At 44.8% G+C, this 57,671-nt stretch carries 56 protein-coding genes (2 of these 56 only partly in view); 32 read left to right on the top strand and 24 right to left on the bottom strand.

Annotated elements, in window-relative coordinates:
- Both PYW33_RS13575 and PYW33_RS13570 read left to right on the top strand, forming a co-directional pair.
- Positions 1–50, top strand: partial view of an OprD family outer membrane porin gene (locus tag PYW33_RS13575; protein WP_004647364.1) — the 3' end only. 1,213 nt of this gene lie to the left of the window's left edge; the window shows 50 of its 1,263 coding nt (coding positions 1,214–1,263); its start codon lies off the left edge, out of view; its stop codon occupies positions 48–50.
- Positions 51–336: 286 nt separating this feature from the next.
- Positions 337–1,197 (top strand): alpha/beta fold hydrolase, encoded by an 861-nt coding sequence (locus tag PYW33_RS13570; RefSeq protein ID WP_004278523.1) that lies wholly within the window; start codon positions 337–339, stop codon positions 1,195–1,197.
- A gap of 381 nt (positions 1,198–1,578) precedes the next feature.
- On the opposite strand, the gene hcaR is transcribed toward PYW33_RS13570, so the two are convergent.
- Positions 1,579–2,487, bottom strand: a complete 909-nt coding sequence (gene hcaR, locus PYW33_RS13565; RefSeq protein WP_004278522.1) for a DNA-binding transcriptional regulator HcaR — start codon at positions 2,485–2,487, stop codon at positions 1,579–1,581.
- Positions 2,488–2,768: 281 nt separating this feature from the next.
- Between hcaR and hcaE the strand changes: the two genes are divergently transcribed.
- The 9 genes from hcaE to PYW33_RS13520 all read left to right on the top strand — a co-directional run bounded on the left by hcaE (position 2,769) and on the right by PYW33_RS13520 (position 11,719).
- Positions 2,769–4,136 (top strand): 3-phenylpropionate/cinnamic acid dioxygenase subunit alpha, encoded by a 1,368-nt coding sequence (gene hcaE / locus PYW33_RS13560; protein WP_004278520.1) that lies wholly within the window; start codon positions 2,769–2,771, stop codon positions 4,134–4,136.
- Positions 4,133–4,651 carry a 3-phenylpropionate/cinnamic acid dioxygenase subunit beta gene (gene hcaF, locus PYW33_RS13555; protein WP_004647365.1) on the top strand — a complete coding sequence of 173 codons (519 nt, stop codon included), beginning with the start codon at positions 4,133–4,135 and terminating at the stop codon, positions 4,649–4,651. Before hcaE ends, hcaF begins: the two co-directional genes overlap by 4 nt.
- Positions 4,651–4,977 carry a 3-phenylpropionate/cinnamic acid dioxygenase ferredoxin subunit gene (hcaC, locus tag PYW33_RS13550; RefSeq protein WP_004278517.1) on the top strand — a complete coding sequence of 109 codons (327 nt, stop codon included), beginning with the start codon at positions 4,651–4,653 and terminating at the stop codon, positions 4,975–4,977. The genes hcaF and hcaC overlap by 1 nt, the downstream gene beginning before the upstream one ends.
- Positions 4,978–4,979: 2 nt before the next feature.
- Positions 4,980–5,795 (top strand): 3-phenylpropionate-dihydrodiol/cinnamic acid-dihydrodiol dehydrogenase, encoded by an 816-nt coding sequence (hcaB, locus tag PYW33_RS13545; RefSeq protein WP_004278515.1) that lies wholly within the window; start codon positions 4,980–4,982, stop codon positions 5,793–5,795.
- A 73-nt stretch (positions 5,796–5,868) separates the two neighbouring features.
- On the top strand, positions 5,869–6,834 hold the full coding sequence (locus tag PYW33_RS13540) for a 3-carboxyethylcatechol 2,3-dioxygenase (protein ID WP_004647366.1): 966 nt from the start codon (positions 5,869–5,871) through the stop codon (positions 6,832–6,834).
- A gap of 4 nt (positions 6,835–6,838) precedes the next feature.
- Positions 6,839–8,065 carry a 3-phenylpropionate/cinnamic acid dioxygenase ferredoxin--NAD(+) reductase subunit gene (hcaD, locus tag PYW33_RS13535; protein ID WP_004647367.1) on the top strand — a complete coding sequence of 409 codons (1,227 nt, stop codon included), beginning with the start codon at positions 6,839–6,841 and terminating at the stop codon, positions 8,063–8,065.
- A gap of 168 nt (positions 8,066–8,233) precedes the next feature.
- Positions 8,234–9,139 carry a DMT family transporter gene (locus PYW33_RS13530; RefSeq protein ID WP_004647369.1) on the top strand — a complete coding sequence of 302 codons (906 nt, stop codon included), beginning with the start codon at positions 8,234–8,236 and terminating at the stop codon, positions 9,137–9,139.
- Between the two features lie 181 nt (positions 9,140–9,320).
- Positions 9,321–10,256, top strand: coding sequence for a cation diffusion facilitator family transporter (locus PYW33_RS13525; RefSeq protein ID WP_004647370.1), 936 nt, complete (start codon positions 9,321–9,323; stop codon positions 10,254–10,256).
- A 407-nt stretch (positions 10,257–10,663) separates the two neighbouring features.
- Entirely contained in the window at positions 10,664–11,719 is a 1,056-nt protein-coding gene (locus tag PYW33_RS13520) for an MBL fold metallo-hydrolase (RefSeq protein WP_004647371.1), read from the top strand.
- On the opposite strand, the gene PYW33_RS13515 is transcribed toward PYW33_RS13520, so the two are convergent.
- Positions 11,716–12,186 (bottom strand): thiol-disulfide oxidoreductase DCC family protein, encoded by a 471-nt coding sequence (locus PYW33_RS13515; RefSeq protein ID WP_004647372.1) that lies wholly within the window; start codon positions 12,184–12,186, stop codon positions 11,716–11,718. The genes PYW33_RS13520 and PYW33_RS13515 overlap by 4 nt on opposite strands.
- 95 nt (positions 12,187–12,281) lie before the next feature.
- Positions 12,282–13,802 (bottom strand): catalase, encoded by a 1,521-nt coding sequence (locus tag PYW33_RS13510; RefSeq protein WP_004647373.1) that lies wholly within the window; start codon positions 13,800–13,802, stop codon positions 12,282–12,284.
- A 619-nt stretch (positions 13,803–14,421) separates the two neighbouring features.
- Here PYW33_RS13510 and PYW33_RS13505 point away from each other — a divergent pair.
- Positions 14,422–14,601, top strand: coding sequence for a DUF7230 family protein (locus PYW33_RS13505; RefSeq protein ID WP_004647375.1), 180 nt, complete (start codon positions 14,422–14,424; stop codon positions 14,599–14,601).
- Here PYW33_RS13505 and PYW33_RS13500 read toward each other — a convergent pair.
- The 3 genes from PYW33_RS13500 to PYW33_RS13490 form a co-directional block, all read right to left on the bottom strand.
- Entirely contained in the window at positions 14,598–15,098 is a 501-nt protein-coding gene (locus PYW33_RS13500; protein ID WP_004647376.1) for a hypothetical protein, read from the bottom strand. The two genes, PYW33_RS13505 and PYW33_RS13500, sit on opposite strands and share 4 nt — an antisense overlap.
- Before the next feature lie 42 nt (positions 15,099–15,140).
- A complete protein-coding gene (gene ptsP / locus PYW33_RS13495) occupies positions 15,141–17,438 on the bottom strand; it encodes a phosphoenolpyruvate--protein phosphotransferase (protein WP_004647377.1) in 2,298 nt (765 codons plus the stop codon).
- A gap of 89 nt (positions 17,439–17,527) precedes the next feature.
- A complete protein-coding gene (locus tag PYW33_RS13490) occupies positions 17,528–18,010 on the bottom strand; it encodes an RNA pyrophosphohydrolase (protein WP_004278502.1) in 483 nt (160 codons plus the stop codon).
- 182 nt (positions 18,011–18,192) lie between these two features.
- Between PYW33_RS13490 and PYW33_RS13485 the strand changes: the two genes are divergently transcribed.
- Both PYW33_RS13485 and PYW33_RS13480 read left to right on the top strand, forming a co-directional pair.
- Positions 18,193–18,843, top strand: a complete 651-nt coding sequence (locus PYW33_RS13485) for an HAD family hydrolase (RefSeq protein WP_004647378.1) — start codon at positions 18,193–18,195, stop codon at positions 18,841–18,843.
- 160 nt (positions 18,844–19,003) lie between these two features.
- Positions 19,004–19,252 carry a DUF2789 family protein gene (locus PYW33_RS13480; RefSeq protein WP_004278500.1) on the top strand — a complete coding sequence of 83 codons (249 nt, stop codon included), beginning with the start codon at positions 19,004–19,006 and terminating at the stop codon, positions 19,250–19,252.
- Positions 19,253–19,302: 50 nt separating this feature from the next.
- Here the strand turns inward: PYW33_RS13480 and ovoA are convergent, their stop codons facing one another.
- The 3 genes from ovoA to PYW33_RS13465 all read right to left on the bottom strand — a co-directional run bounded on the left by ovoA (position 19,303) and on the right by PYW33_RS13465 (position 22,931).
- Positions 19,303–21,477, bottom strand: a complete 2,175-nt coding sequence (gene ovoA / locus PYW33_RS13475) for a 5-histidylcysteine sulfoxide synthase (RefSeq protein ID WP_004647379.1) — start codon at positions 21,475–21,477, stop codon at positions 19,303–19,305.
- A gap of 150 nt (positions 21,478–21,627) precedes the next feature.
- Complete coding sequence (locus PYW33_RS13470) at positions 21,628–22,503, bottom strand: LysR family transcriptional regulator (RefSeq protein ID WP_004647380.1); 876 nt, start codon at positions 22,501–22,503, stop codon at positions 21,628–21,630.
- Between the two features lie 191 nt (positions 22,504–22,694).
- Entirely contained in the window at positions 22,695–22,931 is a 237-nt protein-coding gene (locus PYW33_RS13465; RefSeq protein ID WP_004278497.1) for a DUF2061 domain-containing protein, read from the bottom strand.
- A gap of 261 nt (positions 22,932–23,192) precedes the next feature.
- On the opposite strand from PYW33_RS13465, the gene leuC reads away from it, so the two are divergent.
- The 4 genes from leuC (at position 23,193) to leuB (ending at position 27,193) form a co-directional block, all read left to right on the top strand.
- On the top strand, positions 23,193–24,626 hold the full coding sequence (leuC, locus tag PYW33_RS13460) for a 3-isopropylmalate dehydratase large subunit (RefSeq protein ID WP_004647381.1): 1,434 nt from the start codon (positions 23,193–23,195) through the stop codon (positions 24,624–24,626).
- Positions 24,627–24,769: 143 nt separating this feature from the next.
- Positions 24,770–25,420, top strand: coding sequence for a 3-isopropylmalate dehydratase small subunit (leuD, locus tag PYW33_RS13455; protein ID WP_004647382.1), 651 nt, complete (start codon positions 24,770–24,772; stop codon positions 25,418–25,420).
- An 87-nt stretch (positions 25,421–25,507) separates the two neighbouring features.
- The gene (locus tag PYW33_RS13450; protein ID WP_004647383.1) at positions 25,508–26,071 is read left to right on the top strand and encodes a hypothetical protein; all 564 of its coding nucleotides are present in this window, start codon (positions 25,508–25,510) and stop codon (positions 26,069–26,071) included.
- A gap of 42 nt (positions 26,072–26,113) precedes the next feature.
- The gene (leuB, locus tag PYW33_RS13445) at positions 26,114–27,193 is read left to right on the top strand and encodes a 3-isopropylmalate dehydrogenase (RefSeq protein WP_004647384.1); all 1,080 of its coding nucleotides are present in this window, start codon (positions 26,114–26,116) and stop codon (positions 27,191–27,193) included.
- Between the two features lie 73 nt (positions 27,194–27,266).
- On the opposite strand, the gene PYW33_RS13440 is transcribed toward leuB, so the two are convergent.
- The 3 genes from PYW33_RS13440 to infA all read right to left on the bottom strand — a co-directional run bounded on the left by PYW33_RS13440 (position 27,267) and on the right by infA (position 28,546).
- Positions 27,267–27,665 carry a hypothetical protein gene (locus tag PYW33_RS13440; protein WP_004278492.1) on the bottom strand — a complete coding sequence of 133 codons (399 nt, stop codon included), beginning with the start codon at positions 27,663–27,665 and terminating at the stop codon, positions 27,267–27,269.
- A gap of 144 nt (positions 27,666–27,809) precedes the next feature.
- A complete protein-coding gene (locus tag PYW33_RS13435) occupies positions 27,810–28,190 on the bottom strand; it encodes a hypothetical protein (RefSeq protein ID WP_004647386.1) in 381 nt (126 codons plus the stop codon).
- A 134-nt stretch (positions 28,191–28,324) separates the two neighbouring features.
- On the bottom strand, positions 28,325–28,546 hold the full coding sequence (infA, locus tag PYW33_RS13430; protein WP_001284370.1) for a translation initiation factor IF-1: 222 nt from the start codon (positions 28,544–28,546) through the stop codon (positions 28,325–28,327).
- Between the two features lie 231 nt (positions 28,547–28,777).
- On the opposite strand from infA, the gene PYW33_RS13425 reads away from it, so the two are divergent.
- Complete coding sequence (locus tag PYW33_RS13425) at positions 28,778–29,785, top strand: AraC family transcriptional regulator (RefSeq protein ID WP_004278490.1); 1,008 nt, start codon at positions 28,778–28,780, stop codon at positions 29,783–29,785.
- Positions 29,786–29,864: 79 nt separating this feature from the next.
- On the opposite strand, the gene PYW33_RS13420 is transcribed toward PYW33_RS13425, so the two are convergent.
- From PYW33_RS13420 to asd, 6 genes are all read right to left on the bottom strand, one after another.
- A complete protein-coding gene (locus PYW33_RS13420; protein WP_004647387.1) occupies positions 29,865–30,998 on the bottom strand; it encodes an IS4 family transposase in 1,134 nt (377 codons plus the stop codon).
- Between the two features lie 155 nt (positions 30,999–31,153).
- A complete protein-coding gene (truA, locus tag PYW33_RS13415) occupies positions 31,154–31,951 on the bottom strand; it encodes a tRNA pseudouridine(38-40) synthase TruA (protein ID WP_004278489.1) in 798 nt (265 codons plus the stop codon).
- A gap of 15 nt (positions 31,952–31,966) precedes the next feature.
- A complete protein-coding gene (locus tag PYW33_RS13410) occupies positions 31,967–32,935 on the bottom strand; it encodes an asparaginase domain-containing protein (protein WP_004647388.1) in 969 nt (322 codons plus the stop codon).
- 47 nt (positions 32,936–32,982) lie between these two features.
- Positions 32,983–34,371 (bottom strand): hypothetical protein, encoded by a 1,389-nt coding sequence (locus tag PYW33_RS13405; RefSeq protein WP_004647389.1) that lies wholly within the window; start codon positions 34,369–34,371, stop codon positions 32,983–32,985.
- Positions 34,372–34,437: 66 nt separating this feature from the next.
- Complete coding sequence (locus PYW33_RS13400; RefSeq protein WP_004647390.1) at positions 34,438–36,024, bottom strand: FimV/HubP-related protein; 1,587 nt, start codon at positions 36,022–36,024, stop codon at positions 34,438–34,440.
- Between the two features lie 120 nt (positions 36,025–36,144).
- Positions 36,145–37,263, bottom strand: coding sequence for an aspartate-semialdehyde dehydrogenase (asd, locus tag PYW33_RS13395; RefSeq protein ID WP_004647391.1), 1,119 nt, complete (start codon positions 37,261–37,263; stop codon positions 36,145–36,147).
- Between the two features lie 188 nt (positions 37,264–37,451).
- Between asd and PYW33_RS13390 the strand changes: the two genes are divergently transcribed.
- Positions 37,452–38,582 carry an endonuclease/exonuclease/phosphatase family protein gene (locus PYW33_RS13390; RefSeq protein ID WP_004647392.1) on the top strand — a complete coding sequence of 377 codons (1,131 nt, stop codon included), beginning with the start codon at positions 37,452–37,454 and terminating at the stop codon, positions 38,580–38,582.
- A gap of 323 nt (positions 38,583–38,905) precedes the next feature.
- Here the strand turns inward: PYW33_RS13390 and PYW33_RS13385 are convergent, their stop codons facing one another.
- Both PYW33_RS13385 and PYW33_RS13380 read right to left on the bottom strand, forming a co-directional pair.
- Positions 38,906–39,841, bottom strand: coding sequence for an LpxL/LpxP family acyltransferase (locus PYW33_RS13385; protein WP_004647394.1), 936 nt, complete (start codon positions 39,839–39,841; stop codon positions 38,906–38,908).
- Between the two features lie 107 nt (positions 39,842–39,948).
- On the bottom strand, positions 39,949–41,853 hold the full coding sequence (locus PYW33_RS13380) for an ATP-binding cassette domain-containing protein (RefSeq protein ID WP_004647395.1): 1,905 nt from the start codon (positions 41,851–41,853) through the stop codon (positions 39,949–39,951).
- A gap of 33 nt (positions 41,854–41,886) precedes the next feature.
- Here PYW33_RS13380 and PYW33_RS13375 point away from each other — a divergent pair, with 33 nt between their 5' ends.
- The 11 genes from PYW33_RS13375 to PYW33_RS13325 all read left to right on the top strand — a co-directional run bounded on the left by PYW33_RS13375 (position 41,887) and on the right by PYW33_RS13325 (position 53,121).
- Positions 41,887–42,132, top strand: coding sequence for a SlyX family protein (locus PYW33_RS13375; RefSeq protein WP_004647396.1), 246 nt, complete (start codon positions 41,887–41,889; stop codon positions 42,130–42,132).
- 372 nt (positions 42,133–42,504) lie between these two features.
- On the top strand, positions 42,505–43,509 hold the full coding sequence (locus tag PYW33_RS13370) for a hypothetical protein (protein ID WP_004647397.1): 1,005 nt from the start codon (positions 42,505–42,507) through the stop codon (positions 43,507–43,509).
- A gap of 70 nt (positions 43,510–43,579) precedes the next feature.
- On the top strand, positions 43,580–44,029 hold the full coding sequence (locus PYW33_RS13365; protein WP_004647398.1) for a hypothetical protein: 450 nt from the start codon (positions 43,580–43,582) through the stop codon (positions 44,027–44,029).
- Positions 44,030–44,059: 30 nt separating this feature from the next.
- Positions 44,060–46,702 carry a type I DNA topoisomerase gene (gene topA / locus PYW33_RS13360; RefSeq protein WP_004647399.1) on the top strand — a complete coding sequence of 881 codons (2,643 nt, stop codon included), beginning with the start codon at positions 44,060–44,062 and terminating at the stop codon, positions 46,700–46,702.
- A gap of 93 nt (positions 46,703–46,795) precedes the next feature.
- On the top strand, positions 46,796–47,602 hold the full coding sequence (locus tag PYW33_RS13355) for an NYN domain-containing protein (protein WP_016806872.1): 807 nt from the start codon (positions 46,796–46,798) through the stop codon (positions 47,600–47,602).
- A gap of 5 nt (positions 47,603–47,607) precedes the next feature.
- Complete coding sequence (locus PYW33_RS13350; RefSeq protein WP_004647401.1) at positions 47,608–48,363, top strand: hypothetical protein; 756 nt, start codon at positions 47,608–47,610, stop codon at positions 48,361–48,363.
- A 65-nt stretch (positions 48,364–48,428) separates the two neighbouring features.
- Entirely contained in the window at positions 48,429–49,568 is a 1,140-nt protein-coding gene (locus tag PYW33_RS13345) for a glycerate kinase (protein WP_004647402.1), read from the top strand.
- A 152-nt stretch (positions 49,569–49,720) separates the two neighbouring features.
- A complete protein-coding gene (locus tag PYW33_RS13340) occupies positions 49,721–51,709 on the top strand; it encodes an ATP-dependent helicase (protein WP_004647403.1) in 1,989 nt (662 codons plus the stop codon).
- A gap of 83 nt (positions 51,710–51,792) precedes the next feature.
- Complete coding sequence (locus tag PYW33_RS13335) at positions 51,793–52,044, top strand: RNA recognition motif domain-containing protein (RefSeq protein WP_004647405.1); 252 nt, start codon at positions 51,793–51,795, stop codon at positions 52,042–52,044.
- 189 nt (positions 52,045–52,233) lie between these two features.
- Complete coding sequence (locus PYW33_RS13330; protein WP_004647406.1) at positions 52,234–52,737, top strand: DUF6586 family protein; 504 nt, start codon at positions 52,234–52,236, stop codon at positions 52,735–52,737.
- 105 nt (positions 52,738–52,842) lie between these two features.
- Positions 52,843–53,121 carry a hypothetical protein gene (locus PYW33_RS13325; protein ID WP_004278462.1) on the top strand — a complete coding sequence of 93 codons (279 nt, stop codon included), beginning with the start codon at positions 52,843–52,845 and terminating at the stop codon, positions 53,119–53,121.
- Positions 53,122–53,380: 259 nt separating this feature from the next.
- Here the strand turns inward: PYW33_RS13325 and PYW33_RS13320 are convergent, their stop codons facing one another.
- From PYW33_RS13320 to PYW33_RS13305, 4 genes are all read right to left on the bottom strand, one after another.
- Entirely contained in the window at positions 53,381–55,096 is a 1,716-nt protein-coding gene (locus PYW33_RS13320) for a cation:proton antiporter (protein ID WP_004647407.1), read from the bottom strand.
- 135 nt (positions 55,097–55,231) lie between these two features.
- Positions 55,232–55,387, bottom strand: coding sequence for a 50S ribosomal protein L33 (gene rpmG, locus PYW33_RS13315; RefSeq protein WP_001205031.1), 156 nt, complete (start codon positions 55,385–55,387; stop codon positions 55,232–55,234).
- A gap of 12 nt (positions 55,388–55,399) precedes the next feature.
- A complete protein-coding gene (rpmB, locus tag PYW33_RS13310; protein ID WP_000048256.1) occupies positions 55,400–55,636 on the bottom strand; it encodes a 50S ribosomal protein L28 in 237 nt (78 codons plus the stop codon).
- Between the two features lie 165 nt (positions 55,637–55,801).
- Positions 55,802–57,250 carry a coniferyl aldehyde dehydrogenase gene (locus PYW33_RS13305; protein ID WP_004647408.1) on the bottom strand — a complete coding sequence of 483 codons (1,449 nt, stop codon included), beginning with the start codon at positions 57,248–57,250 and terminating at the stop codon, positions 55,802–55,804.
- 115 nt (positions 57,251–57,365) lie between these two features.
- Between PYW33_RS13305 and PYW33_RS13300 the strand changes: the two genes are divergently transcribed.
- A protein-coding gene (locus PYW33_RS13300; RefSeq protein WP_034437998.1) for a TetR/AcrR family transcriptional regulator crosses the window boundary here: on the top strand, positions 57,366–57,671 show its 5' end (the start). 426 nt of this gene lie beyond the right edge of the window; only the first 306 of its 732 coding nucleotides appear in the window; it begins with the start codon at positions 57,366–57,368; the stop codon falls past the right edge of the window.

The raw sequence follows: 57,671 nt of genomic DNA, 5'->3' as shown, positions 1-57,671 counted from the left end.
CAGACCTGCAAGAATACCGTGTCGCCACCACTTATACCCATAAATTCTAATACCCGTATATTTTAAAAGCAGTCAGTCTTCTGGCTGCTTTTTGGTTTAAGCGTTCCATTGTTGCATTAAAGGCTTAGATTGAGTAGGGTTTTATTTTAAATTGATATATAAAACAAATACTTAAATTATATCTATTTTGTAGGGTGCAATCGTAATTTTGTATCAGTTTGCTGCGGCTGAGCGGTTAATATAAGGGTGTACACAAGTCATTTTAATGAGTCAACTTGACGTCGAATTCTTGAAAATAGAGGGACACGCAAGCGAAAGACTGTAAGAGGAAGCAATATGAGCACTGTTCAAATCCCTGACTATCAAACAGATCCATTCTTTGGCTTAGAAGATAAATGGATTGAAACCGCTGAAGGCGAGTTGACCCATTACCACGAAATTGGTGAAGGTACGCCTATTCTATTTTTACACGGTTCAGGTACGGGTGTATCGGCTGCGGCAAACTGGTGGTTAAACCTGCCACAAATTGGTGAGCAGGCGCGTTGTATCGCGATTGATACCATTGGTTATGGCCAGACTGTAGTTGCACCGGGTACTGAATATGGTATCCGTGCCTGGGTAGATCATGCGATCCGTACGCTAGACGCTTTGGGTATCGAAAAAACCTGGTTGGTCGGTAACTCTCTGGGTGGCTGGTTAGCATTCCAGATGGCATTGGATTATCCAGATCGTATTTTGGGTATCGTGTCTATGGGTACGGGCGGTGCGAAACAGACAGCTGCACTTAAAGCTCACGCAAACCCAGTTCTTACAGAAGAAGGAATCAAGAAAACCCTTTCTATGTTTGTCGTAAACAAAGACCTGATTACTGATGAACTGGTAAAAGTACGTTTTGCTTCTGCTGCAAATGACTATGCATCAAATCGTTTAATGGATGTGGTTGGCGCACGTGACCGTGACCGTTTCGAATTCCCATTAGACTTCGAAAAAATGAAAGACATTACTGTGCCTGTACTATTGATTCATGGTACGCAAGACGTGGTGATTCCGGTTTCTCGTACTTGGGACATCCTGAACATCGTGCCAAATGCTGATGCACATATCTTCAGCCAATGCGGTCACTGGTCTCAAGTTGAAAAAGCAGATGAGTTCAACACTGTGATCAAAAACTACCTGGCTGTTCATGGCGTAAAATAAGTTTGATACAGTTTTAAAAAAGGATGGCTTTGGTCATCCTTTTTTATATCGGAAATATTTAAGGTAGCGCACCTAAGTGAGTTTGATTCTCATTTATTTGAATAAATATAAAAATCTAATAATTTTTATAGGCTTGAGCTATTTAAACTGAGAAAAATCCGAATGAAACTTTATTAGACTTAAGTGGTAAATGCAGTACATTTAGAGCTAAAAATACACAATTTGGGTCAAGGGCAAGTGAAAAATTTAAGCGCCAGAAATAGATTCTTTATTATAAAATAGAATTAAAAATGGATTCTTAAGCATAAAATAATAAAACAAAAAAAGCACATGCCTATCATAAGTTGAATGGCATATGCCTAATGCAGGGAAGAAATAGGATTAATTTTGTTCGCTACGGTTAATATCCAGATAGAACACACGGGTCAAAAGCTCAAGAAATTTGCTCACGACATAGGATTTGTTGTTTTTATGGTAGCTGACATACAGGTCTAAATAGGGCAACTCCACGTCCAGCGGACGAATCACGGTATTATCCATGGTTAGTGGTGCAATATAGCCAGGCAAAATGGTACAGCCTAGGCCCATTCCGATCGAGTTGATATTAAATAAAATATTATCGGCCTTTTGCACGATATTGAGTTCAATGCCGTTGGCTTTGGCAAAGTCCAGAATAGCCTGGTTCAGGGTCAAGGACTGCTCTGCTGATGGAATAATAAAATCAATACCATTCAATGCTTTAACAGGAATTCTTTCGTATTTTGCTAAGGGATGATCTTTAGGCAGGAGAAAAATCAGCGGTTCACGAATCACGAACTGGCTTTCAATTTCATCACTATTGAAATTATGACGGGTAAATGTCAGATCTAGATCACCTTTTTTTAACAAACGCATTTGCTCATTGTTGTTCAGGCTGAGCAGTTCAATTTTTAAATCCGAGTTCTGTACACGTAGATTTGGCAAGATATACGGGAAGATTTTCATCTCGGCCACCGGTACAAAACCGATGCGGAGCATTTGCTGCTTGGCCTGTGACACCTGACGTGCCATGGCAACGGCTTTGTCCGCCTGTGCCAGGGTGAGACGAGCCTGTTCCAGGAATACGGCGCCTTCTTCGGTCAGCTCTACTTTACGTTTGGTTCGGTTGAGTAGCTTTACCCCGACATCTTCTTCCAGGTCTTTGATTTGCTGGCTAAGTGAGGGTTGAGCCGTATAAAGTTTAAGTGCTGCCTTACTAAAATTGAGCTCTTCAGCAACGGTGATAAAGTAGCGAAGGTGTCGTAATTCCATGTCATCAACCCAAAGAGTAATCCAAAAAATGTCTTACTATAATTTCCTCAAAGTATAATCTATAAACAACTATGTCGTGAAGATTATTTTCCCATTCATAAACTAAATGCTCTGGCGGAATTAATAGATGTTTTAATATAAAAATTCACGTGCTTAATAATTGCTTTAAGCTCTTAATTGAAACAAAAAAAATATTTCCCGAAAAACGCTGTCAAATCCATCATCGTTGAAAAGTTGAGTCTATTACTTTGTGCCAAAGATAGGTCACAGGAGAGCTTTTCATGAGTGGAAAAATTGATGTGCGCGAAATCGATGCTTTAGTCGATGCACAAAATGGACGTATTACGCCATCTATTTATACAGATCCTGACATTTACGAATTAGAACTCGAACGTGTTTTCGGTCGTACTTGGTTATTCCTTTGCCATGAAAGCCAAATTCCTAAGGCTGGTGATTTCTTCAACACCTACATGGGCGAAGATCCAATCATTGTGGCACGTCAAAAAGATGGCTCAATCAAAGCATTTTTAAACCAGTGCCGTCACCGTTCTATGCGTGTAAGCTTCGCTGACTGTGGTAATACCCGTGCATTTACTTGCCCGTACCACGGCTGGTCATACGGCATTGACGGTTCTTTAAAAGATATCCCGCTTGAAGATCGTGCTTACCCACATGGTGCATGTAAAGAGCAATGGGGTCTGGTTGAAGTGAATCGTGTGAAGTCTTACAAAGGCTTGGTATTCGCTTGTTGGGATGAAACCACACCTGATCTTGAAGAATACATGGGCGATATCGCTTGGTACTTAGATGGCGTTGTTGACCGTCGTCCAGGTGGTACAGAAATTATCGGTGGTGTCCACAAGTGGGAAATCGAGTGTAACTGGAAATTTGCGGCTGAACAGTTCGCATCTGACCAATACCACGCCTTGTTCTCTCACGCTTCTGCGATCCAAGTATTGGGCGCGAAACCAGACGACGAATCTTCTAAGAAATTAGGTGCTGCACAAACGGCTCGTCCAGTTTGGGAAACTGCCAAAGACGCGATCCAGTACGGTTCACGTGGTCATGGTTCAGGCTTCTTCTTCACAGAGAAACCAGACGCAAACGTATGGGTTGACGGTGAAGTTGCCAACTACTTCCGTGAAACTTACGACGAAGTTAAAGAGCGCCTAGGCGAGACTCGTGCACTGCGTCTTGCAGGTCACAACACCATGTTCCCAACTTTGTCTTGGTTGAACGGTACTGCAACACTTCGCGTATGGCATCCACGTGGTCCAAACAAAACCGAAGTATGGGCATTCTGTATTGCGGATGCTGAAGCATCTCAAGAAGTGAAAGAAGCATTTGAACGTTCTGCAACGCGTGCCTTTGGTCCAGCCGGTTTCCTCGAGCAAGATGACTCTGAGAACTGGATTGAAATTCAAAAAGTTTTACGTGGTTACAAAGCGCGTCAAAATAAACTCATTATGGAAATGGGTAAAGGCAACGAAAAAGTACGTGAAGATGGTATCCCGGGTATCACCAACTACATTTTCTCTGAAACTGCAGCACGTGGTATGTACCGCCGCTGGGCAGATTTATTGATCCATGAAAAATGGGAAGACGTGGAAAAAGCAGCTGACGAATATGAGAAGGAGCTTATGAAATGAGTCAAATCAGCTTAGAACTTCATCACCAAATTAGTCAGTTCCTGTATCGCGAAGCAAAATTGCTAGACGATTGGAAATTCCGCGAATGGTTGGATACGTTAGCTGAAGATATTTCTTACACGCTACGTACCACACCAAACGCACAAACCCGTGACCGTCGTCGTTCAGTTGAACCACCTACCACTTGGGTGTTCAACGATTCAAAAGACCTTTTAGAGCGTCGTGTAGCGCGTCTGGAAACCGGTATGGCTTGGGCTGAAGAGCCTCCGTCACGTACCACCCACATGGTGAGCAACGTGATCGTAGAGCCAACTGAAGTTGAAGGCGAATACGACGTGTACGTAACCTATTTGCTATATCGTACGCAAAAAGAGAAAGACATTGTCATTTACTGCGGTAAACGCCATGACAAGATCCGTAAAGTTGAAGGTGGCCTCGGCTTCCAGATCTTCAACCGTAAGATCACGCTTGATCAAGCGACATATAGCTCACATAACTTGAGTGTGTTCTTCTAATGAATAAGATTTTTGTTTGCCAAGTTGACGAATTAGACGAAGGCGAAGCGTTAAAAGTAGATTGTGGCGTAAACGGTATCGAAGCGCTGGCTGTATTTAACAATGGCGGTGAATTCTTCGCTATGAACGATAAATGCAGTCATGGTAATGCTTCTATGTCTGAAGGTTATCTTGAAGATGACGGTACTGTGGAATGTCCATTGCATTCAGCACGTTTCTGTTTAAAAACAGGTGAAGCATTGTGTCTACCTGCAACTGATCCAATCAAAACATTCCCAGTGATTGTTGAAGATGGTCAATTGTTTGTAGAGATGGCAGGAGAGTAAGCATGGGTTGGCTACAGGGCGAAGTTGCACTTATTACTGGTGGTGGTTCAGGCTTAGGCTGGGCTTTGGTCGAGCGTTTTATTGAGGAAGGTGCACAAGTTGCGGTTCTTCAACGTTCAAAAGCTAAAGTAGATGCATTAAATGAACACTTCGGTGGAAAAGTTCTTGCGATCGAAGGTGATGTAGCCAGCTATGCAGATAACGTTCGTGCAGTTCAAGCCACTGTGGAACGTTTCGGTAAACTCGATTGTTTCGTTGGTAATGCCGGTATTTGGGATCACTATGCCGATATCGTCAATACCTCTGGTGAGCAGCTGGAAAAAGCCTTTGACGAGATTATGGGCATTAATACCAAATCTCTGATCCTCGGTGCGAAGGCTGCACTGGATGCATTGATCGCTTCTGAAGGTTCTATCATATTTACTTTGTCTAATTCGGCACTGTACTCCGCTGGCGGAGGCCCTGTATATACTGCATCTAAGCATGCAGGTGTCGGGATTATGAAAGAACTGGCTTACGAGCTTGCGCCTAAAGTACGAGTGAACGCTGTTGCACCGTCAGGTATGAATGTGAATATCAAAGGCGCGGCATCGCTCGGTCAGGAAAATGTGGGCCTGCTCGATGCACGTGATCCTGAGAAAATTGCACGTGGCATGCCACTGAATTTCTTGCCTGAACCGGAAGATATGACCGGTTCATACGTGCTGTTGGCATCTCGTCAAAATAACCGTCCTCTGACTGGTGTTCTGATCAATGCAGAATGCGGTTTGGGTATTCGTGGCCTACGTCAGCCACGTGCAGGTTTCTTTGACGAATAAACATCTAGTCTCATTCAAATGGACTTACCGGCAGCCTCTTCTCTCAGGGCTGCTTTCCTTCTAGGAGTCTCTCATGGCCGTTAAACTTATTTGTGCATCGCACAGTCCTTTAATGGAACTTGCTTCACCTCAAGATCAATCAAAAGAGCAAAAAGTTCGTGCTGCTTTTGAAAAACTCTCTGCTGAAGTAAAAGCTTACGACCCAACCCTGATCATCACTTTTGGTCCTGACCATTTTAATGGTTTCTTCTATGACCTGATGCCAAGTTTCTGCGTGGGTATTCGTGCCAAAGCCGCAGGTGACTGGGATTATGGCAAGGACAATGACCATATTGATGTACCTGAAGACAAGGCATTAGATCTGGTTCGACGTGTACTGGATGAAGGTGTGGATGTTGCCTACTCCTACCGTATGCAGGCCGACCATGGCGTGACTCAGCCCTTACATTTCCTGTGTGAAGGCAAACTTGACCGTTATCCAACGATTCCAATTTTTATTAATGGCGCTGCAGCACCGATGCCAACCACCCAGCGTACCATCGCTTTGGGCCGTGCTGTGGGTCAATATATCAAGTCTTTAAACCTTGAAAATGAGCGTGTGCTTGTTTTAGGTACGGGTGGTCTGTCACATGATCCACCAACACCACAAATGGGTGCTGTACCCCCTGAAGTGGAAGAGTTCCTGATTGCAGGCCGTTATCCAACGCCTGAAGCACGTCATGCACGTCAATCCAAGATTATTGCAGTGGGTCAAAAGCTGGCAGCAGGAGATACGTCAGTTGCCATGCCTTTGAATGCTGAATGGGATATTGCCCTGCTAGAAACCTTCAAGCATGCTGATTTTGCAACATTAGAAGCGATGACTGAAGCTGAAATCCGCCATGATGGTGGTCGTGGTGGTCAGGAAGTCCGTTCTTGGATGGCTGCCTTCGCTGCCTTAAGCGAAATGGGTGAGTATGAAATGACCACGCATTGCTATGAAGACATCAGCGAATGGATTGCCGGCTTCGGTATCGTATCTGCAGAGTTAAAAGGTTAATAAAATGAGCAATGTAAACAACATCGTGATTGTGGGTGCCGGCCAGGCAGGTGCGAGTGCAATTTTAGAACTTCGTGGCAACAAGTATGAAGGCAAAATTACCTTGATTGGTGATGAAAGCCATCTTCCTTATGAGCGTCCACCATTGTCTAAAGATGTAATTCTAAAACCTGAAGACACCAAGATCGAAATCCTGTCAGAACAGAAACTGGCAGATTTAGGGGTGGAAACAATTCGCGGTAATGGCGTGATGAAAATCAATGCCGAAGCGAAAACGGTTGAACTCCTGAACGGTGATGTTGTTGCTTACGACAAACTCTTGCTTGCAACAGGTGGCGCCGCGCGCCGTTTGCCTAATTTCGATGCTTTGGGCAAACACGTTTATACCCTGCGTAACCTGGAAGATTCACAAGCGCTGGTGCCTGTGCTTCAAGCCGGTCGCCGTATCATCCTGATTGGTGGTGGCGTGATTGGTCTTGAGCTGGCATCTTCAGCACGTTACAAAGACTGTCAGGTCACTGTGATCGAAATGGGTCCGATGGTCATGGGTCGTTGTTCGCCACAAATCCTGAGCGAATTCCTGCTGGAACAGCATCGTCAAAACCAGGTCGATGTGCGTCTTGAAACCAAGATTGCAGATTGCCGTTTAGATGGTGAAGAAGTCGTGGTAACGCTGGAAGGCGGTGAAGAACTGCGTGCTGATGCTGTAGTTTACGGAATCGGAATCGTGCCAAATGCACAGCTTGCGCTAGATGCAGGTCTGGATGTTGATGTTGCGATCAAAGTCAATGAACACTGCCAAACCTCGAATGCTGACATTTATGCAGCGGGTGATGTTGCGACTCAGTTACGTGACTGTGGCAATCACCGCCGCGTTGAAACTTGGGAAAATGCCAACCTTCAGGCAGGCATCTTTGCGCGTCACGTGATGGGTGTGGAACATCCGAAAGCCAATCCGGCCTGGTTCTGGACGGATCAGCTGAATATAAACTTCCAGTTTGTCGGCGATATGGCCGCAGCTGAATGGCATATCCGTGGTGAAATGGATGCAGCCAAAGGTGCAGACAATTCATTCGTGATGTATGGTGTGACAGATGGTCAGATCGTTGGCGGGATTACCGTGAATGCAGCCAAAGAAATGCGTCATTTGAAAAAAATGATCAGCAAAAATACGGCGTTTGATGTTGAAAAACATTTGGATATCGCGCAAGACTTACGCAAAATTGCTTAAGTTGTATTGAGATATCTTTGGACAGACCTATGTTTTGCATAGGTCTGTTTTTTATGCACGAAACTTGATGAATTTATCAAAAATTAAAACTTCATCTCAGCATGAATTCGCTATACGCTATTTTTGAAGTTGCTGATCCAGAACTTCTTGGCCTCGTTTAGGAGACTTATGAGTTCTTCATCTTCATTGCCGGTCACGGCAAGTATTTACGCTTTATTGGTGCTGATCTGGGCGACAACGCCACTGGCGATTGTCTGGAGCGTGGCCGAGATTCACCCGATGTGGGTGCTGATCATTCGCTATTTTGGTGCCTCGATTATTGCGTTGTTCCTGTTGAAAATCATGCGCGACCCGCTGCCTTTTGACCGCACTTCAATGAAAAGTTATCTGGCAGGCAGTTTGAATTTAATCGGCGCGCAGCTGTTTATTTATCTGGCGGCCAATTATCTGACCTCAGGATTGATGGCACTGATTTTTGGTTTTTCACCGCTGATCGCCGGTTTAATCGGTCATGTGATTTTAAAAACCCATAAGTTGATCTGGCTGCAATGGCTCGGCATGGCAGTGGCCGTCGCCGGTTTGTGTTTTGTTTTCGCCGACTCGGCAGACAGCAAAATTAATCCTTGGGGTGTGGTGTTAATGCTGATCAGTATGGTGTCTTACATCAGCTCGATCTTCTGGGTTAAACAGATCAGTGCACCCTTGAGTCCGATGTCGCAGGCGACGGGTTCATTGCTGGTCTCCGCAGCGAGTTCAGTCATTTTGGTACCCTTTATCTGGCAACATATGCCGACTCAGTTGCCTAGCACACAGGCAATGATTGGTTTTGTATTTACCATGATCATGTCCTCGATTGTGGCAATGCTGTGTTATTTCTGGCTGATTCGCCGTCTAAATGCTTCGACTGTCTCATTGAGTAATGTGATGACGCCGGTGATTGCTCTGGTATTGGGAGCAACCTTAAATCATGAAATTATCAGCAGTCATGCTTTTGCGGGAATTGCTGTGGTGATGTTCGGGATCATCATGTATTTCTGGAAAGAGTGGCGCGAACAGTATTTTTCCAAGCATTAAAACTGTAAAAACCAAAAGGGCGAAAGCCCTTTTATTATTTGAGTAGAGAGTAAAGTGATTCAACAACGTGGGAGATCACGACTAAGCAACAATTTGTAAAACAACTTTCAAAAATAAATGATTAAGATTTTGATACATAAATCATTCAAGCTTGCACAAGCTTATTTAGGACAGTGTCAGGATGTCTGAATCCAATAAAATCGTAGTTTATGCAGCTCTATTTGGTAATCTGGCGATTGCGCTGGTTAAATTTGTTGCGTCCTATATAACCAATAGCTCTGCCATGTTCAGTGAAGCAATTCATTCGGTAGTGGATACCTTGAATGAAATTTTACTGCTGTATGGGATGAAAAAATCAGAAAAACCGGCAAATGCCAAACATCCTTTTGGTTATGGGCGTGAACTGTATTTTTGGGCTTTTATTGTGGCATTGATGGTTTTTGCCTTGGGTGCGATCGTGTCCATCTATCAAGGGATACAGCATATTCTTCAGCCTGAAGTCATGCGGGATCCATTGATCAATTATATTGTGCTGGGTCTGGCGATTCTTTTTGAAGGATTTTCATGGTCAGTGGCTTTAAAAACCTTTCGTAAACAAAAGGGAAATCTGGGATATTTTGAAGCATTTCGACACAGTAAAGATCCAACGACCTTTACCGTGTTATTTGAAGATACTGCCGCCCTGGTCGGTTTGGTGATTGCTCTGGTTGGTATTTTTCTGGCGCATCAACTGAATATTCCTGAATTGGACGGTGCCGCATCGATTTTAATTGGTATCGTGCTGGCAGTATCTGCCTGGTTTCTGGCACGTGAAACCAAAGGTTTGTTACTGGGTGAAACGGCAGATCCAAAACTGCGTGAAGATGTATTAAACATTGCTCAACAGGATGCGGCAGTTTTCAGTGCCAATGGGGTATTGACTGAGCAGATGGGCGCTCAGCAAGTCATTGCATCATTGAGTCTGGAATTTAAAGATGATTTAACTTCTGATGACATTGAAGCCTGTGTCAACCGGATCGAAGCGCAGATTAAACAGCTGCACCCGGAAATTATTGCTTTATTTGTGAAACCCCAAACCAAGGCCGTATGGCTGGAACGAACTCAAGGTCGTGTATAAAGATCTAAAAAACGCTTGAGGTTGGTATTTTGATCTCAACTTGCCTTTCTCGCACAATTGATGTGATGATACTGAGGTATGGCGAATTTCATCATAAAATCATCAATGGGCAGACATGCTTTTGTCAGCATGGGCTTATAAATATTGAGTATCATTTTGTATTTTTAGACAGAAGGACAAGAGCAATATTTTTCTAGATAATCCCAGACTTCAGCCAGCCATAAGGCCGATGAAATGCCATTTTTTTTGCTAAAAATAACAAAAACATACATGATTTTCTGTGACGGATTTCATACTATGTTGCAGTGTGCCTGTTTTTAGTTTGTATGCTCATTAAAAGATGCACCGCTTGACCATTTCAAGAGGTTGTTGTCTTGCATATAGCGAATAATAAATAGTGGATGTTTATGCAAGATCTTCTCAAAACTAAAAAATTCCAGTTAATCACGGAATCCAGTTGGAAACATCTCTGGTCTAAGCCAGTGTTTGAGTATCTGCATTCAGATCATTTCGACGGAAAACAGTTTCGTAATCTTGAGCATGCTTCTCTATCGCGCGGTCGCTTTGATTTATACAAATGGCTCATTACCCGAAAATCCAAGACCTGGAATGTCAATCTTGACGAAGAGCGTGCCGAGTTTTTTTCTCGTCCGCGCGCATTGCCACAGCAGCGTCCAGATGCAGCTCTGGATGACTGGCAAGTCTGGTTTATTGGTCACGCCACCACATTAATACAGATCGGCCCCTATAATTTCCTGACCGACCCGGTCTGGTCGGAATATGCCAGTCCTTCGGCTTCCACGGGTCCGCAGCGGGTCATTCCGGCTGGCATTGCTCTGGATGAGTTACCCCAGATTGATGCTGTACTACTCAGCCATAACCATTATGATCATATGGATCTGGCCAGTCTGGAATGGCTGCACAACACTTTTGAGATGCCGATTTATACCGGTCTGGGTAATGCCTGGTATTTGCCAGAACATTACACCGTGCATGAAATGGACTGGTGGGAAAATGCCTTTTTTGAAGAGATCCGGATTGTGTATACGCCGGCTCAACATGCCTCAGGGCGCGGTATGCGCGATCAGAACTGTGCACTTTGGGGAGGCTTTTCTTTATTATATGGCAAGGAACATTGTTTCTTTGCCGGAGATAGTGGCTACGCCTCACATTTTAAAGAAATTCGTAAACGTCTGGGTGCACCGCGAATTGCCTTACTTCCGATAGGAGCGTATGAGCCACGTGAACTGATGCGTGCGATCCATATGAATCCGGAAGATGCCTTTCATGCCCATCATGACTTGCAGGCCAAATGCTCACTGGCGATTCATTACCGTACTTTTCAGCTCACAGATGAAGACCGGGATGCACCGGAACATGAGTTGCATGAGATCATCAAGCATTCTTCCAAGTTAATTAATCCGTTTTATTGCATACGGGAAGGCAAGCGGATTATTGTTTAAGCACTTCCTATTAAATGAGTTGAATGGCCAGTACAGACAGCTTCTTCCAGAAAATGGCGTTTATTTTCGCTGGATGGAATCAGGCAATACTCGGTTTTACCAAATAGCCTGTAACGATTTAAAGCAACCACACGATATAGAAAGTCGCGGATAAAGCGCGGAACCAAATAACCTGCGCTCATTAAATTAAAGGGAAAACCGAGATGCTGCAGCACCTTCAGCAAGGCAGTCGATTCGGTATAGAGAGTGCCATCTTGAATGACGAGCATGGTGGTGTAATGCTCGGTTTGCATCTGATAATGTTCGAGCAGTGCCGTACCTAAAGGCGATTGGGCGGAAACCAGTTTAAACTGAATCTTTTTATCGTATTTAATCAAAAACCGTGCCCAGCCATTGCAGATCACGCAAACAGCATCAAATAAAACAATGTCGTGTTGTTGAATGATGTCTTCAATATTCGGATGCATTATTGTATTTCTTTTTGTGCCAGCTTGTTTCTATAGTGCTTGATGCTGCAATAAAAAACCACCCGAAGGTGGTTTCTATACATGTCTAAACTGGCTTAGAGAAAGCTAGGCAAACCTTTGGCTGGATCGCTTTCACGTGCTGCTTGGGCATCTGCTACGGTCATGCCGAGGGCTTGTGCTACGCCTTCGCCGTAGGCTGGATCACAGCTATAACAGTTGCGGATGTGACGGTATTTGATGAAATCTAGTGCATCACCCATTGCTCCGGCCGTGTTATTAAACAGAGCCTGTTTCTGCTGGTCATTCATCAGATTGAACAGGGCACGGGGTTGGCTGAAGTAATCATTGTCATCTTCACGGAAATCCCAGAAATCGGCATCACCGGTAATTTTTAGTGGCGGTTCTCTGAATTCCGGCTGTTCCTGCCACTGGCTGAAACTATTCGGCTCGTAATGTGGCAATGAACCATAGTTGCCATCCATGCGGCCTTGACCATCACGGCGGTTCGAATGAACAGGACAACGTGCAGCATTGACCGGAACCTGTGAATGATTCACGCCAACACGGTAACGCGCTGCATCGGCATAGTTCACCAGACGAGCCTGTAACATACGGTCTGGTGAATAGCTGATGCCCGGTACAAGGTTGCTTGGTGCAAAGGCAGCCTGTTCCACATCCTGGAAATAGTTTTCCGGATTGCGGTTCAGTTCGAATTCACCGACTTCAATCAGTGGATAATCGCCCTTTGGCCAGACTTTGGTTAGGTCAAATGGATGATAAGTCACTGTTTCGGCTTCCAGTTCTGGCATGACCTGAACGTACATTTTCCATTTTGGATAGTCACCACGTTCGATGGCATCAAACAGGTCGGTCTGGCTGCTTTCACGGTCTTTGGCAATCAAGTCTGCAGCTTCAGCATCGGTCAGGTTTTGAATACCTTGCTGGGTACGCATATGGAATTTCACCCAGAAGCGTTCATTCTTGGCATTGATAAAGCTGAAAGTATGGCTGCCAAAACCATGCATATGACGGTAACCGGTCGGGATCCCACGATCCGACATGACAATAGTCACTTGATGCAAGGCTTCAGGCAGTAATGCCCAGAAATCCCAATTATTGGTGGCACTGCGCTTGTTGGTTTTCGGATCACGTTTGACTGCTTTATTCAGGTCAGGGAACTTGCGGGCATCCCGCAGAAAAAATACCGGGGTGTTATTGCCGACCAGATCCCAGTTGCCTTCTTCGGTATAGAATTTCAGTGCAAAACCGCGAATATCACGTTCAGCATCGGCCGCACCACGTTCACCCGCCACCGTTGAGAAACGCGCAAACATTTCGGTTTTTTTGCCGACTTCAGAGAAAATTTTAGCGCGGCTATATTGCGTAATATCATTGGTCACGGTAAAGGTACCGAAAGCACCTGAACCTTTGGCATGCATACGACGCTCTGGAATCACTTCACGGACAAAGTTGGCCAGTTTTTCATTCAGCCATAAATCCTGGGCAAGTAAAGGTCCACGCGCACCTGCCGTCATACTGTTCTGGTTGTCGACCACAGGTGCACCAGCTTCAGTGGTCAGGTGGGTGACAGGGCATTTTTTTAAATCTTGGCTCATCTTTCCTCTCCAAGTTTTGAATATCTTGTGTCGTTTATCTAGTATTCATAAGATATTGAGATATATGCTAATCAGATCAGGTTTCACTATATTTACAATATCTTTAAATAAAGGGTGTTACAGCACAAAACGGAATTCAGGATATAATTGAGTGAGATCACTCAAAAAATATTTTTAAAGTTAATAAAGTTTAAAATATTGAAAATTAAATGGTTACTCTTAAAAAGTAACGGGTTTTCCACTCTCTGACAATATCAAATTCTATATATTTTGAATAACTCGAATAATGAATGGGATTAAACGAAAATAACAATATCTAAGTCCATAATATGTTTTTATCAAAGGATAAAAATAATAAGTGAAAAGTGTTATTTAAAATACATTTTATAACTGATTTACTTTAAATAGTTTTTTAATTGAGTTTTGTTTGGCTGAAGAAACCCATAAAAATAATGAATGAAATAAGGGTGTTTTCTGGCTATAGCTCCCATTTTTGCATACAGAAAATCCTAGCTAAATGGACTTTATTTTTAAAAAAGCATTGGCAGATATGCTTGAAAATTAGTCAGTCGGCCCTATAATTATTTCACTCCTTCTTCCAAATCATATAGAGAGCAAGATGGCCAAGAAAAAAACAGCCGAGCAGGTGGTAATCCACAATTTTGTGGCAAAACACATGTATGAAGTCAACAAAAGCCAGGTCTTTGTAGACCGAAAGAAAAATGCAAAACGTGGCTACAGCAAGCACAGACAAGGGCGATATTCCATGGAAGATCGCCCTTTTTTAATGGCCGCTTAAGGTCGGTAAGGTGGCTGGGGACGACGCGGTGACTGTTTAGGATTGGTTTTAACTGGAGAGAGCGGGGCGACAGGCCGGTTATTACGAGTTTGCGAATATTGATTCGGATGCCGGGATGGCGTTGTCGATTCATCCGCAATTAAGTCATTAAAGAATTTATTGAGTCTGCTTTGCACTGGCGCGTTGTGGTGAGGGGAGTGAGGCTGTGGTCTGGCCTGCTGAAAACTGGCAAATTGATCTTTTTGCTGGTGATAGAGTCTGGCGGCAATGACGGAGGGGTCATCTCTGCCTAAACGCCGCCGTTGCGATGCCGAAATTTCAATGCCCAATAATGGAGTCATTTTAGGCCGATCGGCATAGCTCGTTGCTCGATTGCTGGCAGGGCGTATATAAGATGAACCGGAATTATGAGCTTCTTTGCGGGCAGCCAAAGCTGGTGCAAGAATGACCACATAAAACACCGCAACAATCATGAACAGGATGACCAGAAATTCCATAACCACCTCTACCACTGTCGAGGGACTGGAAAAAGTCCCGTATTAGGCACTCACCATACGTGATGCTGATTTCACCATATCCCCTAAACCATGGGTTCTGAAATAATATTCTAGCCAGCTTTTTACCATGAGTGGATTGTCCATTTTTAACACATGTTGCAGCAATTCCTGTGCATCACTCATCGGAACATGACAAATGGTTTTACGTACCCGCAAAATATTACTTGAACTCATCGACAGGGTATTAAAGCCCATGGCCATGAGTAAAACGGCAGACAGTGGATCACCCGCCATTTCACCGCAGATACTGACCGGTTTTTCATTGCGATGACAGTCCTGAACCAGACGGGTCAAGGCACGCATTACTGCAGGGTGCAGGTGTGAATAGACATTGGCCACCCGTGGATTATTACGGTCGACGGCCAACAGATATTGGGTCAGATCGTTGGAGCCGACCGAGAAGAAATCGACCAGTTCGGAAAATTCATCAATCTGATATAGTACGCTGGGAACTTCCACCATAATACCGAGTTTAGGCTTGTTTACCTTGACCTGTTCTTCTTCCTGAATCGCCGCATGATCACGTTCCAGCAGATAGAGCGCTTCCTCGACCTCGCTGACACTGGTCACCATCGGCAGCAGAATATGCAGGTTATTCAGTCCGATACTGGCTTTGAGCATGGCGCGAATCTGTGAAGAAAAAATTTCCGGATGATCCAGGGTAAAACGAATGCCACGCCAGCCGAGTGCCGAATTTTCTTCTTCAATCGAGAAATACGGCAGGTCTTTGTCTGCACCAATGTCCAGCGTTCGCATCACCACCGGTTTATTGGCAAAATGACTGAGTTGCTGACGATAAATCGCACGTTGTTCTTCCTCGCCCGGGAAGCGGTCACGCAGCATAAACGGAATTTCAGAACGGTATAAACCGACACCTTTGGCACCGCGCTGCACGCCACGCACCACATCAATCATCAGGCCGGTGTTGACGTACAGTTTTACGGCGATGCCATCCGGGGTAATTGCATCTTTGGTTTCGTACTGACGCAAATCTTTGGCAATCTGTTCTTCTTCTTTTTGAATTTCTTTATAGCGACTGCGCAGGCGACGTGGCGGATTAATAAAGACCCGACCCTGATGCGCATCGACAATCATCTCCACATCATCGAGGGTATTGATTGGCAGTTCGGTTACACCGACTACGGTGGGAATGCCAAGGGCACGCGCCACGATCACCATATGCGAGTTCATGGCGCCTTCGGTAGTGACAATCGCGGCAATTTTATCCACGGGCAGTTCAACCAGTGCAGCCGTCGATATTTCCTCACCAATCAGAATACTTTCATCGGTCAATTCACGGTGACTGGCATCGGCTTCCTGTAAACGTGCCAGAATGCGGCGACCCAGATCTTTTAAGTCCGCCACTCGCTCACGTAAATAATCATCTTCCATCTGGGAAAATTGTGCCACATGATTGTCAATGACAATTCGCACGGCGCCTTGTGCCCAGTGACCTTCACGAATAAAGGCCTTGATTTCTGAAGGCAGGGCATTTTCATCCAGCATACGCAAAAACACGCTAAACAGTGCGCGTTCCTCGGCCATCAACGCATCCTGCATTTTGTCATCTAGCGACTGAATTTCTTCGCGGACTGAATTCAGGGCGTTATCTAATAGCTCCAGTTCTTCGCTAATGTCATCCGCTTCACGGTCAGGGACTGCGGCAAGATCTGCTGGCGGATAGAGAATCACTGCACGACCTAAGGCAATACCACCGGAGCCAGAAACTCCCTGAAAGGTTTTATAGGCGGGCAGGTTGCTTGGCTTACGGAATACATCGATATTGCCGACGGCATGGGCATGGGCGATGACGCCAGAAAGCTGCGCACAGAGTGTCACCAGAAAGGATTCAGCAGCTTCAGAAAAGTCCTGTGATTCTTTGTTCTGAACCACCAGCACACCCATCACCTTACGGCGATACATCACTGGCACACCGAGGAAGGAGTTATAAATTTCCTCACCGGTTTCAGGTAAAAACAGGAAGCGCTCGTGTTTAGGGGCATTGTCCAGATTGACAATTTCCTCACGCTGTCCAACCAGGCCCACCAGACCTTCGCCGGTCTGCAAAGACACATGGCCGACAGATTCTGCATTCAGGCCTTTAGACGCCATGAGCAGATAACGCTGATTGCGTTCATCGAGGAGGTAGATCGAGCAGACATCAACCTGCATGGCCTCGGCCACATGCTTGACCATAATGTCGAGTGATTCATGCAAACTGGTGGACGCATTGATCTCCTGAACAATACGTCTCAAGGTGTCCAGTTGCATATTCGACATAAGGTCTGCTCCGTCTATTCAGAATTTCAGTAATGAAGTTTATTTATAACAATAGCCGCGTAAAAAATCTGCATTATTTATGCGATTTTTTAAGGTTTTTGCTGGGGCAGTTGCTGACACAACTCCACCAAGGCTTTGCGGTAAACATCACGTTTGAAATTCACGACTTGACCGAGTGGGTACCAATAACTGACCCATTGCCATTGATCAAATTCGGGCGGATCAGACAGATTCAATTGAATATGCTGAACGGGGGCCGTGAGTTTGAGTAAAAACCACTTTTGTTTTTGACCGATACAGACCGGATCAGAGTCCGTACGAATGTATCGATGCGGCAAACGATAGCGCAACCAGCCTTTGGTTTGCGCGACTATCTGGACGTGTTCGGGCAATAAGCCAACTTCTTCTCTCAGCTCACGATAGAGTGCCTGCTCAGGGGTTTCTCCATATTGGATCCCGCCTTGTGGAAATTGCCATGCATTATGACCAATGCGTTTTGCCCATAAAACTTGTCCAGCATCGTTTGCCAAAATGATCCCGACATTCGGTCGGAAACCTTCAGAGTCGATCATTTGGCTACCTAAAAATTGTTTAATTTATGCCTTTGCCATCGGGGAGCATTATTTCGTTATCCAACTCGAAAAAAGCAAAGTTTAAAAATGTTAAAATTGCTATGATCTTAACGAATTTCTATCGACTAGCGGAGATAGATTTACAATTTTTTTCTTAAATTTCAGTTTTAACGAGTATTTTCATGAAATTGGCGCTATTTGATCTCGATCACACCTTGTTAAACACGGATTCGGATCATTCTTGGGGAGAGTTTTTGGTCAGTGAGGGCCTGGTCGATCCAGTTCAGCATCGCGCCATGAATGACAAGTTCTATGACGATTATAAAAAAGGTGAGCTGGATCCTTATGCCTATAATGAATTTGTGTTCCAGTTTCTAACCAAACATGACAATGATTATTTGATTGAATTACATCAACTGTTCATGCAAAAAGTCATTCGTCCACAAATGCGTCCTGAAGGTTTTAAAGCCATTGGGCGCCACCATGAAGCAGGGCATACCTTAGTGGGGATTACCGCGACTTCAGACTTTATTACCGCCCCCATTTTTCGTGAATTCGGAATTACTGAAATTATTGCCACCAATGCTGAAGTCATTGATGGTAAATATACTGGTAAAGTCATCAATACAGCGTGCTATCAGCAAGGCAAGCTGGTGCGTCTGGAACAATGGCTGGAGGGTCGCAATGTAACCGAGTCTTGGGCCTATTCAGATTCGATTAATGACCGTTTCTTGCTGGAATATGCGGATCATGCGATTGCAGTGAATCCGGATGATCGCTTGGAAACTCTAGCCCAAGAACAAGGCTGGGAAATACAGGACTGGTCGATCTAATCACTCCGAACTCATTGATGTGATTATTAAGTACAACTTCGGTTGTGCTTTTTATTTGCCTCATTTGAATATTAATGTTTTTTCACAGTCCGGCTGAATCAGACATGCTATGCTCAAAAAACAGGACATGATAACAATAGTAGATTCTGAGGTATGAGATATGACTCACGTTCGACCGCGTATGACACATCTGTTCCAGCAGCTTGGCTTGGATGCCAGTGCAGAAGGTATTGAAACATTTATTCACGAGCATCAATTGCATAAAGATCTGACTTTACTGGATGCGCCGTATTGGTCAGAGGCACAACGTCAATTTTTAAGCGAGAAAATAGCCTCTGATGGCGAATGGGCGATTGTGGTAGATCAACTCAATGAATCCTTACATGAAAATTCAACCAGTGAAGGATAAGATATAAAGCCAATCGTATGATTGGCTTTTTTTAGGCCATCACCTTACCTTTAGCGAACACGTTTCCAGATCGTGACTTGTGACAGCGTGTGTTGATACTTTCTGGCCGTTTCCCGAATCACAAAAGGCACATCTTGGGGTTCGGCCACCAATTCAAAGTGCTGGGTTAAAATGTTGGAAATACCAGTCAAGGTCGTGATGTTTTCCCCATCCTGCTGAAAACCGCCCAGCCATTCACTACGTGCCGTATGTTCTTCCAGCCAGGTATAAGGCGAACTCAGCATTAAAATGCCGCCTATATTCATACGCTCATGAATCTGCGCCAAAAAATCTCTCGGATGATGCAGCCGGTCAATCAGGTTCGCTGCCAGAATAAAATCATAGCCGCTAAAATGTGCTTTCAGGTTGCAGGCATCGGCCTGAAAAAATTCCGTTTTCGACGCAACCTGATCCAAAGCGACATCTTCAAGTGAACAGCTTTTTTCTTCGCTTAATTCACCTTCTAGTGGCAGCTGATAACGTACCCTATGGCCTTGAGCCAAATAAACTGCTTGCTGGATAAAGCGTGCCGAAAAGTCCAAACCGGTTACCTGATCAAAAGAGCGTGCCAGTTCAAAGCTGGCGCGGCCGGTAGCACAGCCAATATCTAAGGCACGATGGCACGGCGTTTGCTGAAAATAGGGTTGTGCCAGATCGACCAGTGTTTTGGCAAAATTAGCGATACCAAAATATTCGATACCATACTGGAATTCCAGATATTGGGAGACCAGCTGGTCGCTTTCATAATGCGAAGGGAAATGTTGCAATGCTTGATCAGAAGCGACGTAGCGAAAACCAGCGTGCTGAAAGAAATGCCGTCTGAAGGCGTAGCGGGAACTATATAAAGCTTCATTGCCCGCCGAAATCCAGGAGCCACCTTTCATCAGGTTATGGCGACCGTCAAAGGTCGGTGTACTGAAATCATCATAAAATGGATGCACCTGAAAACCCTGAAATGGATAGATCGGGGTTTCAGTCCACTGCCAGACATTGCCTTGAATATCGTAAAAATCACCCTGCTTGAAATGATCCACCGGACAGGAGCTGGTGCCGTATTTCAACTCGATATTGGCCTGTTCAGGACTTTGTAAATCTGGATCCAGGTCTGAAACGGCATACAGGCGATACCATTCATCTTCAGTCGGCAAGCGAATGGTTTTTCCAAGCTGTTGCGATTTCCACTGACAAAAGGCCTTGGCTTCATGATAATTCACTTCTACCGGCCAATCCCAAGGCATCGGCACTTCTTCCAGCATCAGTCGCAGTGACCAACCCAATTCAGTTTTGCGCCAGAAACAGGGATGAGCAGCTTGTGAAAATTGCAGCCAGCCTAGACCTTCTTCACTCCAGTATTGTTCGGTCTGATAACCTTGTGCTTCGACAAAGGCCAGAAATTCCTGATTCGATACCAGATATTTGGAAGCTGCAAAAGCCGCTACCTGCGCTTCATGCTGGCCGTATTCATTGTCCCAGCCATAAAATGGATCGTTAAAATATTTCTGCAAAAGCACCTTGCCGTCAGGTACCTCCAGCAAGTGATTATCCGGAGCCATGCCAGTAATGATATTGGCGCGCCACTGCGGATGCTGGCGTACATGTTCCAGAGCATGCTGGCGGATCAGCACGGAAGAAGTTTCCAGATGAATCCGTTCATGCTCAATGCCCATGATGATGGTCCACCAGGGGTTTTGCCAGTTTAAGGGCAGAGTCAGCGGAGCATGTTCAAGGATGTTCAGGATCAGGGCACGCACTTGATGCCTATAATCACGGACTTCCTGCACGGTAGGCCAGTCATAGTGCACTTCATCCAGATCGTCCCAACTCATCTCGTCCACACCAATCGCGAAGATACTTTCAAAATGCGGATTCAGGCGTTCGCTAATTAGCTTGCTGAGCAGCAGTTTATTGACAAAAAAAGTGGCGGTATGCGCAAAATAAAAAATCAGTGGATGACGTAAAGTAATGGGCTTGATGAAAAAAGCATCTTCATGCTTGAGACATTCAAACAGTTGCTCATAGGTGTCAAAGGTATTCAGGAAATATTCGCGCAGGCCGTGTCGGGCAGTCTGTTCATCGGCAAAATCAAGTGCCGGCGTGGGCAGCAGCATCGGTTTGGCCGAAAGCCATAGGCTGCTTGTATTGGTTTTATCTTGAGAGTGGGATTTTAGGGGAGAATCGAGCTGCATCCGTCAGGCTCCATCGAATAATTTTAAGCATTCCTTTGCATTGCAAAGAAATGGAATTGTCTTAAAAATACTCGAAAGATATCGCCAGATGGGGTGTATTTAAGTAACAAAATGCTGCACCGTTTTGGATACAGCATGTTCAGAAACAGCTTAAATAGACAGGGAGGCGCCTTGCATGAGCTGAACTAAAGCCTGTGCTGCTTTGGACTGTGTTCGACCAGGATGCCAGACCATGCCCAAGCGACGATTCATTTCCAGATTGATATCCAGCTGGTGCAAGTCATGATTGACCAGAGTCTTTGGCAGCACAGACCAGCCTAAGCCAATCGATACCAGCATCCGGATCGATTCCAGCGGATTGTTACTCATGCTGACTTTCGGTTTAATACCCTGTTTTTCAAACTCAGCCAAGGTGATCTGCGAGGTATAGGTCTGTGATGAGGGCAATAGACTCGGGTAGTCGAGCAAATCTTCCAGACACAGATTTTTTTGCTGCGTCAGCGGATGAAACGGTGCCACCACAAAGACCAGAGGATCATTCCAGATAGTCACGTAATTTAGACGCGCATCACCACGGGGCGGCAAGGTTAAAAATGCTAGTTCCAGATCGCCGGCAATCACCTGTTCATGTGCTTGCTCGGAATCAACAAAATGCACATCCAGGGTCACGTCCGGATATTCCTGGACATAACGGCGCAAATGACTCGGCAGATGATGCAGGCCAATATGATGACTGGTACCAATTTTCAGTTTGCCCTGTACCTGACCCTGTTCATGGCTCAAAGTATAATGAATATCCCCGAGTTCATTCAGCCAGTTTTTCACTTTAGGCAACAGGGAGTGCGCCGCATGGGTGGCCTGTACGCCACGTCCGGCAGATTCAAACAGCTTGACCCCAAAGTATTCTTCGAGACTATGAATACGTTTGGTAACAGCAGGCTGGGTAATGAAGAGCTGATCTGCGGCCAGAGAAATCGAACCGGTTTCCATGACTTTCACGAAGGCTTCAAAGGCTGCGAGATTCATCTTAATCACCTATAAAGAATTTTTATGTGTAAATCTATTATTGTTATATTTTAAGAATAAATCAAAGTAAAATTAGCTCATTGATGTTGCAGTGTTGAATTACTATATATTTTCAAAGCTTTGGCATTTTAAAAACTAAAAAAGACCACCTATGCAGGCAGTCTTTCATCAGGAACCTCGACAGAAGATTCTTAGACGGTAATGTCCTCATTCTGCTGTTGATTATTACCCTCCCAGATTTTTTCATGAAAGAAGAAAGCCACTGCTTGTACCGTTGGCTCTAATAAACTTAAGGCAATGGCCATCGTCAAACTGCCGGTTACCAAGTATCCCACAATCATCGCCACAGTAATGTGCATAATGTAGTAGCTGAAGGTCTTTTTGAACATGCGTTGGTTGTTGTCTACAAAGCGTTGAATATGTGCCATGTCGAAGTTCCTCAAAATCATCATCTCTGCCGATGAAGAAATAATAATAATTCTCATTTAATTTGTAAAAACGAATATTTTTTATAAATTAATCGGAAAACTAGATTTATAAAAATAAAACTAAAGCATGATTTGATTCAGCTTTTAAAAGATTCCAAAAAGTTTTTTAACTGATAAAAATGATAAATTAGATTTATGTGATTGCAGCGATATAATCAAAATCAGAGAAAGAATTTACCCAGTCCAGTGGAGTACATCGACATGGCAGGCGCAACCCAAACAGCAAAAACATTATATGATAAATTGTGGGACGACCATTTAGTAACGCAACGTGATGATGGTTCTGCCTTACTGTACATCGATCGTCACTTATTACATGAAGTGACTTCTCCACAGGCCTTTGAAGGTTTGCAATTGGCCGGGCGCAAGCCATGGCGTTTAAGCGCGAATATTGCCACACCGGATCATAACGTACCGACCTCGAAAAAAGAGCGTGAACAGGGTGTTGCCGGAATTGAAGATGAAACCTCGCGCATCCAGGTACAAACTTTGGATGATAACTGCAAGACCTTTAATATTGTTGAATTTGATATTAATGATATCCGTCAGGGCATCGCGCATGTGGTCGGGCCGGAGCAAGGCTTGACCTTGCCGGGCATGACTGTGGTCTGTGGTGATTCGCATACAGCAACCCATGGTGCTTTTGGCTGCTTGGCGCACGGTATCGGTACATCAGAAGTTGAACATGTATTGGCGACCCAATGTCTGGTTCAAAAGAAGATGAGAAACATGTTAGTGCGCGTTGACGGCAAATTAGGTCAAGGTGTGACACCAAAAGATGTAGTCTTGGCGATTATTGGCAAGATTGGTACCGCAGGTGGTACAGGCCACGCGATTGAATTTGGTGGGCAGGTGTTCCGTGACATGTCAATCGAAGGTCGTATGACCGTGTGTAATATGGCGATTGAAGCCGGTGCACGCGTGGGTATGGTCGCTGTCGATGACAAGACTATTGAATATGTTAAAGGCCGTCCTTATGCGCCGACTGCAGAACAGTGGGATCAAGCGGTTACATATTGGAATACCTTACATTCGGATGAAGATGCACATTTTGATACAGTAGTCGTGTTGCAAGGTGAAGAGATCGAGCCGCAAGTGTCTTGGGGGACCTCTCCTGAGATGGTTATTCCAGTGTCTCAGGCAGTACCGACTTTGGAACAAGCCAAAGACGAGGTACAACGCAATGACTGGAACCGTGCTTATCAATATATGGGCTTAAATGCCGGTCAGGCCTTGGCTGAGATTCAGCTGGATCGCGTATTTATCGGTTCATGTACCAATTCGCGTATTGAAGATATTCGTGCTGCAGCCGAAGTGATCAAAGGTCGTAAAGTTGCCGCCTCAATTAAACAGGCGATGGTAGTTCCAGGTTCTGGTCTGGTCAAAGCTCAGGCAGAAGCGGAAGGCTTGGACAAGGTATTTGTCGAAGCGGGCTTCGAATGGCGTGAACCAGGCTGTTCAATGTGCTTGGCCATGAATGCCGACAAATTACAGCCGGGCGAGCATTGTGCCTCGACCTCGAACCGTAACTTTGAAGGTCGTCAGGGCAATGGCGGTCGTACCCATCTGGTGAGTCCAGCCATGGCAGCTGCTGCTGCGATAGCCGGTCACTTTGTTGATGTTCGTTCATTCTAGTTTAAGCCCTCATCCTGACCTTCTCCATGAGCCAAATGGCGCAAGAGAAGGGGTTCCCTCTCCTGAGTGAGTTTTAAGCACTGCTTTAAAACGAAGCGCAAGTGAGGGCTAGGGAGAGGTTACGGATTCATTGGGAAATAAATATGAAAGCTTATACCGTTGAACAAGGTATCGTTGCACCTTTAGACCGTGCCAATGTCGATACCGATTTAATTATTCCAAAACAGTTTTTGAAATCGATCAAACGTACCGGTTTCGGTGACAATTTATTTGATGAATTGCGTTACTTGGATGAAGGTTATCCAGGTCAGGACAATTCAGTTCGTCCGATCAATCCGGACTTTGTCTTGAACCAGCCACGTTATCAGGGTGCGTCTATTTTAATTTCACGTGCCAACTTTGGATGTGGTTCTAGCCGTGAACATGCGCCGTGGGCTTTGAGTGAATACGGTTTCCGTACTGTTATTGCGCCAAGCTTTGCCGATATTTTCTTTAATAACTGTTTTAAAAACGGTATGTTGCCCGTGATTTTGGCTGAAGATATTGTTGAGCAGTTATTTAAGGAATGTGCGGCAGATGAAGGTTATCAATTAACCATTGACTTGCAGGCACAAGAAGTTCGCACCCCTGCAGGTGAAAGCTTTAAGTTTGAAGTTGATCCATTTCGCAAGCATTGCCTGTTAAATGGTCTGGATGATATTGGCTTAACTTTGCAGGTGGCGGATGATATTCGTGCCTATGAAGAAAAAACTAAACAATCGCGTCCTTGGGTATTTGCCGAAATTCATGGATAAATCAGTAAAAATTGTCATGGCATCACTGCGATGCCCTTGCTAATATCGGAAGATTATTGAGTTTTTTGATTGGGTAAGACAGACATTATGGCGAATTATTGGAAACAGTGGCTTGCTTTAAGTTCAGTATCGGTGCTGTTGACTGCATGTCAAAGCATCGACACGATGAAACTCAAACATGCCAAAGAAAATACTGAGAGCAAAAGCAATGCCCTGATCTACTGTACAGGGACGCCAGATTGTCAGTTCGAACGCTTCAATCAGACCATTATTGTCAACGCCGACAATGGCCGCATCAGTGATGAGGCGCTGAAGCAGAAACTGGTGCGCTTGCAGGCCAAAAATTTAAATCAGGCCAATTCGATTTATTTATCTGTGCCGGCAGGACAGCATGAACTGGTCGTGCGTTTTTATCCGATCAGTAAGGATAAAGCGGAAACTTTACATGTATTCCATCGTTTTCAGGCCAATAACCGCTATAGCTTAAAAATGTTTCGTGACCGTAGTGCGCGTAGCAGCAGTTTATTAAATTCTTCGGCGCCGGATCCGCTTTGCGTAGATCTGGTACAAGAGCAAAAAACCATTCGTCGTTTTTGCAAACCCTATAATGCAGTCACCGGGATTGCAGAGTTTGTAGAAAAGAAAATTTAACCTCTGTCAGGTCTGAATCTGACGTTTTAAACGGAAAATCTCATGTCTAAACAAATTTTGATTTTAGCTGGTGACGGCATCGGCCCTGAAATTGTAAAAGCCGCAGAGCAAGTACTCACACGCGTAAATGAAAAATTTAATCTTGATTTGACATGGGAACAGGGCTTACTCGGTGGTGCAGCCATTGATGCTCATGGTTCACCGTATCCTGAAGTGACTTCTGAACAGGCCAAAAAAGCCGATGCGATTCTACTCGGTGCCGTGGGTGGTCCAAAATGGGATACGATTGAGCGTTCAATCCGTCCAGAACGTGGTTTATTGAAATTGCGTAGCGAACTGAACCTGTTTGCTAACTTGCGCCCAGCGATTCTTTATCCGCAACTGGCTGATGCTTCAAGCTTAAAACCTGAAATCGTGGCGGGTCTGGATATTCTGATTGTGCGTGAATTAACGGGTGGTATTTACTTCGGTCAGCCACGTGGTATCCGTGAACTGGAAAATGGTGAGAAGCAAGGCTACAACACCGACGTTTATTCAGAGTCTGAAATCAAGCGTATCGCCAAAGTCGCTTTTGAAATGGCCAACTTGCGCGGTGGTAAAGTGTGTTCAGTGGATAAAGCTAACGTGCTTGAAGTAACTGAGCTGTGGAAACAGACAGTGACTGCGCTGAAAGAAGCCGAATATCCTGAAATTAATTTATCGCATATGTATGTCGATAATGCTGCGATGCAGCTGGTACGTGCGCCAAAGCAGTTTGATGTGATTGTCACTTCTAACCTGTTCGGTGACATCCTGTCGGATGAAGCTGCGATGTTGACCGGTTCAATCGGCATGTTGCCATCGGCATCTCTGGATGAAAATGGGAAGGGCATGTATGAGCCTTGTCATGGTTCTGCACCAGATATCGCCGGTCAAAACCTGGCAAACCCATTAGCGACGATTCTTTCGGTGGCGATGATGTTGCGTTATACCTTCCGTGAAGAAGCGGCTGCTAAAGCGATTGAAGATGCAGTAGGTCAGGTCTTGGATCAAGGCTTGCGTACGGCAGATATCATGTCTGAAGGCATGCAAAAAGTCGGTACGGTTGAAATGGGTCAAGCAGTCGTTGCTGCATTGAACTAAGCCTGTTTTGATTCAAAAAAACGCAGCTCAAGGCTGCGTTTTTTTATAATAGAAATTTCAAAGCTTAAACCCCTTAACAGGTTCGGCCTGTGGTGCGTACCGCGGTGGCAATATTATCTTTGAGTAAGAAGGTGATTTTACATTGCAATTTGACGTCATAGCCGCCGGCAGGGCTTACTGAGACAGGAATCGGTACAGTGCCTGTTCCTGTGGCAGGAAACTGCGCTACAGGCAAAGGAATGGTAATGGGGCGTTGTACCACATAGCTTAATTGTTTTGCGCTGCGTTCAGGCTCACTGATCTGCTGGTAACCTAAACGTTTTAGATCCAGAGTTTGATCGATCAGTTGGCTGCTTTGCCCAATGAACTGTTGTAAATAGGCATCACGCTGCGCAGTTGTTGATGAGGTGGTGCTGCATGCATTAAGCAAACTGAATGCTGTACAGCATACTAAAATCAGTGTGAACTTCATGAGCTGTCCTCACACCAAATAAAATGAGTGTAAGCGCATTCCATGCAAAAATACTGTTGTGATTTGATACACGGTAGAAGTTTAGCGTGGTGAGGTTGATCCCTGATTTAATCCGATACAGGCTTTGAACTCGATGAGTACAGCTCAGCAAGCTCTACCGGTAAAGCGAATCGCCTGAACAATTTCATCTTTTAGGTCAAACCAGATTTGGCAGTTCATCTCAATGTTATAACCACCATTCGAGGGTATCGGCATTGGTGCACCGATCGAGATACTTTGACTGATATTCGGCGTGCCCATCGGAATATTCATATCCCGAAAAATAGTGTAGCTTAGAAATTTTGCAGTTTGAATCGGTTGCTGGGAGGTCTTGAATCCAATGGCACGAAGATCAAGCTGGCTACGAACCTGTGCGGCAGTTTGACCTACATAAGGTTGTAGAGACTGATGCAGATGCTGATTGCCGCCGGTAGCGCATGCAACGAGAAACAAGCTGGAAAGTAGGGATAAGCATTTCATATTCATTGTTTTTATACATGTTATTTTTAATTCAATGAATAGTCGTGAATTTATAAGGCTGTGTCAAATTATTTTATTGATTGATAAATAATTCAAGTAATAAAAAAGCCACTAAAAGTGGCTTTTGCTTGCGCTAAAACTTAGCGTGCACGATATGTGATACGACCTTTAGTCAAATCATAAGGTGTCATTTCAACCTTCACACTGTCGCCAGTTAAAATACGGATATAGTGTTTACGCATTTTACCAGAGATGTGGGCAATCACTTCGTGACCGTTCTCTAAACGTACACGGAACATAGTATTAGGAAGCGTCTCGGTGACAACGCCTTCGAACTCGATGAGTTCCTCTTTATTGGCCATAGCCTACCTGAATGAATAAATTGGAAAGGCGCAAATTATAGTCAATTTTTTTGCAAAATACAAGACGAAACGGGCGTTAGACTGATCATCTGCCAGTAAAATAGGCGAACTGTCACGATAATTTTTTTAACTAAAAAGACACCTGTTTCTGTTGTCAGTTTGGTCAATCACAGTTAATCTAAAATTAATCTTTTTAAGTATAAATGAAGTACATACAAGGAAGGCTTTTGAGTGAGTCAGCTAACGGATGCATCAGTCGTATTGCGTTTAGGCTATCAGGCGATTCGTCGTGCGGGGTTGCCGACAGAAGAACTTTTGACCAAAGCAGGAGTGGCTTTAAATCAGGTAGAGGCCAATGACCGTACGCCGCTGAGTGCCCAGTATGCCTTTTGGGTGGCGGCAGAGGAAGTCAGCAAGGATCCGGATATTGGATTGCATCTGGGTGAGCACCTGCCACTTTATCGTGGTCAGGTCATTGAACACCTGTTTGTTTCATCTGAAAATTTTGGTGAGGGACTGAAACGTGCTTTGGCTTATCAGCGACTGATCAGTGATGCCTTTGCTGCCAAATTAGTGATTGAAGATGATCGCTGCTATTTAACCAATGGTGAACAGCCTTTTGCTGAGAGTCTGGTCAATCGTCATTTTACTGAATGTGCTATGTCAGGTGTACTGCGTTTCTTTAAATTTATTACCGAAGGGCATTTTGAGCCGATTTATATCGATTTTAATTTTTATAAAGGGGCACCTGATGATGAATACTTCCGGGTTTATGAGTGTCCGGTCAGTCTAGGTCAGAAAGAAACCCGTTTGTATTTCGATCCGACTATCCTGGAATATCCGCTGTGGCAGGCTGAACCTGAGCTGTTGCAGCTGCATGAGCAACTGGCGATTGAAAAGCTACAGGAACTGGCAAGATATGATCTGGTCGGTGAAGTACGTCGTGCAATCGGCTCTACTTTGGAGAGTGGCGAAACCACGCTAGAAACTGTGGCAGCCCAGCTGAACATCACGCCACGCCGTTTGAGAACACAACTGAGTGAGGCACATACCAGCTTTCAGCAGATTCTCTCGGATTATCGCTGTCGTCTGGCCAAGCGTTTGCTGGCGAGTACCAATGAGAGCGTCGAGCGGATTGTCTATCTGACCGGTTTTTCCGAGCCAAGTACCTTCTATCGTGCCTTTAAACGCTGGACCAATGAAACGCCAGTGGAATATCGGAAGCGGAAGCAGCGTTAAAAATCCCTCCTAACCTCTCTTTAAAAAAGGGAGGAATTCCCCCACTGCTGTCCCACAATTTTTACAAGAGGAAGCTCATTTAAGCTTCCTCTTGTTTGATGGGGACTTTATCGGGTGAAAATAACGCTTTTAAGGTTTTTATTTCAAATAAATTCACTTGAATTATTCTGAGTAAGCGCTGAACTGTCCAGCCTTTTTTCCCTAAATGTTGAGCGAAACTTACCAGTAAATAGGCGATCATCGCAATCCAGATTTGCGTCTGAATGGCGTTCTTGCTTCGGCCTAAAAAGGCTTTTAATTTCAGGTTCTGTTTAATCGCTTTAAAGAACAATTCAACTTTCCAGCGGTCTTTGTAAATCGCTGCAATGGTAGAGGCAGCTAGATGAAAGTTATTGCTGAGAAAGCTAAAGTGCTTGCCACTTTGCTGATCTCTATATTCAATTCTTCTTAATACGGGGGCTTTTCTTTTTAGGGCATGTGCGCTATTTAGCTGAATGGTTTCATCTTTTAGAATGCCTTTGGATTCAAGCACTGGATGTTGCTGGATCACCTGATACACCGATTTAGGTCTAAAACGTGTCACAAAGCTAACGTTTTGAGCGCTTAGATTCGCATACCATTGATAATCGACATAGCCTTTATCAAAGACCACAATGCTGCCAGCGGGAAACTGGAATTTTCGGCCTTGTAACATGTCATTTTCTTTACCATTTTCAACTGCAATAAACTCAGGAATATCATTGCTGTGATTCAATCCTATGCTGAGTTTCATGCTGGCTTTTGAGTCGTGAACTTTGGCCCATTCACATAAGGAAAGCGACAGGTCAATATGACTGGCATCCAGGGAATATAATGGATTCTTAAAGCGAAATTTATGGGCTACTTTTGAGTGTTCATAGTATTTAAGCAACTTGTAAAAGAGCTGTTGATACAAGGCAGCAGGCTGCTGCTCATTGATTCGTGCCAGTGTACTTCGGGGAATAGACTTTGCTCCGAAATGACTCAGTTTGTCCTGTTGGCACTCCAGATTGGATTGAATATCTCTCAGACTTTGCCTGCAGGAAAGTTGAGACATCAAGATGGCAATAAACTGATCCCATCTTGAAGCCGCTCTAAATTTCTGTCCAACATGGTGTACTTTAGCAAGTTGCTCAAAATCCTGTCGCACGACGGGTTTAATAAGCTGATGAAATACGGTATTCTGATGTGACAAAACCTGAATCCTGGTCGTTAAAGTGTTTGTTTGCACTCATATTTTAACGATTTGGACTCAGGTTTTTTATTTAAATCAAACTATGGGACAGCAGTGGGAATTCCCCTCCTTTTAGGAGGGGTTAGGGGAGGTAAATATTCTAAAAAATTTAAAAACTATTCCGGCATATTCAGCCAGTGCGGACCTAAGGGTAATTCAGGTAATTCAAACTGCGCCGGATAATCAGCATGAATAAAATACAAACCATCTGCTGGCGCAGTCACACCAGCAGCTTTACGGTCTTCTGCCGCGAAAATATTATCAATATGATCGGCAGCATACATGCCCTGACCAATTTCCAATAAACATCCCATGATATTGCGCACCATATGGTGCAGAAAGCCATCGGCCTGAATATCCAGTACCAGATACTGACCATGCTGAATCAAGCGGCAATGGCTGACATGACGAACGGGCTGATTGGACTGACAGGCTGCGGCGCGGAAGCTTTCAAAGTTATGCGTGCCTTCAAACTTTTTCGCGGCGTATATCATCTGTTCAACATCAAGCGGTGCATAGACATGGGTGACCTGTTTATGCAGCAATGCCGGGCGCACAGGGTGGTTATAGACCACATATCGGTAGCGGCGCGCCTGTGCCTTAAAACGGGCATGGAAGCTGTGATCCATTTCTTTGATCCACTGAATCGAGATGTCTTTAGGGAGTTGGCTATTGCAGCCCATTAGCCAGCCACGTTCAGAACGCACGGCATCCGTATCAAAATGCGCCACCATATTGGTCGCATGTACCCCGGCATCCGTGCGGCCGGCACCATGCAGGCTAATCGGTTGATCGGCAACTTTGCTCAGGACCTTTTCAATGGTTTCCTGTACGCTTGCAACTCCCGGCTGTTGAGTCTGCCATCCCCGATAATGCATCCCACAAAACTCAATTCCCACCGCAAAACGCTGCATAATGACCTCAAAACCTTATTGATCGTACCAATGACGATGCCATTGCTCTACAGTGTCGTATTGTAAATACATTTTCAGGGCTTTTGCATACAGATCCGCATGTCCATAACTTTCATTCAGCAAAATTTTGCAGTGATTCACCCATTCGGCAATGGCATAGCGCTGATCCGTCGCACCAAAAGGCACTTGGGTGGTTAAGACGCAAATACAGCCCTGCTCATAGAGTTGATCAATGAGCGCAATCATGGCGTCATTGACCGCCAGGTTGCCAGTGCCAAAACCTTGCAGAAATAAAAAATGCGGTGGTCGAGCCAAGAGGTTGTTCAGGTTATTCAGCTGCTGGGTCAGATCAACCGGCTGCATCATGATGCTCATACAGTTGAATTTAGCCGCTTTCACAATATCTTTAGCTTCGATCTGATAACACGCTTGACTGGTTTGGATTGCGATATTGGCTTCAAGACCTGCAAAGGCATTTAACTCGGTAGTATGCTGTTTCAGTGCAGTTTGCGCATGTAGCAGCTGATGATGGAATGCCAGATAGACTCCAGCGCTACATTCGCTGATGGAATCTAGTGCAAATTTCAGGTTATCCAGGGCATCACTAAATTCACGCTGTTCATTGCCTTGAGCATTCAGCAACGGATATTGGCTACCGGTCAGCACCACATGCGCCGAGTTTCCAATAAAATGTGCCAGTACTGCACTGGCATAACTCAGCGTATCTGTACCGTGAATAATCACAAAATGCTGGATTTGCCGCGATTGCAATTGCTGAATAAACTGTACCAGTTGCAACCAGTCGGTTGCTGTGCAGGCACTACTGTCCTTAATGGCGGGTGCATGGTGGCATTCTACAAAATACTGCTCTGCAAGTATCTGTTCGAGCTTTGGAATAAATAAATCAGCAGGCATCGGTGCGAGAGGATCCCCCACGCAGCCGAATGTGCCGCCCATATAAATTAATGCAATATTTTTTATCATAAAAAAAGCAGCCAATTATTGACTGCTTTAGTGTAAATCGAAATGCATCAAGATGCGATTTGATTCAGTAATTGCTCGGCGCGTTGTTGTTGCTCAGGAGTATATTCAGCTTCTCGCTCCGCAATGACTTCACGGGCAGCGGCATAGGCACCGAGTTGAATATATTGCTGCGCAAGATCCAGGTTGAGACCTGCTTCATTAACATCCAGTAATTCCGGGAAAGATTGCACCAGCGGATCATGCTGATCTATCGTTGCCTGAGCTGGTGTAGCAGGAAGATCGAAACTCATCGCTGTCGCAGCAGGCGCTTCTGGCGTGGTTTCTAAATGATCTAATTTGAAATCCATGCCTGATAGATTGGTTTGTGACGCTGGTTCTGCCACAGGTGCTGCAGCTGTCAAGCTAGACAGGTCAAACTCAGTCGCTGGCACTGCAGTTTTCTCAGCTGCTGGTACTGGCGTGTCAAGCGAGAAAGAAAAATCTAGAGGTTTGATTTCTTCAGTGGCAGCAGCTGTTTGTGGATGGTTACTTTCTAACTTGAGATCAAAGTCAGCAATTTCATTGCCGCTTATTTTCTTTTCAAAATTTGGCTCTAGAGTGTCACGAGCTGCAGAGGGTGAAACTTCAGTTGTAGTGGTCTCTACTTTAAAAGAATCGAAGTCAAATTGAATTTCATTACTGTTTTTAGCTGGTGTTTCAGTCGGTTCAGCCTGAGGAATACTAGGTGCGGTATTAAAATCTAAACTCTTATTCTCGACAGGCTCAGTCTTCGTTGTGACTGGTGCAGCAGGTGCAGAACTAGGCGTAAAGTTAAACTCAAGAGGTGATGGTTCTTCTTTCGCTGGAGCGATTTCCTGTTGTAATTGCTCGAATGCCAATTCCGTTTTAGTATCCGCAGGCAGCGTAGCTTGATTTAAGGCATCAAAGGCGGTGTTATTGGATACGGGCGTGGCAGGTGTAGCAGTCTGAGTCGATTCTGTAGCTTTTGTTTTTTCGTAAGCCGTTCTCTTTTCTTCAGCTGGGCTGAGTACATCGTCAATGTTGAGTGCACGAATATGATTAATGAGTTGCGTAATCGCAAAATCATCTTTCTGCAAGATATGAATATCTAACAGCAACAGATAAAGTTCGTGTTGGGAATTGTCACGATTCAGCGCCTGATTAATCTGCGCTTCGGCGGCAAAAAAATTACGTTCCTGAATTAGGCCTTCAATTTTCTTGCGTGTTTCTGCCGATAATGGTGTTGCTGATTTTTTTGTGACCCCGACTGGCTCCACTACTTTGGTTCTTTGTGGAGCAGCTTTTGAAGCAGAGCCAGGTTTTTTCGCTTTTACCGTTTTAGTTTTTGCTTTATCTGATTCTTGAGCATCTTGTCGTTTTTTAAAGACAATTAATACGATGATCAATATCACTAATGGAATCACATAAATCAGCATGTTTTACCCCTTGGGGATAGAGTAGTTTAAGTTCGCCTATCCCAATAAATCGTCATGTGTAACTTTTTAATTAATTGGCTTCTTATCTGCTTGTTGGGCTTTGAGCTGTTGTTGTAGCTGGGCCAGACGCGCATTTAATAACTGAATTCTGTGATCCTTCTGATTGAGTGCCAATTCTAATTCAGTTACGTTTCTCTGTAATTTAACGGTTTTTTCTCGGGCTGTCATAACTTTTAATGACAATTCCTTTGATGTTTGATTGCGTTCTGTGTTCTGGTTTGCAGAAACTTGCCCGGAATCGCGCTGGTTCTCAGCCACTAGGCTCATTTCTGCCTGATTCAGGCGGTATTTAGTCTTGCCAGTAGGCTTAGACGGTAGCTCGGTTTGCTTTGCCGCAGTGACTTTAATAGGCGCAGGTGTAGGATGAGTCGTATTTAAGTTCAATGCAGCACCTTTACGTAGACGATTGGCATTTCCTCCAATAAAAGCATGCTCATTGTCTTTTTTAATTTGTTGCATGACTTCATTGACCGGGCGCTGCTGCTGTTGAGCAATTCGTGAGGCAATTCCCCACAGTGACTCATTGGATTGAACTACATAAGTAGGTTGAGTCTGATTCGGAGTTGCTTTGACTGGTGAAGCTTTTGTAGTAACTGGAGCTGGAGTTTTCACCGGATTAGTTGATCCAGTTGATTTTCTGGCTTGTTCCTCAGCAAATTTTTTCACCAATGGATCACTGGAAGCAGTTTGATGATCAGAATGGGACTCTACAGCTTTCTGCATATTTGCTTTATTTGGTGCTGATGCACTTTGATTTGCTGGTATCGTACTGGTTGGTTTGTTTGTAGTCGAGGCTGCTGCAGGAGCCGGCGATGCAAGAGTTGCTTGTGAGGTCCTTACTGAATCTGAAAGCGCCGCTGCAGTTTTAACTGGGGCTTGAGTATCGGGTGGAGTTACAGCCTCGCTTTTCAATACAGGCGCAATCGCTTGAGCCTGAATCGCTGGACTTGATGTCATTCCAGCTGGCGCAAATGCGGTTTTAGGAATGGAGGTGTTCGATAATGCAGGTGGTGCTGTGCGTTGCAATGCCAACGGCTTTTCTAAAACCGGTGGCTTATTTAAGGCTGTGGAAGCTGCTGTACTGTAATGGCTACTTACGGGTAAGTTGAGTGCAATATCTTTTTCACTGACGACGACAACTGGTGCAAGCGGGCGTTCATTCTGTTTGAGACTGGCTTTTAATAAATCGGTTTTAGCTTGTAAGGGCGTACGAATATGTTGCAGCCGTGCGGCATTGCCTTCCTTGATTTTGACAATAATATTCAGCTCGCGCTCTGTCATTGGTCGAGAAGAAGTAATAGTAATGACCCCGGTGCCATTATTGCTACGCCGAGTAAAAAAGTTTAGATGACCAGGCGGCTGATGCGATGCACCAATTGACATTAAATCTTCAGGTGAAGCCAGACTGACTTCAATCGGCAAATTGATATTAGACTGCCGAAAAGTCATTTCTGCATAGAGTAATTCCCCAGGGGCAGACTGAATCTGAACCGGATCTACATTAATCGCATAAATGTTTTGTGAAGCGACAATGGCTAAAATGGCAAGCTTTAATTTGTTATATACAGTCATCTTAATCGTGAGCTCAGTCATTATCGCATAGCGAAAATTATAGATTAACGGGATGTTTGTTTTTTGTAAAATACTTACGCAATAGTTACATAAAAAAGCCGATCAATAAAGATCGGCTTTTGGCTTTATATCCAAAGGATATTAGGCATTTTTATAATCAATCAGAATACGCAGCATACGGCGTAACGGCTCGGCCGCACCCCAAAGCAACTGGTCACCTACAGTGAACGCACCCAGATATTCTTTACCCATATTCAGCTTGCGCAGACGGCCGACTGGAACGCTTAAAGTACCTGTTACAGCAACAGGCGTCAGATCAGTCATGGATGCTTCACGAGTATTTGGAACCACTTTAGACCAGTCATTGGCACGTGCAATGATGTCTTCGATTTCATCCAAAGGTACATCTTTTTTCAATTTCAGGGTTAATGCCTGAGAGTGACAACGCATGGCACCAATACGCACGCAGTGACCATCAATTGGCACGATCTGCTGGTTGCCCAGAATCTTGTTGGTTTCAACCTGACCTTTCCATTCTTCTTTCGACTGGCCGCTTTCCAGTTGCTTGTCGATATAAGGAATGAGTGAACCAGCCAAAGGAACGCCAAAGTTTGCAGACGGGAAGCCTTCACCACGTTGTAATTCAGCAATTCTAGAGTCGATATCCAGAATTGGAGAACGCGGATCATCTAGCAACTCTTTGGTATTGTTATATAAATAACCCATACCATTGATCAGTTCACGCATGTTTTGCGCGCCTGCACCTGAAGCGGCCTGATAGGTCATTGACGTTGCCCATTCCACCAGATTGTTCTGGAACAGACCGCCCAAGCCCATCAGCATCAAGGAAACTGTACAGTTACCACCGACAAAAGTCTTGGTGCCTTTAACCAAACCATCTTTGATCACATGCATGTTGACCGGATCAAGTACGATGATGGCTTCATCATCCATACGTAAGGTTGATGCTGCATCAATCCAGTAACCGTTCCAGCCTTCAGCTTTCAATTTCGGGAAAACTTCAGAGGTATAGTCGCCACCTTGACAGGTAATAATGACATCCATTTGCTTCAGACTGTTAATGTCTGATGCATCCATAAGTGCTGGGGCGGTCTTACCGCCAAATGCCGGCGCTTCACCGCCTGCATTACTGGTAGAGAAATAGAATGGCTCAAAATGAGCAAAATCATTCTCTTCAACCATACGTTGCATAAGGACGGAACCAACCATCCCGCGCCAACCGACCAGACCTACTTTCATGTCACTTTGCCTCGGTGCGTTAAAAAATCAAAAGGGATTCGAGTGTACCAAAAAGGGACTCAACTGCAAGAGCTACACAATCAAAACATCAATATTCTTGAGAGAAATATCTGCTTTATGATACATACAAAATTGATAACGTCATTTTTCTTTTAGAAAAAATAATAACTTAATCAAGAGCGCAGTTTATGATATGGGTTATCCAAATTCTGGCAATCATTGTCATTTGGTTAAGTTTTTGGTCACTGATACCACGCGATGAATGGTGGATTCGGGGTGCGGATTTTCCACGCTTACAAATTCTGGTATTGGGCTTTATCGCCTTTGTGCTGTTCTTGGTTCTGGAGCATCCCTGGAACTGGTTGAATCAGTTACTTTTTGTCGGGCTGATGGCGGCTTTGGCCTATCAGCTGAAAATGGTATTGCCCTATACCTTTGTCTGGAAAAAACAGGTCAAGCAAGTCAAGCAGGATCAAATAGATCCGCAGCGGCAAATCTCATTGATGGTCTGCAATGTTCTGACCACCAATAGCAAATATCATTTACTGATCGAGCAGATCCAGATTCATCAGCCAGATCTGGTGTTAACCCTGGAAACCGATCAAAACTGGCAAAATGCACTCTCAGTGATTGAAGCTGATTATCCTTATCGCGTGCCTGTGCCTTTGGATAATCTGTATGGCATGCATCTATATAGCAAGCTCGAACTGAGTGAAACTGAGGTTAAATTTATTCTGAGTGATGAAATTCCCTCCATTCATACCACGGTAATTTTACGCTCAGGACAACCGGTACAGCTCTACTGTCTGCATCCCAAACCACCCAGTCCGACCGAGGCCAAGGATTCTACCTTGCGTGATGCTGAACTACTGATTGTCGGTGATCAGATTAAAGATCTGGATGAAAGCTGTATCGTCATGGGCGATCTGAATGACGTGGCCTGGTCACGTACCACACGCCTGTTTCAACGCATTAGTGGGCTGCTGGATCCGCGGGTAGGACGTCATTATGTGAATACTTTTCACGCAGATTATCCTTTTTTCCGCTGGTCGCTGGATCACGTCTTTCATAGTACCGATTTTGCCTTGGTACACATGGAGCGTTTACCGCATGTAGGTTCTGACCATTTTCCGGTCTTTCTGGTTTTACAAACCGGTCGGGTATTCGAGCATATTCAGGAAGAATTAGAACAAACTGATAAAGATGAGCAGGAAGCACAAAAAGCCATTGAAGAGGGCATTCAGAAAGCAGAGAAAGAGGAAAAAATAGTCACTGATGAAGTTGCCCTGGCTTATAAAGAAAGGGGCAAAATCTCATAGGTTTTTAGAAGAAAAGTGTACGATATTGCTTACAACAGTTTACGCTTCTTGCGAATGGGCAGGGGTTGGGAATCTGGGTATTCTAGGTTTATCAGCACAGGGAGTCGAGAAAGGATATTCTCATAAGGAAGACGAAGCTGAATGAAAACATCATGGATATGATGCTGAAAGGGAAATCACAAAAAAGCAGAACGAATTATAATATGTGAAAGCACAACCTCATTAACCCGAGTTTTACAGGATGTAGAGCTCGGGTTAAATTATTTCAATTACTTAAACATGATTTTAAGCTATAGCCCTTCAAATTCCGTGATCAAATCGATTTAGTAAATTGATTTATAACCTTCAGGGCGAGTCTTAAAACGGCGGTGGAACCACATATATTGGGTCGGTGCGATGCGCAACTGCTGCTCAATCACCCGGTTCACGCGAGTGGCATCTTCAACTTCATTCTCACTAGGGAAGTTTTCCAGTGCCGGTTCAATGAGCACATGGTAGCGCGGATTGTTAATATCGCCATGACGGTAGAAATATAAAGGAATTGCAGCCGCTTTGGTCATTTTCAGTAAACGGCGATGTGCGGTTACAGTCGCCGCAGGCACGCCAAAAAAAGGTGCCGTCACGCCTTGTTTTAAACCATAATCCTGATCCGGACTGTACCAGATCGCATGGCCATTTTTCAGGTTACGTACCAGACCGCGCATATCATCATGGTCAATCTGATTGGCATAAATTGTGGCGCGACAACGGTAAATCAGCATGTCCAAAAGTGGATTATTCTGCGGACGATAGACCACATCCGGTTCAAAATATTGTGCGCAAAGATAACCACCCGCATCGAGCAAAGTTGAATGCGTGCCTAATAACAGCATGCCTTGGCCTGCGGCTTGTGCTTTCTGAATATGTTCCAAGCCTTCAATACTGACGCGGCCCTGAAACCATTTCGGACTGTACCAGGCATTCAGCGTCTCAAACACCCCCAGCATTTGATCGATAAATACCTGACGGGCATTGTCCTGTACCTGCTTTTCAGACCATTCGGGAAAGCAGACTTCCAGATTACGCAGCGTGGTTTCACGGCGTGATTTCAAGTATTTAAAAGAAAGGTGGCCCAGCAGGGACGCCAGACGATGCTGAATGGCCCAAGGTAAGATCGCCAGAATCATCAGGAAAATAATGCCTAGCCATTTGCCCCAATATTGAGGTAACAGGAATGACCATTGAAATTCACCGGGTTGATATGCAGGCTGAGTACTCATAAAACAATTTAGGGCCAAAAGATTAAATGCAGTCTAACAGAGAAGATTATTGAAATAAAAAAGCATCTGTACGAATACAGATGCTTGAGTAAAAGCTCGGGGAATATTTAGCCGTTACTTAGATTGTCCAGCTCTTCCCAGCGCTCTAATTTTTCCAGTAACAGCTCATCAATTTCGGATAAACGGTTAGAAAGTTTCAGTGCTTTATCAGAATCAGTGACAAATAAAGAGCCATCAGCCAGTTGTGCATTGATCTCGGCCTGCTCTTTTTCCAGCGCTTCCATTTCAGCTGGAAGTTGCTCGAGTGCACGTTGGTCTTTATAACTGAGTTTAACTTTTTTGGCAGCTGCCGGCACAGTCTCGGCTTCTGCTTTGGCCATGGCTTTTTTCACGGCACTTTTTTGGTCAACCACGGTTTGATCCGGACGCTGTTCAAGATAATCCTGATAACCGCCGACATATTCGTCGATATTGCCTTTACCATCAAAGACCCAAGTGGATGTCACCACGTTGTCCATAAAGGCACGGTCATGCGAGATCAACAGTAGGGTGCCTTTGTAGCCACCGAGCATTTCTTCCAGTAACTCTAAGGTCACCATATCCAGATCGTTGGTTGGCTCATCCATCACAATCAGGTTCGATGGTTTCAGCAACAGTTTCGCCAATAAGATACGGTTGCGTTCACCACCAGACAACGCTTTGACTGGAGTACGTGCACGTTCTGGCGAGAACAGGAAGTCCTGTAAATAGCTATAGATATGACGACGGTTACCATTCACATCCACGTGGTCAGAACCTTCAGAAACATTATCTTTGACCGACTTTTCCAGATCCAGTGCATTACGCAGTTGGTCGAAATAGGCTACTTCCAGCTGTGTACCGGTTTTCACCGTGCCGCCATGCTCAAGCTCGCCCAGAATGGCTTTAATCAGTGTGGTTTTACCGACACCGTTATCACCGACCAGACCGATACGGTCACCGCGTAAAACCAGTGCCGAGAAGTTGTTAATGATCGGTGCATTGTCACCGAATTTCACACTCAGGTTCTCAATCTCAAAGACCAGTTTGCCGGAACGGTTGGCATCCTGAGTCGCCATCGCCACTTTACCTTGTTGCGAACGGCGCGCTTTGGATTCTTCACGCAGTGCTTTTAGGGCGCGAACACGACCTTCGTTACGGGTACGGCGTGCTTTGATGCCCTGACGGATCCAGACTTCTTCTTCAGCCAGCTTTTTATCAAACAGCGCATTCTGCTTTTCTTCAGCTTCCATTTGCATGGCTTTGAGTTCTAAGTAACGTGAATAGTTACCTTCATAACTGCGCAATTGACCACGATCCAGCTCGACAATACGGGTGGCAATGCTATCGACAAAGGCACGGTCATGCGAAATGAACAGTAGGGTCAAATTGTTTTGATCGAGCAGGAATTTTTCCAGCCATTCGATACTTTCAACGTCTAAATGGTTCGTCGGTTCATCGAGTAACAGCACATCGGGTTGGGTGAGCAGGGCACGTGCCAGCAAGACACGACGCTTACGACCACCCGACAAATCGGCAAGATCTGCATCTGGGTCCAGACCCATTTTGCTTAAAATCGAATTGACCTTGGTTTCCAGCGCCCAGCCATCGAGCTGGTCCATTTTGTGTTGCAGATTACCCATGCGGTCACAAGCGTCCATATCGCCCAGTACACAGGCTTCACTGGCTGCATGGTAGGCACGCAAAACTTCCGACGCTTCACCGGCACCGTCAGCCACGATATCCGCCACTCGGCCTGAGTCCATCGGTACATCTTGCGCCAGCATCGAAATCGTGATGCCATTTTGTAATGAAACTTCGCCGCTATCCGGCAGTAAACTTCCTTCAATCAGCTTAAGTAAGGTAGACTTACCCTCACCATTACGGCCAATCAAACACACTCGTTCGCCGCGCTCCAAGTTAAAATTCGCGCCGTTGAGCAGGGCGGGTCCACCAAACGCAAGTTGGACATCCCTAAGGGTAATATAGGCCATAATGTTTCCTGAAATCCCCAATGAGGACTTTAAATGACTAAACAACAAAATCTAAATGATCAGGCGTCATTTTCCGCACCCATTGAAGATTTGCAAGTGCGAATTGCATTTTTAGACGATTTAGTTGAACAGTTGAATGATCAGGTGGCCAAACAGACCCTGGAAATTGCTGATCTGAAAAAGCAAATGATGCTGTTATATCAACGTGTTGAGTCTTCAGATCTGTCTGAAGGCATTGTAGAATTTGATCCGGTTGCAGATCGCCCACCGCATTATTAATTTGCAACCAATGATTTAATCAACAACAACCCTTAGCTGATCTAAGGGTTTTTTATTGAAAAATAAAAATGAGCCAATCGATAAGATGTTAAAAAGAGAAATATTATTTTTTTGAATTGGCTTTTAAATTGCATTAAATCCGCATATAAAAGAAAAGTAATAAAGCGCAGCGCGATCATCAAGTTTAAAAGAGTTTTTCTGCTGAAAACAAACATTCGCGCTCGTAAACAGATTTCTTGCAGGCATTTCATAAAATGCAGTTTGGCCCTCTGCCGAAACAGGCCTGCACCCATTCAGTCGTAAAATTATTTGACCTTTCACTCACTTCCTACTCTAATACCGGCTCTCAGGTACATTCCGGAATTGCGTCCCATGCACCCAAAAGTTGTTCTACTCGACCTCGAAAATAATTTCCCCACAGCCAAGTTAATGCGTGAGATTGTGGCGCATTATTCGACTTTATATCTGTTTAGCTGTGCTGGAAAATTTGAATTCTCCTTAGAGGATTTAACCGAGCTTGCCGGCTGGGTTAGCAGTGGTCAGGTGGTGGTACTGGACACGCCTGAATCGCCACAAAAAGAATATGAATATGCGGTCATTGTCGGTCAGCTTATGGCGCTACTGGAGCCGGAAACCGAGGTTAAATTGATCTCGGCGATGGACAGTTGCGAAATGTTGCAACAGATGCTGCAAACTTCTGATATTACGTGTCACCTGATTCAGATTCAGCCTGATGAGACAAACATTCCAACCGATCAACCTAAAAATCATCTTCCGAGTCTGGATACCATCAAGAACAAACCTGCCTTGCAACTGGTGAAAAAATACTGTGATGCGTTAGGGAAAATGAGCGGCAAACCGAATACGGTGGAAACCCTAAAAAACTCAGTGGCGAATATTCTGCAAGTGATGCCGGTAAAAGCTCAGCATGTGGTCGGCATGTTGATTAACCTGAAAATCGTCAAACGCTATGATGAGCAAATCAGCTTCCGCAAAAAAGTTTTGAAACAATGGCTGCAACTCAATCTGGATGAACAAAGCCCGGTTGAAAATCCAAAACTGGATCAGGTCATTTCCCAACTGAAGGCAGAAGAAGCTCCAGTTGAATCTGAAATACTCAGGTCACCAATCCAGTCGGCACAGCAAGACCTGTTCAAAAACTTTGGCCGGATCGATCCGGTACAACTGGAAGTGGCACGTAAACTACGTGAATTGCAGGGCAATAAACCCAAAGACATTTATGAGCTGCGTGATTTACTGGAACAGTTATTTCCGAAATCGGACATTCGCTTGCTGCTGAAAGAGCTGATCGAGAAAGGTTATATTTACTGGAATGGTCACGAAATTTTATATAGTCATGAAATGTTCCTGAATTAATTTTATCGTGCAAACTTGCGTTTTATATTGTGCTTATGCAACTCTAATAATAGAACATAAAGGTTGAACTATGGAAAACACTGGAATCTGGGTGACGGTGGTCATCATCATTTTCGTCATAGGGTCGATTTTCGGGTTACGTGTAAGTCCCCGAGAAAAAGCCTTGGGGCTGATGCGTGATAAAGCCCGTAAAATGGGTTTGCATCCACGTCTGGTGGTGGCACCGGACTGGACCAAAATTCCCAAGGCGACTGAAAGTCGTGCCAGTATGGTCGCATACTACAGTGTGCTGATGCCAGATGCGCGTTTACCCTTGATGCGCGCCCGTGTTGTCGATAATAAACTCGAAATCGTGCAGGGTGATGAGAAATTTAAAGATTTTCCCATTGCATTAAAAGGCATTTATGCTATTGATATGCAGGCCAACTGTGTCGGTATGTATTGGGATGAAGAAGCTGATTTAAGAGCGACCCAACTCGACGACATCAAAGCGCTGTTACACGCTTTGGCTGAACTTTAATTTAGAAATAAACAGGATTAACGGTTAATTATGGCGAACGCTCCTCGGTCCACATCAAAAAGCAGCACAGCGAAGTCTCCCGACGCTGGAAGCAAGCGTGCCCTAGTGATTGTGGAGTCGCCTGCAAAAGCGAAAACAATCAATAAGTACCTTGGTCCGAACTACATCGTAAAATCATCAGTGGGTCATGTGCGTGACTTGCCGACTGGCGGTTCTGCAAAATCGACAGAGAAAAAACCGGCGACACGTACCAAACTGACGGATGCAGAAAAAGCTGAAAAATCACAGAATGCGTTAATTAACCGCATGGGTGTCGATCCGGAACATGACTGGAAAGCCAAATACGAAGTCCTTCCTGGCAAAGAACATGTAGTTGCCGAACTGAAAAAACTGGCATCGCAAGTCGATGAAGTCTATCTGGCAACGGATATGGACAGGGAAGGGGAAGCGATTGCCTGGCATTTAAAAGAAGTCATCGGCGGTGATGATTCGCGTTATCAGCGTGTGGTCTTCAACGAAATTACCAAAAACGCGATTCAGGATGCCTTTAAGCATCCGTCACGTCTGGATACCAATAAAGTCAATGCGCAGCAGGCACGCCGTTTCCTGGATCGTGTCGTGGGTTTTATGATTTCGCCATTGCTTTGGGAAAAGATTGCCCGTGGCCTGTCAGCCGGTCGTGTACAGTCGGTTGCGGTGAAACTGGTGGTTGAACGCGAACGTGAAATTCGGGCCTTTATTCCTGAAGAATACTGGCAGGTGTTTGCCGATACCAAATCGAAAAAAGATGACATCCGTCTGGAAGCAGTCAAGCAAAATGGCAAGACTTTAAAGCTTCGTAATAAAGACGAAACGGATGCACTGTTAAACCTGATTAAAGATGCGGATTATACCGTTTCTGCCCGTGAAGATAAGCCAACCAAAGTCAATCCAAGCGCGCCCTATATCACGTCAACGTTGCAACAGGCGGCCAGTACCCGTCTCGGTTTTTCTGTGAAGAAAACCATGATGCTGGCACAGCGCCTGTATGAAGCCGGTTTCATTACCTATATGCGTACCGACTCGACCTTCCTGAGTGATGATGCGGTAAGCATGGTCCGTGGCCATATCGAATCAGAATTTGGTGAGAAGTACCTGCCGGCCAAACCAAACCGCTATGGCAATAAAGCCGGTGCGCAAGAAGCGCATGAGGCGATTCGTCCATCTATGGTTGGCTTAAAAGGCGACAGTCTGGTGGGTGTTGAGCGTGATGCACAGCGCCTCTATGACTTGATCTGGCGCCAGTTTGTTGCTTGTCAGATGACTCCGGCAGAATATCTGTCTTCTACCATTTTGGTGGATGCCAATGGCGTAGAACTGAAAGCCAAAGGCCGTACCTTGGTCTTTGATGGCTTTACCCGCGTGCGTGGTGCCAATAAAGCCGATGACGATATTTTATTGCCTGCGGTCAAAGTCGGTGAAGTGCTTAAACTTGAGAAACTTGATCCATCTCAACATTTCACCAAGCCACCAGCTCGTTTTACTGAAGCCTCACTGGTCAAAGAACTCGAGAAAAAAGGCATTGGCCGTCCATCGACCTATGCTGCGATTATCTCGACCATTCAGGATCGTGGTTATGTGAAACTGGATAACCGTCGTCTCTATGCCGAGAAGATGGGTGAGATCGTTACCGATCGTCTGGATGAAAATTTTAGTAATCTGATGAACTATGCCTTTACCGCAGATCTTGAAGGTCAGCTGGATAAAGTAGCAGATGGTGAGCGTAACTGGAAAGAGTTATTAGACAGCTTCTATGGCGATTTTAAGCAACGTTTGACTACGGCGCAAGGCGAGAACGGTATGCGCCGTAATCAGCCTGTAGAAGTGGATGCAGTACACTGTAAAGAATGTGACCGTCCAATGCAGATTCGTACCGGAACCACAGGCGTATTCTTGGGTTGTTCAGGCTATAACCTACCGCCGAAAGAGCGTTGTAAAGGAACCTTGAACCTGACACCAGTTGAGTCTCTGGCTGCATTATCTGATGATGAGGCTGCGGAAACTGCTGACCTGATGTCGAAGAAGCGTTGTCCGATCTGTGAAACTGCCATGGACAGCTATGTGATTGATGGCGGCCGTAAACTGCATATCTGTGGGAATAACCCGGACTGTAGTGGTTTTGAACTTGAAGAAGGTGAGTTCAAAATTAAAGGCTATGATGGCCCGAGTATCCCATGCGACAAGTGTGATGGTGAAATGCAGCTGAAGACGGGTCGTTTTGGTCCGTATTTTGCCTGTACCAGCTGTGACAATACCCGTAAAGTCTTAAAGAGCGGTCAGCCTGCGCCTCCACGTGTGGATCCGATCAAGATGGAGCATTTACGTTCTGCCAAGCATGACGATTTCTTTGTACTGCGTGACGGTGCAGCCGGTTTATTCCTGGCGGCAAGCAAGTTCCCGAAAGTGCGTGAAACCCGTGCACCGAAAGTGGCCGAGATTCGTTCTGTTGCCGACCAGCTTGATCCAAAGTATCAGTTTATCTTGCAGGCACCTGATGTGGACCCGGAAGGGAATCCAACTCTGGTAAAATTTAGCCGTAAGAACCAGTCACAATATATTGGTTCGGAAACTGCAGAAGGTAAGCAAACCAAATGGTCTCTGGTTTATCAGGACGGGAAATGGGTTGAAGCCTAAACTCTAAGATTCAAAAAAATGCTGACGAAAGTCGGCATTTTTTATGTCAGAATCATTTATACAAAAAATTAAAAATAATATTTTGGGGTGGATGTGGATATTCAGACAAAAAAATTCGCTGTATTAATCGATGCGGATAATTCTTCTATCAACGCGATTTCATTAGTGTTGGAAGAAGTTGCGAAATATGGAATTGCCAGTGTCAAACGTGTGTATGGGGACTGGAGCAGCGAAACGTTAAAGAAATGGCGAGATGTACTCCTTCCTCATGCCATCACTCCGGTACAACAATTCGCTTATACCAAGGGTAAAGATGCGACGGATATGATCCTGATCATTGATGCTATGGATTTACTTTATGCAGGTGCATTAGATGGATTTTGTATTGTATCCAGTGATAGTGATTTCACGCCCTTAGCTTCACGTATTCGTGAAAATGGTCTAACTGTGTATGGCTTTGGCAAAAAAGCTACACCTGAAGCATTTAAGAAAGCCTGTGACAAGTTCATTTATATCGAAAATTTACTTGTAGATAGTGAAATCAAGCAACAGGAAGATGATGAACTTTCTAATGTTTCCCAAAAGAAAGTATTAAGCTCTGACAAATCTCTTGATCATAAAATTTTGCCTCAGCCTAAGGAAAATTCGAATCTTCCTGAAACGATGGATCGAGCTACGCTGAATCTGATTTATAAAGCTGTAAAAGATAATGCCGATGATAATGGATGGGCGAATTTAGGGATGGTCGGGCAGTATATCAGTGCAGTAAAGCCTGATTTTGACTCTCGTAACTATGGTAGAGCCAAATTGTCAGGATTAATAAAAACTTTAAATTTATTTGAAACAAAAATAGAAATGAGTCAGATGTATTTAAGAAAAATGAAAAAGCAGAGTGTGTAATCGATATGTGGAAAAAGATTCGGATTCTGATTTTATTAATCATCTTATTGATTGTCGCGGTCAATGCCTATCGTGATCAAAACCAGAACTGGTCAAAGCCGATTATTGTGTTGCTGCATCCGATTAATGCCGATGGATTACCGACCACACAGCAATATATCCAGCAACTGTCAGCTCAGGACCTGAATGGAGCGCGGGAATATCTGGAAAAAGCAGCTCAGCAGTATCGTGGACAGCCGACTTATTTTTATTTTAATTTAGGCCGTGAGCTTCAAGTTCTACCACCCAAAGTCCCTGAGCAAGACTCGCTCATCGATACAGTTTTATGGAGTTTAAAATTCCGGTTCTATGCTTGGAAACAGCGACAGAGTTCAGACCCTTCAGCTAATGTGACTTTATTTTTAAATTACTATGATCCTGTGCAGACCAAGCAATTGAAACATTCCACTGCCTTGCAAAAAGGCCGGATTGGTTCGATAAATCTATTTGCATCCAAACAACAAACTGAACAGAATAAAATTGTATTGGTGCATGAATTGCTGCATGCCTTTGGCGCTTCGGATAAATATGATTTAGCGACAGGTCAACCGATTTATCCGCTGGGTTATGCATTTCCAGATCAGCAACCCTTATTTCCGCAAACCAAGGCGGAGCTGATGGCAGGACATATTCCACTGTCTCAAACCACCAGTAAAATGCCAGAATCTTTAAATCAAACCTTGATTAATGAGATAACTGCAATTGAACTGGGCTGGAAATAAAGACTTGTGGATAGTGCTGGATTTATCCACAATTTAGACTTCATTTGTGGATAAAAGATCACACCATGCCGCTCACCTTTGTGCTTGCTCCTGACTCGTTTAAAGAAAGCATGTCTGCTGCGCAGGCTTGTCAGGCCATGCAACGCGGTATTCAGAACGTCATTCCGGATGCCAATATTATTCATGTGCCAATGGCTGATGGCGGTGAAGGCACGGTCGATGCACTGATTTCAAGCTTGAAGGGGGAAAGTATTGCATGTGAGGTGACCGGGCCATTATCTGAGCAACGTATCCAGACCTATTGGGGGATGGTTGATGCAGGCCAGACTGCCGTGATTGAAATGGCCAAAGCCAATGGCATACATTTGCTTGCAGCAGAAAAGCGTAACCCGATGCTGACTACAACCTATGGCACAGGAGAAATGATCAAACGGGCGCTGGACTTGGGAGTGAAAAAAATCATTGTCGGTTTAGGTGGCAGTGTCACCAATGATGCGGGTGCGGGCATGGCGCAAGCATTGGGTGTGCGGTTTTTAAATCATGCGGGAGAGTCAATTCAGGTCTGTGGTGGAAACTTAGAACTGGTCAAATCAATGGATCTATCCGAACTGGATCCACGTTTAGCAGATACTGAAATACTCATTGCATCGGATGTCAATAATCCGTTGTGTGGGCCAAGTGGTGCCTCTTATATCTTTGGCCCACAGAAAGGGGCAATGCCTGAAATGGTCAAGCAACTGGATCAAAACTTTGGGTATTTTGCCGATGTAGTCGCTGGGCAGTTTGGCCGTGATTATCGTCATGTTGCAGGGGCTGGTGCTGCCGGTGGACTGGGTTTTGGTTTAATGGCATTCACTGCTGCCTCTATTCGGTCCGGGGTGGAACTGATGATTGAACAGGTTCAACTGAATGAGAAAATAGCGCAAGCAGATTATGTCCTGACCGGTGAAGGTAAAATTGATAGTCAAACATCTTTGGGCAAAACCCCTTTTGGGGTAGCACAGCTCGCCAGGCAATTTAATAAACCGGTAATCGCTTTTGCTGGTCTAATCGGTGAAGGAATTGAGGATCTGTTTGAGTCAGGATTTAGCCAGATTATTGGTATTAATCCACCAGATTGTCCTTTAGAAGAAGCCTTAAAAAATGCAGAAATGAACTTGGAGAAAGCTGTCGCTGAGATAGTTAAAAATCTTTTGACAGAGTGAAAGTATTTCTCTCTCCTGCAATCCAGCACGCCCTGTCGTTAGCTAATATCAAATCAGGAAATAAAATTGGAGACAGTTTCAGGACAACTGAAAAGCCATAATTCTGGAAGCGATCTGTTAAACTACATACATCCACAAAATGATGAGTGAAAATGAGTTTAGCCACCCTGATTGATGAATTAAATCCCCAACAAAAGCAAGCAGCGACCACAGAAGCAAAACACAGTTTGGTGCTGGCCGGGGCAGGTTGTGGCAAAACCAAAACCATCGTGGCACGCGCAGCTTACTTGATTGAGCAGGGTGTGCCTGCCAACCAGATTCAGATTCTGACCTTTACCCGCCGGGCTGCCAGTGAAATTGTGGCGCGTGTCGAACTGGCACTTGGTGAAGAAGCCAAGGGACTGCGGGCCTCGACCTTTCATACCTTCTGTATGTATCTGCTGCGCCGTATTCCGAAAGCTTTTGGTCTGGAACAGTTTTCGATTATTGATCGTGATGATCAGCTGATGATGTTCCGCCTGATTCGCGGTCGTGATGACAAGAAAAATCCCAATCATCTGCCTAAGCCTCAGGAATTATGTGATCTGTATTCTTTTGCACGGAATACCCGGCAAAAGCTCAGTCTAACACTGGAAAAACAGATGCCTGAATATCTGGCTCTCAAAGACCAGATTGCTGAAATCATGAAAGAATATGAAGCACGTAAGCAGGCACGCAGCTTTCTGGACTATGACGATATTCTGGCGGTAGTGGCTACGGCGCTGGCACAGTCCGAAGGTCTGGTCGACTATGTCGCTTGGATCTGTCGGCATATGTTGGTCGATGAAATGCAGGATACTAATCCATTGCAATGGGCTTTGCTGGAGCCACTTAAAGACCGGATCAGCCTGTTCTGTGTCGGTGATGATGCGCAGTCGATTTATGGCTTTCGTGGTGCAGACTTTGAAAATATTCACCATTTCAAAGAACGTGTGCCAGATGCGCAGATTTTCAAATTAGAAAAAAACTACCGCTCGACCCAGGAAATTCTCGATCTGTCTAACTGGCTGCTGGATCAGTCTGAAATCAAATATGACAAACGTCTGGAAGCGTATCGCGGAGAAGGTGTTAAGCCGCGCATGCATATTTTCCCGAATGAATTTGATGAAGCCAAATGGATCGCGATTGATATTAAAGAGCGTCATTATCTGCAAGGTAGTAAGTGGGGCGAGCATATGGTCTTGGTACGCTCCAGTTTTGCCGCGCGGCATATTGAAGCGGCCTGTATTGCAGCCAATGTACCCTATCGCTTTATTGGTGGCATGAAGCTGCTGGAAACGGCGCATGTCAAAGATTTGCTCAGCATGCTGCGGGTGGTGGCCAATCCACTAGATGATATTGCCTGGATGCGTTTCTTAACCCTGTGGAATGGTGTGGGTGATGTTGGTGCTAGCAAGCTATCGCAGCAATTATTGGCTGAACCGGAAATGGATCAGATTGCAAAGAAATTAGAACAGTTTGGCAAGATACCGCTAGAGACTATTCTGATCATGCAGCAGATGAGTGTGCTCAAAGGCGAAGTGCAAACCTGTGTCGGTCTGGCGATTCAGGTGATTGAATCTCAATTGGCAGAAAACTATAAAAAGGATTGGCCACGTCGCCAAAGTGATTTTGAACTGGTCAAACAGCTGGCGTCCAAGCATTCACAGCTGAGTGAATTTTTAGAGGAATATGTACTGGATCCAGTGTCAATCTCGGAAATTGAACGCCAATCGGATCACGATGTGGTGACCTTAATCACCATTCACTCGGCAAAAGGCACCGAACAAAATGTCTGTTATGTGGCCAATGTCACGCCGGGCAATTATCCGCATGCGCGTGCTCAAGGCGACTTTGATGATGTCGAAGAAGAGCGTCGTGTGCTGTATGTGGCGCTGACCCGGGCGAAAAATGAATTGATTCTGACCAAACAGAACCTGAATCATTGGGCGCGGGAAACGGTCGATGAGCAGGGACGTAAAGTCGAAAGCTATTTCCTGAATGATCTCACCCGGCATTTATGCACCACGGAAACCCATTACAAGACCCGGCAGCAAACTGTAAAAAGTGCCCTGATTGAACGCAAGTCGATTAATTTAGATTTTGGGATTGATCTCGATTAAACTATAGCAAAGTTGTTTCATGCAAAAAGTAGAGTAGGCGCGTGCTTTTTGATATTTTTTGCCTATCTTCTTAAGGTTGTAAGATGAAAATTTTAGTTCGTAATTTAGAACGTACGGTCACAGAAGCCGAATTGCTGAAACTGTTCCAGGAATATGGCACAGTGGAGACCTGTACTTTGGTGCTTGATGCATCAACAGGCAAATCAAAAGGTTTTGCTTTTGTAGAAATGCCACATGGCCGTGAAGCAGTCAAAGCCATTAAAGGCCTGAATACTTTGCGCCTGCACGGACATGGGATCCGCGTGAAAGCCGCAGAAGATAAGCCTCAGGCTTAAACTCAAAAAAGGAGCACTGGATAGGCTCCTTTTTTATGGCTGAAATTTATTATCGCTTTAATTAGTGAGCTCAATGCTCTGAATTTCAGTGCTGGATGGATTCAGCCTAAACATCTTTTGATTGCGAAATGCAGACGAACCTTTTACTTTATAAAAGCCAAAATTTGTTTTAAACCTTAGGAAATCTCGATGACCCGTGTTGCTCGCTATCATGCGGACCGTACCAATCAAAAACTGTATTTTGCCCGCCTTTCCTGCCAGCAAGCAGAGCAAACTGAACATGTACAACAGGCTCAGGCGCAACGTGAAGCAACTGTGTTTCATTTGCATGGTGCTTTGTTAGCATTTTTACAGGAACTGGTACGTTACTATCGCCTGAATGATCCTCATCCGACCTTAAAATCGATCGAAGAACTGATGGCGGCCAAAGGCCAAATTTCGCCAGAAGTGGCGGTGCTGCAACATTTATCCAAGAGCGGTTTCATTGCTGAACTGAAGCGCGCCTATCGTTTATGCCAGTATGCGCCGGAACCGAGTGCACCACAGCCTGAAGACGAAACTTCTTCAAATCTCATCATTAAAGTCACACAGACACCACAAGCGTGGTTACCTGATACTGCTATATTGAGAGAGTGGCATCGTGACCTGACCCAATTAATTGATGGTTTTCGTAATGAGATGATTGAATTTTAATCGGATCGGCTGTACTTGAAATTGCAATTTTTAACCCTATATCAATTACTCTAATGATGCAAAGTGCACCCGGCGCTTTGCCACCATGTTGAACATGGAGGATATATGTCTATAGAACAGTTGAAAGATTTATTTGGTAATCAAGACGCGATTTTAGAACTCGTTCAACTTGAAGGTGGCGCGTTGGCTTTACGCAATGCAGGCTCACATAAACAGCCTTTGGTCATGATTCAATTTAATGATGAGGTGAAAGCTCTACTTGGAGAGCAGACGCCCGTGATTGCGCAACAGATGATTCAGGCAGCACTCTATGGTTTGCTGGAACAGCAGGTCAATGAATGGCAGGCTGAAGTTGTGGATGAAGAACCAAAGTATATGAGTTAATCGTTGAAATTTATTTAGAAAGCACACTATCGGTGTGCTTTTTGAGTGTTATAGGTTATTAAATTAGGCAGATTTTAAGTATCACAAAAACGTTCATTTAAAATGAAGATGAAAAATCAGTATTTTAAAATTTAAGTCGTGAGCAGTCTGAAGCCAGTGTGTTAATAAAATCTTTGGCTCAGAAATATATTGATGTCCATAAAAAAAAAGTTGCCAGATCCGGCAACTTTTTTATTCAGTGTTTATTTAAAGAAAAACTTTAATGAGAAGGCGTATGCTGATGCGCGATCTCAATCTGGTTCAAAATATGATTGCTCATATTTTTCGCCATTTCTTCTTTGGCATAATAAACCGCACCGACATTATCCCGACGAATGGCTTCAGCTTCTTCCTTGCTTTCTGCACAGACCAATACCTGAATTTGTGGATTCAAGGTCTTGGCAATGTCGACAATTTTATGAATATCGATGATATCCATAGGGGAGATGACCAGTAAGCGTGCATGCTGAATATGTGCCTGAATCAGCACTCCGGCTTCAGTGGCAACACCAGACACCGCAGCAATGCCTTTTTCACGCAGATTTTCGACGATGTCACGGTTTTCTTCGGCAATCACCACCTTGATATTTTCTTGCATCAATGAGCGGGTAATGCGACGACCGACCTCACCATGGCCAATAATGACCACCTGATCGCGCAAGTAATCCTGTGAGACTTCATCGGGTAACATCGCCAGAGGGTCACCACTGCGTTCCAGTAAGCGGGCCAGAGTCGAGCGTTCCCGAATCCATTTCTGTACCGGTTCAATCGCGGAAAAGATAAAGGAGTTAAGCGTAATCGAAATCAAGGCACCTGCCAGAATCAGGTTTTGACCTTCCAGCGAAAGCAGATTGAGCGAAACACCGAGCGCAGCCAAAATAAAGGAGAACTCACCAATCTGTGCCAGAGAAGCACCGACGGTCAAGGCGGTATTAATCGGATAGCGGAAGAACAGCACCAGTGCCATCGCGGCAATAGTCTTACCAATCATGATAATCCCGACCACTGCCAGTACATGTAAAGGCTGTTCCAGCAAAATGCGCGGATCAAACAGCATGCCGACGGAGACAAAGAATAAAATCGAGAAAATTTCACGCAGTGGCAAGGTTTCTTCTTCAGCACGATGACTGAAATCAGATTCCTTAACGACCATTCCGGCAAAGAAAGCACCTAGTGCCATCGACACGCCAAAGACTTTATAGGCACCGAAGGCGATTGAAACCGCAGCAGCCACCACTGTTAAAGTAAACAGCTCACGTGAACCGAGACGCGCCACCACCCGTATGATCATTGGAATCAAGCGTTTACCAATAATCAGCATGAAGGCAATAAAGCCTGCGACTTTGAGCAGGGTAATGCCTAAGGTGAGCCAGATATTCTCATCGCTTGCACCTTCCAGCGCTTGCCCACCTAAAAGCACCGCAGTGGCAGGTAACAGTACCAGCGCCAAGACCATGACCAGATCTTCGACCAGCAACCAGCCAACAGCAATTCGGCCATTGATTGAATCCAGTAAGCCACGATCACCAAGGGCTTTGAGTAGAACCACGGTACTGGCACAAGACAGGCTTAGGCCGAAGACCAGTGCTGAGCCAAAGCTCCAGCCCCACAGCATCGAAACTCCAACCCCGAGCAAGGTGGCAACTGCAATCTGTAAAATCGCACCAGGCAGGGCAATCCGGCGTACCTGCATCAGATCGTTCAGGGAAAAATGCATTCCGACGCCAAACATCAGGAACATGACGCCAAGTTCTGCCAGTTGGTTGGCCAGATGAATATCACCGACCACACCGGGTGTATGGGGACTAATCAGAATGCCGGCAATTAAGTAACCGATCAAAGGGGGAAGACGTAACCGTGCAGCGAGATAGCCAAAGACCAAAGCTAAGCCAAAACCAACAGCCAGTAATATAATGAGCTCTACGTCATGTGGCACTAAATACTCCTTTAGCTAGGTTTGCTGGGAAATAAGCACAAAAAGTGCCAAAACATGCAGAAAGTTTATCAAGTCGGATAAAAAAAGTGCAAAAAAAAACGACCCGCAAAGGTCGTTTTTTTAAAGAAACTAAAATTATTTGATTTTAGCTTCTTTGAAGATTACGTGTTGACGGATTTTTGGATCAAATTTTTTGATTTCCATTTTTTCCGGCATAGTACGTTTGTTCTTAGTCGTGGTATAGAAATAACCTGTACCAGCTGAAGAAACTAAGCGAATTTTATCACGCATGGTTCAGACTCCTTAGATCTTTTGACCTTGAGCACGTAGGTCAGCAACAACCTTTTCAATGCCCAATTTGTCGATAATACGCATACCTTTAGTGGTTAAACGAAGACGTACAAAACGTTTTTCGCTTTCTAACCAGAAACGGTGGTGGTGCAGGTTCGGCTCGAACCGGCGCTTAGTTTTGTTGTTGGCGTGTGAGACGTTGTTACCAACGACTGGACGCTTGCCGGTAACTTGGCAAACCTTAGACATGGTGTAACTCCATTGATTTAGCCAACAGCAAATCTGTATGGCCAGTCAAAAATAAACGGATTGAAATCATTCAAGGGGCGTTTTATATCAAAAATGCGCTTAAAAGACAAGCGATTTTCGTCAAAACGCGGCACGAACTATATCGATAGCTCATGCCTTGATCATTTAGCGGAGAAGTGTCTTCGAAATCAGCTTGTGAATCGGTTTATTGAACGGTGGCAGAATGTATTTCAAGCTGTACAGCTTTGGATTCGACATTACTGAGCGTTCATGCGACAAACTGAAGAAGCCTTCTGGGCCATGGTATTTACCCATACCTGATGCACCGACACCCCCAAATGGTAGATCATCCTGCGCAACATGGGTCAGTACCGTATTTTGCCCGAAATGCCCTGAATGGGTACGCTGTGCGACATAATCGGCACGCGCCTGATCAAAGTCGAAGTAGTATAAAGCAAGTGGACGCGGACGGCTATTAATAAAGTCGATGACATCGTCAATTTGATCATATTCCATGATCGGTAACAGTGGGCCAAAGATTTCATGCTGCATGATCTGCATCATCGGGGTGACATTGGTCACGATGGTCGGTGCAATCTTGCGCAGATCAGCCGAGTTTTCACTACGCGGATTAATTTCAATGACTTGCGCACCCTGTTCACGCGCATCATCCAGATAGCCTTGCAGACGGTTATATTGTTTGACATTAATAATCGAGGTGTAATCCTGATTATGGGTGATATCCGGATACATACTTTCGACACAGGCTTTAAAGTGATCAATGAACTCGGCAGTTTTCCCGCGAGGCAAGAACATATAGTCCGGAGCTACACAGGTCTGACCGGCATTCCAGAGTTTACCCACCGCAATCCGCTGCGCGACATCGCGCAGATCAATCGATGGATGCACCAGTACCGGCGATTTACCGCCCAGTTCCAGAATCACCGGAACCAGATTTTCGGCAGCGGCTGCCATGACGGTTTTACCGACTGCAGTTGAGCCAGTGAAAATCAGTTTATCGAAAGGCAAACGACAGAAAGCATCTGAAATCACACCACCACCATTCACCACAGCGACCAATTCTTTAGGGAAGGCTTCAGCCAGGGCTTTTTCCAGAACTTCACCAAAAGCAGCGGATGCACTGGAAATTTTGATCATGGCATGGTTGCCGGCCGCTAGTGCGCAAATCAAAGGGCCAATCGACAACAACAGCGGATAGTTCCACGGTGCGATAATTCCGACTACGCCCAAAGGCTGATATTGTACCCAGGCTTTTGCCGGCTGATGAATAATGCCGACATGACGCTTGGAAGGTTTCATCCATCGGGTCAGGTTTTTGCTGTAATATTTGATATGTTCCAGACAGGTGAGCAGTTCACCAATCTTGGTTTCCCCAATGGAACGGTTACCATAGTCCTGATTAATTGCATCAGCAAATTGATCTTGATACTTAACTAAGATACGCTTAAGTCGAGCTAAACGATCGATACGTTCCTTTGCAGTCGGCAGAGGGTAGTGTAAGTAAGCGTGTTTTTGTTGCGCTAAGACTTCATTCAGATATTGGCTATCAAAAAAATGTGGTGTCATTGATGTTGTTTTTGTGTGACTGTTCATGCCGCACTACCATTATTCAAAAATCGATTAATTAATTTTTAGAGCAAATACTCTAATTAGTCAAGTGACTTTGTGTGTTAGCCTGCTAATGCATGAACTGAATGGTTATTTTAGGATGTCCCAAACCAAAACCTTAAAAACTAAAGAGCGTATCTTGCAGCTCAGTTTGCAGCTGTTTAACGAGCGTGGCGAACGATCGGTAACCACCAATCACATTGCGGCTGAACTCGGCATGAGCCCGGGTAACCTGTATTATCATTTCCGCAATAAAAATGAAATTATTAAAGAATTGATGGAACAGTACCAGCATCAGACCCTGGAAATGCTGGCGCTGCCGGATGACCGTGCACTGGATGCCAATGATAAGGTGCATTATTTTCAGGTGCTGAGCAGCCAGTTATGGGCTTACCGTTTCCTGCAT

The organism is Acinetobacter lwoffii (genome assembly GCF_029024105.1).
GTDB lineage: Bacteria > Pseudomonadota > Gammaproteobacteria > Pseudomonadales > Moraxellaceae > Acinetobacter > Acinetobacter lwoffii.
This window is presented reverse-complemented; position numbering and strand designations above follow the sequence as displayed.

Bases quoted from the DNA above. Each gene is read 5' to 3' on its own strand.
- PYW33_RS13570 (WP_004278523.1), top strand. From the start codon at position 337: ATGAGCACTGTTCAAATCCCTGACTATCAAACAGATCCATTCTTTGGC.
- hcaR (WP_004278522.1), bottom strand. From the start codon at position 2,487: ATGGAATTACGACACCTTCGCTACTTTATCACCGTTGCTGAAGAGCTC.
- hcaE (WP_004278520.1), top strand. From the start codon at position 2,769: ATGAGTGGAAAAATTGATGTGCGCGAAATCGATGCTTTAGTCGATGCA.
- hcaF (WP_004647365.1), top strand. From the start codon at position 4,133: ATGAGTCAAATCAGCTTAGAACTTCATCACCAAATTAGTCAGTTCCTG.
- hcaC (WP_004278517.1), top strand. From the start codon at position 4,651: ATGAATAAGATTTTTGTTTGCCAAGTTGACGAATTAGACGAAGGCGAA.
- hcaB (WP_004278515.1), top strand. From the start codon at position 4,980: ATGGGTTGGCTACAGGGCGAAGTTGCACTTATTACTGGTGGTGGTTCA.
- PYW33_RS13540 (WP_004647366.1), top strand. From the start codon at position 5,869: ATGGCCGTTAAACTTATTTGTGCATCGCACAGTCCTTTAATGGAACTT.
- hcaD (WP_004647367.1), top strand. From the start codon at position 6,839: ATGAGCAATGTAAACAACATCGTGATTGTGGGTGCCGGCCAGGCAGGT.
- PYW33_RS13530 (WP_004647369.1), top strand. From the start codon at position 8,234: ATGAGTTCTTCATCTTCATTGCCGGTCACGGCAAGTATTTACGCTTTA.
- PYW33_RS13525 (WP_004647370.1), top strand. From the start codon at position 9,321: ATGTCTGAATCCAATAAAATCGTAGTTTATGCAGCTCTATTTGGTAAT.
- PYW33_RS13520 (WP_004647371.1), top strand. From the start codon at position 10,664: ATGCAAGATCTTCTCAAAACTAAAAAATTCCAGTTAATCACGGAATCC.
- PYW33_RS13515 (WP_004647372.1), bottom strand. From the start codon at position 12,186: ATGCATCCGAATATTGAAGACATCATTCAACAACACGACATTGTTTTA.
- PYW33_RS13510 (WP_004647373.1), bottom strand. From the start codon at position 13,802: ATGAGCCAAGATTTAAAAAAATGCCCTGTCACCCACCTGACCACTGAA.
- PYW33_RS13505 (WP_004647375.1), top strand. From the start codon at position 14,422: ATGGCCAAGAAAAAAACAGCCGAGCAGGTGGTAATCCACAATTTTGTG.
- PYW33_RS13500 (WP_004647376.1), bottom strand. From the start codon at position 15,098: ATGGAATTTCTGGTCATCCTGTTCATGATTGTTGCGGTGTTTTATGTG.
- ptsP (WP_004647377.1), bottom strand. From the start codon at position 17,438: ATGTCGAATATGCAACTGGACACCTTGAGACGTATTGTTCAGGAGATC.
- PYW33_RS13490 (WP_004278502.1), bottom strand. From the start codon at position 18,010: ATGATCGACTCTGAAGGTTTCCGACCGAATGTCGGGATCATTTTGGCA.
- PYW33_RS13485 (WP_004647378.1), top strand. From the start codon at position 18,193: ATGAAATTGGCGCTATTTGATCTCGATCACACCTTGTTAAACACGGAT.
- PYW33_RS13480 (WP_004278500.1), top strand. From the start codon at position 19,004: ATGACTCACGTTCGACCGCGTATGACACATCTGTTCCAGCAGCTTGGC.
- ovoA (WP_004647379.1), bottom strand. From the start codon at position 21,477: ATGCAGCTCGATTCTCCCCTAAAATCCCACTCTCAAGATAAAACCAAT.
- PYW33_RS13470 (WP_004647380.1), bottom strand. From the start codon at position 22,503: ATGAATCTCGCAGCCTTTGAAGCCTTCGTGAAAGTCATGGAAACCGGT.
- PYW33_RS13465 (WP_004278497.1), bottom strand. From the start codon at position 22,931: ATGGCACATATTCAACGCTTTGTAGACAACAACCAACGCATGTTCAAA.
- leuC (WP_004647381.1), top strand. From the start codon at position 23,193: ATGGCAGGCGCAACCCAAACAGCAAAAACATTATATGATAAATTGTGG.
- leuD (WP_004647382.1), top strand. From the start codon at position 24,770: ATGAAAGCTTATACCGTTGAACAAGGTATCGTTGCACCTTTAGACCGT.
- PYW33_RS13450 (WP_004647383.1), top strand. From the start codon at position 25,508: ATGGCGAATTATTGGAAACAGTGGCTTGCTTTAAGTTCAGTATCGGTG.
- leuB (WP_004647384.1), top strand. From the start codon at position 26,114: ATGTCTAAACAAATTTTGATTTTAGCTGGTGACGGCATCGGCCCTGAA.
- PYW33_RS13440 (WP_004278492.1), bottom strand. From the start codon at position 27,665: ATGAAGTTCACACTGATTTTAGTATGCTGTACAGCATTCAGTTTGCTT.
- PYW33_RS13435 (WP_004647386.1), bottom strand. From the start codon at position 28,190: ATGAATATGAAATGCTTATCCCTACTTTCCAGCTTGTTTCTCGTTGCA.
- infA (WP_001284370.1), bottom strand. From the start codon at position 28,546: ATGGCCAATAAAGAGGAACTCATCGAGTTCGAAGGCGTTGTCACCGAG.
- truA (WP_004278489.1), bottom strand. From the start codon at position 31,951: ATGCAGCGTTTTGCGGTGGGAATTGAGTTTTGTGGGATGCATTATCGG.
- PYW33_RS13410 (WP_004647388.1), bottom strand. From the start codon at position 32,935: ATGATAAAAAATATTGCATTAATTTATATGGGCGGCACATTCGGCTGC.
- PYW33_RS13405 (WP_004647389.1), bottom strand. From the start codon at position 34,371: ATGCTGATTTATGTGATTCCATTAGTGATATTGATCATCGTATTAATT.
- PYW33_RS13400 (WP_004647390.1), bottom strand. From the start codon at position 36,024: ATGACTGAGCTCACGATTAAGATGACTGTATATAACAAATTAAAGCTT.
- asd (WP_004647391.1), bottom strand. From the start codon at position 37,263: ATGAAAGTAGGTCTGGTCGGTTGGCGCGGGATGGTTGGTTCCGTCCTT.
- PYW33_RS13390 (WP_004647392.1), top strand. From the start codon at position 37,452: ATGATATGGGTTATCCAAATTCTGGCAATCATTGTCATTTGGTTAAGT.
- PYW33_RS13385 (WP_004647394.1), bottom strand. From the start codon at position 39,841: ATGAGTACTCAGCCTGCATATCAACCCGGTGAATTTCAATGGTCATTC.
- PYW33_RS13380 (WP_004647395.1), bottom strand. From the start codon at position 41,853: ATGGCCTATATTACCCTTAGGGATGTCCAACTTGCGTTTGGTGGACCC.
- PYW33_RS13375 (WP_004647396.1), top strand. From the start codon at position 41,887: ATGACTAAACAACAAAATCTAAATGATCAGGCGTCATTTTCCGCACCC.
- PYW33_RS13370 (WP_004647397.1), top strand. From the start codon at position 42,505: ATGCACCCAAAAGTTGTTCTACTCGACCTCGAAAATAATTTCCCCACA.
- PYW33_RS13365 (WP_004647398.1), top strand. From the start codon at position 43,580: ATGGAAAACACTGGAATCTGGGTGACGGTGGTCATCATCATTTTCGTC.
- topA (WP_004647399.1), top strand. From the start codon at position 44,060: ATGGCGAACGCTCCTCGGTCCACATCAAAAAGCAGCACAGCGAAGTCT.
- PYW33_RS13350 (WP_004647401.1), top strand. From the start codon at position 47,608: ATGTGGAAAAAGATTCGGATTCTGATTTTATTAATCATCTTATTGATT.
- PYW33_RS13345 (WP_004647402.1), top strand. From the start codon at position 48,429: ATGCCGCTCACCTTTGTGCTTGCTCCTGACTCGTTTAAAGAAAGCATG.
- PYW33_RS13340 (WP_004647403.1), top strand. From the start codon at position 49,721: ATGAGTTTAGCCACCCTGATTGATGAATTAAATCCCCAACAAAAGCAA.
- PYW33_RS13335 (WP_004647405.1), top strand. From the start codon at position 51,793: ATGAAAATTTTAGTTCGTAATTTAGAACGTACGGTCACAGAAGCCGAA.
- PYW33_RS13330 (WP_004647406.1), top strand. From the start codon at position 52,234: ATGACCCGTGTTGCTCGCTATCATGCGGACCGTACCAATCAAAAACTG.
- PYW33_RS13325 (WP_004278462.1), top strand. From the start codon at position 52,843: ATGTCTATAGAACAGTTGAAAGATTTATTTGGTAATCAAGACGCGATT.
- rpmG (WP_001205031.1), bottom strand. From the start codon at position 55,387: ATGCGTGATAAAATTCGCTTAGTTTCTTCAGCTGGTACAGGTTATTTC.
- rpmB (WP_000048256.1), bottom strand. From the start codon at position 55,636: ATGTCTAAGGTTTGCCAAGTTACCGGCAAGCGTCCAGTCGTTGGTAAC.
- PYW33_RS13305 (WP_004647408.1), bottom strand. From the start codon at position 57,250: ATGAACAGTCACACAAAAACAACATCAATGACACCACATTTTTTTGAT.